Annotated in this window: 38 protein-coding genes and 2 pseudogenes (1 of these 40 cut by a window edge); 6 read left to right on the top strand and 34 right to left on the bottom strand. The window is 37.4% G+C overall.

The window, feature by feature from the left end; genetic code table 11:
* Positions 1-299: 299 nt before the first annotated feature.
* On the bottom strand, positions 300-941 hold the full coding sequence (locus tag EDD69_RS02925) for a coiled-coil domain-containing protein (protein ID WP_132947448.1): 642 nt from the start codon (positions 939-941) through the stop codon (positions 300-302).
* A gap of 283 nt (positions 942-1,224) precedes the next feature.
* Here EDD69_RS02925 and EDD69_RS02920 point away from each other — a divergent pair, with 283 nt between their 5' ends.
* Positions 1,225-3,153, top strand: coding sequence for a 5'-nucleotidase C-terminal domain-containing protein (locus EDD69_RS02920; RefSeq protein WP_132947447.1), 1,929 nt, complete (start codon positions 1,225-1,227; stop codon positions 3,151-3,153).
* Positions 3,154-3,258: 105 nt separating this feature from the next.
* On the opposite strand, the gene EDD69_RS02915 is transcribed toward EDD69_RS02920, so the two are convergent.
* Genes EDD69_RS02915 through nagA form a run of 3 tightly spaced genes read right to left on the bottom strand, consistent with a single transcriptional unit; the run spans position 3,259 to position 5,896 of the window.
* Positions 3,259-3,987 (bottom strand): GntR family transcriptional regulator, encoded by a 729-nt coding sequence (locus tag EDD69_RS02915; protein WP_132947446.1) that lies wholly within the window; start codon positions 3,985-3,987, stop codon positions 3,259-3,261.
* A complete protein-coding gene (nagB, locus tag EDD69_RS02910) occupies positions 3,984-4,712 on the bottom strand; it encodes a glucosamine-6-phosphate deaminase (protein ID WP_132947445.1) in 729 nt (242 codons plus the stop codon). The genes EDD69_RS02915 and nagB overlap by 4 nt, the downstream gene beginning before the upstream one ends.
* Complete coding sequence (gene nagA, locus EDD69_RS02905; RefSeq protein ID WP_132947444.1) at positions 4,712-5,896, bottom strand: N-acetylglucosamine-6-phosphate deacetylase; 1,185 nt, start codon at positions 5,894-5,896, stop codon at positions 4,712-4,714. The genes nagB and nagA overlap by 1 nt, the downstream gene beginning before the upstream one ends.
* A 276-nt stretch (positions 5,897-6,172) precedes the next feature.
* Here nagA and EDD69_RS02900 point away from each other — a divergent pair, with 276 nt between their 5' ends.
* Positions 6,173-6,424: a DNA alkylation repair protein gene (locus tag EDD69_RS02900; RefSeq protein WP_132947443.1), complete on the top strand. Its 252-nt coding sequence runs from the start codon at positions 6,173-6,175 to the stop codon at positions 6,422-6,424.
* A 132-nt stretch (positions 6,425-6,556) separates the two neighbouring features.
* Here the strand turns inward: EDD69_RS02900 and desB are convergent, their stop codons facing one another.
* The 4 genes from desB to EDD69_RS15780 all read right to left on the bottom strand — a co-directional run bounded on the left by desB (position 6,557) and on the right by EDD69_RS15780 (position 9,013).
* Positions 6,557-7,669 (bottom strand): Delta(10) desaturase DesB, encoded by a 1,113-nt coding sequence (gene desB, locus EDD69_RS02895; RefSeq protein WP_132947442.1) that lies wholly within the window; start codon positions 7,667-7,669, stop codon positions 6,557-6,559.
* A 191-nt stretch (positions 7,670-7,860) separates the two neighbouring features.
* Complete coding sequence (locus EDD69_RS15205; RefSeq protein ID WP_165871712.1) at positions 7,861-8,034, bottom strand: hypothetical protein; 174 nt, start codon at positions 8,032-8,034, stop codon at positions 7,861-7,863.
* Positions 8,035-8,074: 40 nt separating this feature from the next.
* Entirely contained in the window at positions 8,075-8,527 is a 453-nt protein-coding gene (locus EDD69_RS02890; RefSeq protein ID WP_132947441.1) for a M14 family zinc carboxypeptidase, read from the bottom strand.
* Positions 8,528-8,926: 399 nt separating this feature from the next.
* Entirely contained in the window at positions 8,927-9,013 is an 87-nt protein-coding gene (locus EDD69_RS15780; RefSeq protein WP_132947476.1) for a putative holin-like toxin, read from the bottom strand.
* Between the two features lie 457 nt (positions 9,014-9,470).
* On the opposite strand from EDD69_RS15780, the gene EDD69_RS02880 reads away from it, so the two are divergent.
* Positions 9,471-10,115, top strand: coding sequence for a hypothetical protein (locus tag EDD69_RS02880; RefSeq protein WP_132947440.1), 645 nt, complete (start codon positions 9,471-9,473; stop codon positions 10,113-10,115).
* Positions 10,116-10,298: 183 nt separating this feature from the next.
* Here the strand turns inward: EDD69_RS02880 and EDD69_RS02875 are convergent, their stop codons facing one another.
* A complete protein-coding gene (locus EDD69_RS02875; protein ID WP_132947439.1) occupies positions 10,299-12,473 on the bottom strand; it encodes an SEC-C domain-containing protein in 2,175 nt (724 codons plus the stop codon).
* Positions 12,474-12,808: 335 nt separating this feature from the next.
* Here EDD69_RS02875 and EDD69_RS02870 point away from each other — a divergent pair, with 335 nt between their 5' ends.
* Positions 12,809-13,525: a stalk domain-containing protein gene (locus tag EDD69_RS02870; protein ID WP_132947438.1), complete on the top strand. Its 717-nt coding sequence runs from the start codon at positions 12,809-12,811 to the stop codon at positions 13,523-13,525.
* Positions 13,526-13,719: 194 nt separating this feature from the next.
* Here the strand turns inward: EDD69_RS02870 and istB are convergent.
* From istB to EDD69_RS02850, 5 genes and pseudogenes are all read right to left on the bottom strand, one after another.
* A pseudogene (gene istB / locus EDD69_RS02865) lies at positions 13,720-14,410 on the bottom strand (IS21-like element helper ATPase IstB).
* 261 nt (positions 14,411-14,671) lie between these two features.
* Positions 14,672-15,373, bottom strand: coding sequence for a hypothetical protein (locus EDD69_RS15510; protein WP_243643025.1), 702 nt, complete (start codon positions 15,371-15,373; stop codon positions 14,672-14,674).
* Positions 15,374-15,477: 104 nt separating this feature from the next.
* Positions 15,478-15,987 carry a helix-turn-helix domain-containing protein gene (locus EDD69_RS15505; RefSeq protein WP_243643024.1) on the bottom strand — a complete coding sequence of 170 codons (510 nt, stop codon included), beginning with the start codon at positions 15,985-15,987 and terminating at the stop codon, positions 15,478-15,480.
* A gap of 226 nt (positions 15,988-16,213) precedes the next feature.
* Positions 16,214-16,408 (bottom strand): hypothetical protein, encoded by a 195-nt coding sequence (locus EDD69_RS02855; RefSeq protein WP_132947437.1) that lies wholly within the window; start codon positions 16,406-16,408, stop codon positions 16,214-16,216.
* A 58-nt stretch (positions 16,409-16,466) separates the two neighbouring features.
* Positions 16,467-17,696 (bottom strand): hypothetical protein, encoded by a 1,230-nt coding sequence (locus EDD69_RS02850; RefSeq protein ID WP_132947436.1) that lies wholly within the window; start codon positions 17,694-17,696, stop codon positions 16,467-16,469.
* 355 nt (positions 17,697-18,051) lie between these two features.
* On the opposite strand from EDD69_RS02850, the pseudogene EDD69_RS02845 reads away from it, so the two are divergent.
* Positions 18,052-18,929 (top strand): annotated as a pseudogene (locus tag EDD69_RS02845) (IS982 family transposase).
* A gap of 41 nt (positions 18,930-18,970) precedes the next feature.
* Here EDD69_RS02845 and EDD69_RS02840 read toward each other — a convergent pair.
* From EDD69_RS02840 to EDD69_RS02825, 5 genes are all read right to left on the bottom strand, one after another.
* Positions 18,971-19,336, bottom strand: coding sequence for a hypothetical protein (locus EDD69_RS02840; RefSeq protein WP_207893241.1), 366 nt, complete (start codon positions 19,334-19,336; stop codon positions 18,971-18,973).
* Positions 19,337-19,545: 209 nt separating this feature from the next.
* The gene (locus EDD69_RS15500) at positions 19,546-20,028 is read right to left on the bottom strand and encodes an IS630 family transposase (RefSeq protein ID WP_165871711.1); all 483 of its coding nucleotides are present in this window, start codon (positions 20,026-20,028) and stop codon (positions 19,546-19,548) included.
* A complete protein-coding gene (locus tag EDD69_RS15495; protein ID WP_132947434.1) occupies positions 20,028-20,579 on the bottom strand; it encodes a helix-turn-helix domain-containing protein in 552 nt (183 codons plus the stop codon). The genes EDD69_RS15500 and EDD69_RS15495 overlap by 1 nt, the downstream gene beginning before the upstream one ends.
* Before the next feature lie 451 nt (positions 20,580-21,030).
* A complete protein-coding gene (locus tag EDD69_RS15200; RefSeq protein ID WP_165871710.1) occupies positions 21,031-21,195 on the bottom strand; it encodes a YwzD family small protein in 165 nt (54 codons plus the stop codon).
* Positions 21,196-21,282: 87 nt separating this feature from the next.
* Entirely contained in the window at positions 21,283-22,431 is a 1,149-nt protein-coding gene (locus EDD69_RS02825; protein WP_132947433.1) for a DegT/DnrJ/EryC1/StrS family aminotransferase, read from the bottom strand.
* 114 nt (positions 22,432-22,545) lie between these two features.
* Here EDD69_RS02825 and EDD69_RS15195 point away from each other — a divergent pair, with 114 nt between their 5' ends.
* Positions 22,546-22,722: a hypothetical protein gene (locus tag EDD69_RS15195; RefSeq protein WP_165871709.1), complete on the top strand. Its 177-nt coding sequence runs from the start codon at positions 22,546-22,548 to the stop codon at positions 22,720-22,722.
* Between the two features lies 1 nt (position 22,723).
* On the opposite strand, the gene EDD69_RS02820 is transcribed toward EDD69_RS15195, so the two are convergent.
* From EDD69_RS02820 to EDD69_RS02750, 15 genes are all read right to left on the bottom strand, one after another.
* Positions 22,724-23,353 (bottom strand): acetyltransferase, encoded by a 630-nt coding sequence (locus EDD69_RS02820; RefSeq protein WP_132947432.1) that lies wholly within the window; start codon positions 23,351-23,353, stop codon positions 22,724-22,726.
* 6 nt (positions 23,354-23,359) lie between these two features.
* Positions 23,360-23,968, bottom strand: a complete 609-nt coding sequence (locus tag EDD69_RS02815) for a sugar transferase (RefSeq protein ID WP_132947431.1) — start codon at positions 23,966-23,968, stop codon at positions 23,360-23,362.
* A 2-nt stretch (positions 23,969-23,970) separates the two neighbouring features.
* A complete protein-coding gene (locus EDD69_RS02810; RefSeq protein ID WP_132947430.1) occupies positions 23,971-25,134 on the bottom strand; it encodes a glycosyltransferase family 4 protein in 1,164 nt (387 codons plus the stop codon).
* A gap of 1 nt (position 25,135) precedes the next feature.
* A complete protein-coding gene (locus tag EDD69_RS02805; RefSeq protein WP_132947429.1) occupies positions 25,136-26,416 on the bottom strand; it encodes a nucleotide sugar dehydrogenase in 1,281 nt (426 codons plus the stop codon).
* Positions 26,416-27,426: an NAD-dependent epimerase gene (locus EDD69_RS02800; RefSeq protein WP_132947428.1), complete on the bottom strand. Its 1,011-nt coding sequence runs from the start codon at positions 27,424-27,426 to the stop codon at positions 26,416-26,418. Before EDD69_RS02800 ends, EDD69_RS02805 begins: the two co-directional genes overlap by 1 nt.
* A gap of 5 nt (positions 27,427-27,431) precedes the next feature.
* Positions 27,432-28,571, bottom strand: coding sequence for a glycosyltransferase family 4 protein (locus EDD69_RS02795; RefSeq protein WP_132947427.1), 1,140 nt, complete (start codon positions 28,569-28,571; stop codon positions 27,432-27,434).
* Positions 28,558-29,667 (bottom strand): glycosyltransferase, encoded by a 1,110-nt coding sequence (locus EDD69_RS02790; RefSeq protein ID WP_132947426.1) that lies wholly within the window; start codon positions 29,665-29,667, stop codon positions 28,558-28,560. Before EDD69_RS02790 ends, EDD69_RS02795 begins: the two co-directional genes overlap by 14 nt.
* Positions 29,668-29,679: 12 nt before the next feature.
* The gene (gene asnB / locus EDD69_RS02785) at positions 29,680-31,602 is read right to left on the bottom strand and encodes an asparagine synthase (glutamine-hydrolyzing) (RefSeq protein WP_132947425.1); all 1,923 of its coding nucleotides are present in this window, start codon (positions 31,600-31,602) and stop codon (positions 29,680-29,682) included.
* A 23-nt stretch (positions 31,603-31,625) separates the two neighbouring features.
* Entirely contained in the window at positions 31,626-32,855 is a 1,230-nt protein-coding gene (locus EDD69_RS02780; protein WP_132947424.1) for a hypothetical protein, read from the bottom strand.
* 10 nt (positions 32,856-32,865) lie between these two features.
* Positions 32,866-34,317, bottom strand: coding sequence for a lipopolysaccharide biosynthesis protein (locus EDD69_RS02775; protein WP_132947423.1), 1,452 nt, complete (start codon positions 34,315-34,317; stop codon positions 32,866-32,868).
* A gap of 42 nt (positions 34,318-34,359) precedes the next feature.
* The gene (locus EDD69_RS02770; protein ID WP_132947422.1) at positions 34,360-36,201 is read right to left on the bottom strand and encodes a polysaccharide biosynthesis protein; all 1,842 of its coding nucleotides are present in this window, start codon (positions 36,199-36,201) and stop codon (positions 34,360-34,362) included.
* Positions 36,202-37,065: 864 nt separating this feature from the next.
* The gene (locus EDD69_RS02765) at positions 37,066-38,001 is read right to left on the bottom strand and encodes a Wzz/FepE/Etk N-terminal domain-containing protein (protein ID WP_165871708.1); all 936 of its coding nucleotides are present in this window, start codon (positions 37,999-38,001) and stop codon (positions 37,066-37,068) included.
* Between the two features lie 11 nt (positions 38,002-38,012).
* Complete coding sequence (locus EDD69_RS02760) at positions 38,013-39,602, bottom strand: O-antigen ligase family protein (protein ID WP_132947420.1); 1,590 nt, start codon at positions 39,600-39,602, stop codon at positions 38,013-38,015.
* A gap of 18 nt (positions 39,603-39,620) precedes the next feature.
* Positions 39,621-40,106, bottom strand: a complete 486-nt coding sequence (locus EDD69_RS02755; RefSeq protein WP_132947419.1) for a tetratricopeptide repeat protein — start codon at positions 40,104-40,106, stop codon at positions 39,621-39,623.
* Positions 40,107-40,378: 272 nt separating this feature from the next.
* Positions 40,379-43,237, bottom strand: partial view of an S-layer homology domain-containing protein gene (locus tag EDD69_RS02750; protein WP_132947418.1) — the 3' portion only. The gene runs 177 nt beyond the window's last position; the window shows 2,859 of its 3,036 coding nt (coding positions 178-3,036); its start codon lies beyond the right edge, outside the window — the gene reads right to left on this strand; it ends in the stop codon at positions 40,379-40,381.

Genomic DNA, 43,237 nt, shown 5'->3' with positions numbered 1-43,237 from the left:
TAACGAAAAAATTTTTGAAACAGGACACACAAAAAGACCGAAAAAATCGGTCTTTTTCTTTAGTAAAATATCAACAATAAAATTTAACAGAGCCTTATAAATAGAAAAGCTGACCTTTTGCATTGGTCAGCCTTTTCTGTTATGCCCAATATGCTTCTTGCGCTTGTTCGTTTGCTAATAACGGTAATTTCGTAAACCAGCGTTAAAACTTTTTTGATGTGCCAAGCCGCTTGAGCGTTTCCTTTACAATCGTATCAATTCCAATCATTGTTGACATTGTTATTTTCGAAAGTAGCTTCTTACATTTGTGCAAAGCGCAATTTTTCAATTTCTCGTCTTTGCGCCGCCATTTCTTTCGTTAGCGAGCTCAAATCGTGGTCAAAAAAGCGGTTTTGTCGCTCAAGATGCGAAAGTTTCTCGCGCGTTTCCTCATGAAATGAATATAGTTCTGCGTTTGTCTTTTCTTGTGCTTCGCGCAACGAAATGACAATCATCTTCAGTTCGTTTTGCCCTTCTTTTAACTCTTTTGCATCTTTTTCTAAGCTTATCATTCGATCATTTAAACTTTGCTGCCTAGATTCTAAATTCTCCATCCGTTCGCCTAAACTTTTTTGCCCCACTTCTAAACTCTCGATTCGCCCCTCCAAACGCTGCTGACCCGCTTCTAAATTCTCGATTCGCCCCTCCAAACGTTGTTGACCCGCTTCTAAATTCTCCATCCTCGCTTCCAAACGCTGTTGACCCGCTTCTAAACTCTCGATTCGTCCCTCCAAACGTTGTTGACCCGCTTCTAAATTCTCGATTCGCCCCTCCAAACGTTGTTGACCCGCTTCTAAATTTTCCATCCTCGCTTCCAAACGCTGTTGACCGACTTTTAGTTCCTTGATCTCTTCCCCTAGCCAGTCAAACTTCTCCAAAATAAGTGACAATGTGTTTTCCATTGCGGACCACCTTCTTTTTTCATTATTTTATCACAACCGAACCGTAAAAATCTTGATGAAGTGAACATGGGGAACATTTCCTAGAAGACGTATGCGGAGAATGAGAGGATTGAACATTAGAACATCTGTTCTTTAATTTTACCGTTTTTCTTTTTCGATCTCTACTCTAATCGTTCGACAAAATCCGCTAAAAAATTTAACAAATATTAACAAAATAAGTCAAAAAGATTAATAGAATTTTGTTATAATTTAGAAGAATGATAAAATAAAAGGAGGTAAAACCATGTTGAGACAAAACAAATGGTATCCTTTTTTGCTTTCTCTTATCGTCGCTTTATTGCTTGCTGCACCGGCAAAGTTTGAAGCAAGCGAAAAAGCGGTTACGCGCGGCGAGTTTGTGAAACAGCTCATCACGACGATGGATGTGGACGTAAAAGAAGAAGTAAAAAATTTAACGTTCACCGACGTTGATTCAGAGCTAGCGCCATACGTGGAAGCCGCTCTTCGTCTTGGGATTGCAACAGGAAAGACAGAAACAACGTTTGCACCAAACGAAAAGATCACGCGGGAACAAGCGTATGTTTTTCTCATTCGTTCTCTACAACTTCGCGATCACTATTCGGCAGAGAAATTAAAAAGATTTAAAGATTTTCCTGCTGTCGGACAATGGTCGCAAGAATATCTTGCTGCCGCTGTCGAACTCGACCTATTGAAAGGATATACCGATCAAACAATCAGACCGCATCAAGCCATCACATCATCACAAGTTGCGGCAATGTTAAACCGTTACAATACAAACATTGAAAAAATTACATTCATCCATACAAATGATACACACGGACGCATTTTGTATAACGACAAAAATGGAGAGATGGGCTTCTCCAAAATTTCTCAGATTGTCAACGATGTTCGCAAGAAAAATAAACAAACATTGCTCGTTGATTTGGGTGATACGTTCCACGGTACAACATATGTGAACTTAAACGAAGGACAAGCCGTTGTCGACATCATGAACGGCATGAAATACGATGCGATGGTACCGGGCAACCATGATTTCAACTACGGACAAAATCGTTTGCTTGCTTTAAAAAATATGGTTCAATTCCCGATTGTAAGCGGAAACATTTATAAAGACGGACAGCCGTTTTTACCAGCTTACACCATTAAAGAAGTTGCTGGAAAGAAGATTGCCCTCGTTGGCTTAACGGCGACGGACACAGCCGTCAAAACGAATCCGGCAGGCATTATCGGCATCACGTTTGCGGATGAAGAAGCCACATTAAAGCAAATTGTCCAACACCTAAAAGGACAAGCGGATCATATTGTCGTCCTTTCCCACTCTGGATTAAAAACAGATGAAAAGCTTGCCAACTCCGTACAAGGAGTCGATCTCATTCTCGGCGGCCATAGCCACGATACCATTGAAACACCAAAGAAATTCAAATATGCGTATGTATCACAAGCATTCGAATACGGAAAAGCCGTCGGGCAAACAAATTTACTATTCCACAAAGGAAAACTGATTGGTGTAAACGGATTCCTTTATCGTGACTCATCTAACAAACAAGAAGATGCAACGATTCAACAGATCGTTCAAAAATACAAAAACGAAGTAGATGAAACGTTGCAACAAGTGATTGCAAATATTTCCGTCGATCTTGACGGTGAACGCGAAAACGTACGCACAAAAGAAACGAATCTCGGCAATTTGATTGCTGATGCGATGCGTTCTGCATTAAATACAGACGTGGCCCTCACAAACGGCGGCGGCATTCGCGCTTCCATTCCAAAAGGAGACGTGACAAGAAATCATGTATTAACGACCCTTCCGTTTGCGAATACGCTTGTCAAACTGTCCATTACGGGTGCAGACTTAAAGAAAGCGCTTGAGCATGGCGTTCGTCTATACCCTGAACAAAACGGCGGCTTCCCGCACGTATCAGGTATTCGCTTCACATTTGATGCAACAAAACCGGCAGGGGAACGAATTACAAACGTTGAAATTAACGGTCAACCGCTTGATGAAACAAAAACATATACACTAGCAACAAACGACTTCCTAGCCAAAGGCGGTGACGGATATACGATGTTCACAAACGGCACAATTGAATTTGATAGCGGTGAATTGCTCAGCTCGATCGTCATCTCTTACTTGCAAAATAACAAACCGATTCCAAACGTCGAAGGACGAATTACCGTCATTGGCCAATAAAGCAAAAAAGAGAACCCCTCTATTTACACAGAGGGGTTCTCCCTTTTGCATCACAAACCTCTATTTCTCTTTACCTTTTCATCAACCAATTCCACTCGATGATGGTCATCGCTTCTCCATATCGATTACAAATTTATAACGATCTGCACGATAGACCGATTTGACGTATTCAAGCGGACGGCCATCTGTTAAAAACGTATGGCGTTCAATTAATAAAACAGGAGCGCCATCCGAAAGTTCCAACCAATCCTGTTCCGACTGGCGAACAATCGCGGCTTCAAGCGTCTGGCGCGCTGAAGCGATTTGCAGCCCAAGCGATTCAATATATTCATAAACGGAACGAGAAACAATTTCTTCTGATAAATTGGGCACCAGCTGCGGCGACATATACAAAACTTCCAACGCCATCGGCATGCCATCCGCAAGATGAATGCGTTTCACTTCATAAACAGGAGCACCCATCGCGATCGATAGTTTCTCCGCTACTTTTTTTCCCGCTTCCACAATCGAAAACGATAATAGCCTTGTTCCTGGAACCATGCCGCGGGCGCGCATATCTTCAGAAAAACTCGTCAACCCTTTTAGCGCTTGTTCCATTTTTTTCTCAGCGACAAACGTTCCTTTCCCCCGCTGCCGCACAAGCAATCCTTCATTCACTAAATTGTTGATTGCCTGTCGAACCGTCATTCGGCTAATGCCGTACATTTCGGACAGTTCTCTCTCAGACGGGATCACATCGCCTGCCCGCCATACTTTTTGTTCAATCAATTCGCGAATTCCTTCCTCGATTTGATAATAAATGGGGATGGGCGAGTGTTTATCAATTTTCATCATTCAACCTCACTCCACGCTTCTTCATCTGCAATGATCGTCACATCATGATGTTTTTGCAAGATCGATACAGGAACGTTCTCCGTCACTTCTCCGCAAAAGCCCGCACGCAATGCCGCTGCTTTTTCTTTTCCAAACGCCAACAATAAAATGCGCTTGCTTTCCATAATGGTGCGAATGCCGACTGTAATCGCATGCGTTGGCACCTCTTCTTCCCTCTTGAAAAAACGAGCATTTGCCTTTCTCGTCGATTCAGCTAATCGAACAACATGAGTGCGTGCAGAGAAAGATGTTCCCGGTTCATTGAAGCCAATATGCCCGTTCCGACCAACGCCAAGCAGCTGCACATCAATGCCGCCTGCTTGTTCAATCAACCAGTCATATCGCCTGCATTCCTCTTCCAAATCAACAGCCATTCCATTTGGAACAAATGTATTGGTTAAATCAATATCCACATGCCAAAATAAATGTTGATCCATGTAATAGCGATAACTGTTCGGATGAGAAGGCGGCAAACCGACATACTCATCCAAGTTAAATGTTGTCACATGACGAAAAGAAACGGATCCTTCATTATATGCTTCTACAAGATGTCGATACGTTTCGATAAACGTGCCCCCTGTCGCCATGCCAAGTACAATCTGAGGATTCATGCGAATTTGTTCTGCGATCCATTCCGCTGCTCGTTTGCTTCCTTCTTCTGCATTTTTTACAATGATGACATTCATCAATCAATCCCTCCTTCCTTCTGATAAGCAATGTGGCCGCGACAAATGGTCATCCATACATCGCATTGGTCGTTGATCACGACCAAATCTGCATCTTTTCCAACCGCAATGCTTCCTTTTCGATCATCGACACCGATTTGTTTGGCAGGATTGATTGTTGCCATCCGAATCGCTTCTTCCAGCGAACAGCCTGTAAACAAACACATGTTTCGGATCGCTTCATTCATTTTTAACACGCTGCCTGCCAGCGTTCCATCAAACAAAGTTGCCTGATTGCCTACCACCTTCACCTCTTGCCCGCCAAGATCATACATCCCATCGCCAAGTCCTTTCGCCCGCATCGCATCCGTAATCAACACGATGCCGTCTTTCCCTTTCAATCGGTACGCAAGCTTGACGATATGCGGATGAACATGAAGACCGTCGACAATCAATTCGCAGCGAACCCGTTCATCTAAAAGCACGGCACCGAGAGCGTTCGGCTCACGATGATGAAGCGAACGCATTCCGTTAAACAAGTGCGTACAATGCGTCACCCCTTGCTCAATCGCTTGCAAAGCCGCCTCAGCGTCCGCATCCGAATGGCCAAGCGATGCCGTGACGCCATGTTCGCGCAGCGTGCGTAAAAACACCATTCCTCCCTTTTGCTCTGGCGCAAATGTCACCAGACGAATAAGCCCGTTCGCCAGTTCTTGCCATCGAGCAAACCGTTCCGCATCCGGCGCTTGCACATAGTGCGGGTGCTGCGCTCCCACCCGATTGGGAGCGATGAACGGTCCCTCGAGGTGAACGCCGAGAAGTTCGGCCTCTCCTTCCATCGCTTCATCCTTTGCAACATTCATAAGCGCACGTTCAATCGCTTCCGAACTCGCCGTCATCGTCGTCGCTAAAAAACTGGTCGTCCCTTCTTTCGGGAGGGCTTGCGCCATCGTCCGGAGCGCCTCTTTCGTCCCATCCATCGCATCGGCGCCGCTCGCTCCATGAATATGAACATCGATAAATCCCGGGACAATCATGCTGTCATCTGGAACACGAATGATGATAGAATGCTCGTTCTCTTTGAAATGATCCATTTTTCCAACTTCAACAATCGTTCCATTTTCCCATACGATATATCCATCATGTAACCAACCGTCTTCTAAAAGAATACGAACAGAAACAAATGCATAGCGTTTTTCTCCCATCTTCTGTTTCCTCTCCATATTTTTCCTATCTTAATTTTATTATATATACATATAGTTGTCTATACCATTAAAGGTGACGAAAAATGAGACAACTAGGCAAGACTTGATGTTTCGAGGGCTTCATATAGAACCATATAAAAGGAAGCTTGGCAACTCAATCATCTTTTTATATTAAATGCTTTAAACACGATTTTTATTCCTATACATAAAAATCGCACCATTTACGCATAATCCAAGCGTTCGTTTTAAAAGATAAAAATAATGGAGGTGAATCGTTTGGAACCAATGTTATGTCCAAGCTGCAAAACGAACCGAACCCGCTTTAACTTGATTCAGCAACAACCAACAGCAGTAAAACTCCATCCGCAAACTGGGGAAATCGAACAAGAATATACAAATGACGCGCTTGATCCGTTCCATCTTCCTTACAGCGGTCCTAGCTACCGCGTCCAATGCGCCGCGTGTGGACTCATTGAAAACCCAGAAATGTTCATTAAACGAGCGCAACATTCTTTCTTAAACAAATAAACCACCTTTATGACAAGATTAGTGCAGAGTTGTACTTTTAAAAAGAGAGTCGATCGCCGTTTGATGGCGTGACTCTCTCCATTCATTTTTCGAAAAATCCGAGATGCGTCATTCAAAAATGTGGGCGTCCATCTACTTATGTTTCACAACCTTTTTGAATGCTGAATCCACAAAATTGTGACTCAACTCTTGTTCGACTTCCACCTTCCGATGTTGAATGCGAGTTGGATCTAGTCCGTTTCCGAGTGTGCCACATATGTTTCCTTGGCGCGGTTCGATGAGTTCACGCTGCTGATAATACACGCGCGGCGTTTTCCAAAGCGCGGCTAACGCTTTTCCCATCGGCATTTCATGATAGCGCTCCGGCCACATTTTTTTGAGATGTTCTTTCACAAGCGGATAATATTTTGAACTCATCGTTGGAAATAGGTGATGCTCGGTGTGATACGAAAAGTTGAAATGCAAAACATCAATCCATTTCGGAACAGTGACCGAAAGGCTGTTTGCGAGCGGATCGTTGACGGGCACTAACGGATTTAAACGATGATTCGTCGAAATGTAGCTCATGACGATGAAGTTTCCGATCAACAGTGGCAAGAAAAATGCAAAAAGCCACTTTTCAAATCCGATGACAAACAACAAGCCAATCCACGTCGCCCAAGGCAATAGAAACTGCCAAAACACGACTTTGCGATTTTTCGGCTCAAAATCTTTAAAAAAGTAAAACAACATCCGAATGGAATGAAGCGTAAATGTGATCGTCAATGCGCTAAAGGCAAAGAATGCGCGAATCGCAAACGGAATTCGATATACCCAGCGCAATAAACGGCTTTTCGCTAACTTTTCTAAACTCGGCCATGCATCGGGATCCAACTCTTCATCTTGCGTATGCACATGATGACTGGAGTTATGCCATTTTCTCCACAGCTTCGGACCTGTGCACAACGGCCAAAATGCGATAGCTCCAAGGAAATCGCGCAACCATGGCCGGCGAACGACCGTCCCGTGTAAAATTTCGTGTCCTAAAAATCCTAATCCTGCAAAGCTAAAACCGAGCACCACAGAAATGAGGAAATTCCACAATAGATGAAGATTCAACAAGGAAATGACAACGAGGCAACTGATCGCAATGATGAGGTAGGCAAGACCACCAAACAAACGAGAAGGGACAGGCTGAAACACTTTTTTCGGCAAGTGCGGCGAAATTTTCGACGCATACCAACCGAACGTATAAAATTCTTTCATTTAAACAGGTCTCCTTTCAAATATACCGCCCATTCGCACAAAATGGGCGAGCTGCTCCGTAATGAGAGATGCGAAATCACACATCCGAAGATATTTTTTTAAATCAAACCACTTGTTTCCATCGTAACATCTGCAAGCTTGTCCTGTCAAAAATTTTTTATCACTTGGTACTATTATTTGGTATTAATCCCCTACTCTTTCTGAGTCAGGGGACAACTTTCTCCTATATATGATAAGCTTAATTTTCCGACATAAACAAGCTTTTCTGCCACTTCTCCGAACGAAAACGCCATCAGACAAATGAATTTGTCTGTCATGCGTTTTACGTTCGGAATCGGCATGCTTCTAGCATGCCGGGGCGGCAAGAAAAATCTTGCCGCCTATGGTAGAAAAGCGGTCTTCTATTCATGATGTGATGTGTCGGAAACTCAACTTGAATCTATATACATATTTCGAAACTTCCAGCGTAAACCCCGGCTTTTTAAAGCCAGAAATAAACCAATCGGTATACCCGCCGCTCGGATTTTTTTTCGGTTTGACAAGAGAATAGCCCGTTTTTTTCGCCAGCATCGAAGCAAGGGAGTAATCCCGCTTTTTCCGCTCTCCCAATTGATGGAAGTGCCAATAAATAATTTCTTCTGAAGAGTGGGAGGAAATAGCCATTTGGAAATTGTGAGCGAGCGTAAAATTGCGCATCGCTTGCGCTTCCGGTTCGCTGAATGGGCGCGGTCCTTTATAATTTTTCGTTGCCAGCTTTCCTGGGTTATAACAAATGTTTTTCCAATCCGCATCATACTGCCGATATGAACCTCTCCCACCTACACGTTGTTTAGAGAGGAGAGACTTCTCGGTGAACATGTTAAAAATACAAAAAGGAGAGACTTTACATTGACACTCTCCTCTTCTTTTACTCTATCATTTTTCGACAAACTTCGGTGATGACAGGCACGCAACCTTTTATCCTTCCCAATCATAGAACATTAGTCCTATTCGATATGACGTTCGATTTCCAATTTTTCGACCAAATTTAGACATGACTGGCGCAAATTCTACTCTAAAATTATTGAATTTAGTGTAATTAATCACATATAATGTAGTTGGTAAGCAAAAAGTATGATTTTTAGAGAAAGAGAATATAATAAGAAATGTGGCCGAAAGTGCTGCAACACTTTCGGCCCATGCGATAGCAGGCTCAAAGGAGTCAGCTTACATGAAAAATAGACCTCATCCAAGAATTGACGGCTGTTCAAGGGAGGTCTATTTTTTCTTTTTATCAAATGACAGCATGGTTACAACAAGCATCCCAAATGCAATCATTAGCGAAATCGTCTCGTATACTGTCAAAAGCTCACCCCCCTTTTCAACGAGATAGGGGCAAGCTGATTTTCCCTTGAACCTCTGCTATTGCATATTTATTATAACATTCTTTGAACAACCAAAACATCAAATAAAACATAAAATTTCCAATTTTATAAAAATACAGAAGGAGAGCATTCGCTTTAAAGGCGATCAGCCCTCCTTTTCTTTTTGAAAAATTTTCGGATCGCGATGCACATGCACCTTTTCAAATCCTCATTTAACTCTCCCTTATATAAATAAAAAAGAAAAGCCCCACAGATTTTTTCGACATATTTTGAGAGAATTGACACGCATCTATTCCATCATCAAAATGACCAAACTCGCTCCTCATTAATAAAAACGAAGCGTGTGATTTTTCTTTTCTGATTTACATATATTAATGAGGCTATTTTTTTAGCCTCTTTTTTTATTTTTCATCATTTCAAGAAAGGAGTCACGAGGAATGTTCGGAATCAACAAGAAAAATGTATTCGATTTTGTAGAGGATACGATCACCATCAACAAAGACAATCCTTTAAAAGAAGGCGTTGATTTTGAAATTGTATCCATCGATGTCATTACGGATGATCTTGACGTATACACAGCGGGCGATTATTTCAATGTGGATTTAAATCAGTTAGTCAGAAATCATTCGAAAAAAGAGCTGTTGTCGATCTTGGAAAATTTGAAACCCAACAACACCATCGATATTGCATCTTCATTATTTTGTTATGGTGAAGGCGAATTAGTCATCATGTATAAAATGATCGATGACGTTGATATTGAATTAGCTCAAAAGATCGGACTCGGCGTTGCTAGAATGTTGAAAGGCAAACATAAAGGAGAATTATTTATATTTAACCCTTCACGAATATCCGATGATGAAGAGGAAAATACTTATTGCGGCTTGCTGATGGTGAAAATTTATGTGCAATTGAAGTACAAAGATGAATACGATGATCCAAGGCTGGAGAGATTCATCGAAAATAATCCGGATTTTCTACATATCTTATCTCCTACATATGCGGAAGAAATCAAGAAGCAGTTAGAAGAGGTATTCATGAGTAAAAAAGGCAGCAATAACGTCGTGCCATTCAAAAGGAGATAACCGTTGCCGCTTCCTATCAAAGCATTGTCCCTATAAAAATAAAAGCAAGAGAGCTGACCATCATTATAGTGCAGCTCTCTTTCTCCTTTATTCGGTCTCCATCTTTTGATACACTTTGGAGCGTGACAGTAGATCATTCAAAAAAGAAAAGACCGAGAGCCAAACGAGGTCTCTCGGTCTTTATCAATATTTCGATAAATTTTGAGCGATGACAGGTACATACGCACCCGCCTTGCTTGGAAACACGCGCTTCATCTCAATAACCGTCCACAGGTTGCTTCCTTTTTCACGAATCGTTCCGCGAATCAACATTCCCGCTTTCGCATGGGCACAAGCGAAAGGCGCCGACTGCACCGAGTATGCTTTTCCATCTCCCAAATGTTTTACTTGGATCGTGTTTGTCGAAATTGACACAATTTCAAAAAGACCGCTCACTTGACAGCGATCGCGCGCTGCGTTTTTCATCGCTTCCATCCATACATCATGCATCCAAGCATGATACTTTCGAGTCGGATGAGGCACATAGGCATCAAGCAACCGAATCGCATCGTATATTTCTTCCTCGACCGCTTGGACAATGTCGCGAACGGCAGACGCATGGTTCGTTCCGTATTGGTCATCAAGCCATTTCGCTAACGCTTTCACCGTCCCTAAAAACGCTTTGGCTTGGTTGATGCTCGCATCTGCATTCGTTTCTAAATAGTGATAGACGATGCATTCTTCCCAATGTTCCTTTTGCATGCTCGTCCAAGATGAAATCACCGAATGAATCAAGTAATGCGCAACAATGGTCAAACCGGTTCGATATTTATACACCGTCGCCTCTGATTTTCCGAGCGCTTTCTTTTTGAAAAAGTCGATCATATCGCGAGCGAAAAACGAAGAAAGCCACTCCATTGGAAAATCAAGCTGACGATACGCTTCGATCTCCTCTTCTTGATACGCTGATGAAAGGGAAAACGGATTTTCGGTTATTTGCCGTACACTCGTTTTTCGTTTTTCTTTCAGCGTGACAAACGGCGACAACGGAAGCCCAAACGTGCGCCGAAGCGTGTTAAAATCGACCGTCACCGGGCACTCAAACTGCTGACCATTTATAAAACTCACATATTCACGCTCGCGCAACCATTGTTCGACTTTTTCGTGCTGCCCTTGTTCGATCATTTTCATTATCGTTTGGCCGTTAAAGTCCAGATGGGGACGATGAAGAAATTCATGGACCTCAATGGCTTGATTCGCAAGCATCCCAAAATAACGAGGCACTTCCTCGCTCATTCGCATCGCATACGTTTGCAACTCTACATCTTTCGGTACATCCAGCTTTCTCATCTTTTTCTCAATAAAACGAACGAGCGAACCCATTTGCTTCATAACTTGTTGGAATGCCTCAATCGCCTCTTGCCAAACAGACATAAACTTCAAGCGACTGTTACTTATTTCAATAAATCCACGCACTTCCCGCACATATATGCAATCAGGAGCTGCATTATCTTCGTACATGTAATGTTTTCCTACAAAACTTAAATTCCCTTTGTGACCTTTCCACTCACCGACAAGCACAACATCCCTTTCAACAAGCGAGCGAACGAGTTGATTCGCATCTGTCACTTCGTAATAAAGCGTCACTTCATCAATCGTTGTTATTTCCTTGTGCCGAAAAAGATCTTCGTCGATCAACTCCCCAACGATTTCAAGGAAATGATCGAAAGCAACTTGTTCATATGGCCGCTTCGTTTTCTGAAGCAACTGCTGAATCTTTTCATAAGCGCGCTGAATCCCTCTAGGTCCTTCAATGACCGCTGCACCATGAATATAATAGCGCCCATCCACCGGTTCGACCAAACAAAAGCTTCCCGCCCACGGAAGCGCTTTTGGCATCGTTTCACAAAACGGCATATACAATCGCTCTTTCGTCATCTGGTCTTCCACGATGACGCCGCCTTCATCTGCATCGACGATTTGAATGAGACGAGGAACGAGCGAGAGCCACGTTTCAAGCAACCTCTTTTTCTCTGCACTCAACTGCGCTTTCCGCTCCTGATAAAACCATTCCACCGCACGCAATCCGTTTTCAAATCGATAAAAAAACATCATCCAAAGTAAAAACAACGCTTCTAAATAATCGCCATTCTTTATGTCTGCTAGACGATTTCGAAACTCTTGTTGAATACGCAGACGCTCTTGAAACGTGAGCACACGATCTAAAAACCTATTCATCTCATCGGTCAGCTCGTGCTTCATTCGAAAAAACCGTTCCTCTTTCACTTTTTCAAACTCTACTATAACTGCTTGGTTCATACAACATTTTTTGTATTTTTTCCCACTTCCACAAGGACAAAGTTCATTTCTTCCAATCAATCTACTCCACTCTTTCTTTCATCATGATATATTTTTCATTTTAGCATAGATTGGAGAAAGTTAAACATGGAGATGAGAACTTTGATCGTGGCGAGCGAGCTACCTAATCTTTCGACAAACTTTGAGCAGTGACTGCGCCCATATTACGTATCCTCATGTACAAATTTGAGTTTTTTCTCAAGTTTTGCAGCACCATCAATACGTTGATATACTGCTGAAAAATTTTATAAGTTACACATCTAATTTCCAATATTTATATTGAATATAAGATTATATCTATTTATACTATTTTTATGTAATATACCAAAAAATTATAAAGGTAAGGGAGAGGTTTTATGAAAAAATTAGTTGCAGGATTTCTAGCTGGTGCTATTACGTTTGGTGCTGTTGGAGCTTATGCAGTTGGCGGAAACTTGATTGAAGTATTTTACAATGTTAAGAACATTAAAATTAACAAAGTCTCACAAATGCCTGATCAACAACCTTTTACTTATAAAGGAACAACCTACGTTCCTTTAAGATATATTAGCGAAAAGTTAGGATATAATGTTAAGTGGGAAGGCTCTACACAAACTATCTACATCGGTGAAATGGAAGAGACAACCGCCGCATATCCGGGAAGAGATATTGAACATATGAATTATCAAGAAGGGTATTATCGGCATTATTTCGAATACGTGTATGATTCTTCGGAAAAGATAAAGGACAACGTAGGAAACGAGTATAGTAACTATATTAAGTTTTTCATAGGCGACTCCTGGAGTTCTGAAGATCAATGGTCACTTCTCGAATTTCCTTTAAATGGTCAATATAAAACATTCAAAGCCATAGCTGGATTAACTAATGATTATAAAGATTCACCAGGATCAATTGTTCTCGAAATTTACATTGATGGTGAAAAAACTTACTCTAAGACATTTATTCCAGGAGATTTTCCTGAAGAAATTAATTTAAACATTAAAAACGTAAATAAAATCACTTTTAGGGTATCATCTCCAAGAGGCGATGTTGATAATGAATTAGGTTTATTTGATGCTCGTTTCATTAAATAATGTTTTCAATCCCCATCTCAAAAAGAAGATGGGGATTATGTTTTCTGTACATTTTTCCCTTTACATCAAGCGGTGACAGCGTACTATGTCAATAAGAAATTTTAAAATTTTACTTCTCGAACCTGAATGAAATATTACCTCTTTCAATACTGCAGGGATGTAACCGTCAAGTAAAATTGAACACTTTTTGATCATTAATTTTGGGCACGATGGATGATTCTGTCTAATACAGCTGTGGTGATAGCTGGATCACCGAGTAATTCTCCCCACTCACTAGGCCCTTTATTGAATGTTAGGATAATCGACGATTGATTGTACAAGTCATTAATCAAATGAAAGAATAAATTCGCTTCTCGTTGATCCATCGCTATAAACATTAAGTCGTCGATAATCACTAAGTTCGATTCCCTCAGTCGTTGAAGGCGAATTTGTGATTTTCGAGTAATTTCATCCGTTTTTAACGCTTGAATCAACTCTCCATCGTAATAAACGTCACTTTATACCCTTGATGAATCGCTTCAATCCCGAGACCAATCGCCAAATGGGTTTTTCCGACACCTGGCGGTCCTAACAGAATCAAGTTAAAGAGTTGGTCTAACCATGAGAGTTCTCGCAATTGGTGAAATTGTCTTTTCGTCAGTGATGGCTGTTCTTGTAGTTGAAACTCATCTAACGTCTTGTAGTAGGGGAAAGACCCCATTTCAAACGCCTCTCCCGCAATTTCTCCTCCCGACGATGTTGTTCATAACGCAACACATCGTATAAAAAACGTAGATATGTCACCTCATTCGTCTCTGCTTGTTTCACTAATATAGGCAGATGAGAAGTCGTTTCTGTCAAACGTAATACTCGTAATAACTCTTGTACATTTGTTAACTGGCTCATTTCGTTCTTCCCTCCAAAATCCCGATATATTACGTTTCTTACAGCTAGTTGTGCACAAAGGATAGAATGACTCTCCTCCTGTAATGATTGGATTCGGTTTACCTGAACGGCTTTGCCGGAAGTGTTCAATCGATGTTGCCGTTTTAAGTAACCGATCATATCTGTAAACTCTGAAGCACTATACAGCTGTAATTCGATGCATTTTTGTAGTGCTTGGCTGCAGAGGGATGTCGGAGAGTGAGCCAGTTGTTTTTGAATGAGCTACAATTGATCGCGTATATATCGCGGATAGGCTTTTCGTATGTGTTCTAGATATTCCTTTGCCACATCTGGTTGTTCAAATTGGTTGGCAACCCTTTTGATATAGGCATCGATGCCTTTCGTTCGATCTCGCAAATGGTTTCGGTTTTGAATCAGCTTTCCTTTGCCATGAGCGATCGTGTGCTTTCCTAAGTATTCCCCTGTTTCAGAATCGTAGATGAAGAGCTCCTGTTTCTTTTGAATGACAATTTGTACTGTTTTTCCAAACGGCATATAGGTTCCGCACGGAACCGTATATCGATTCGATTTGTACAGAATCGTATTGTCCTTTCTGACCGTTCTTGTTATACTGTTTGTAAGGTTTGGTTTTTGGACACAGGTCACGTCCAATGATAGAGAGATCGGTCGTAAGTGTTGTTTTTCGAGTTCGAACACGTCGACTGGTCTCTTTTTTGTCGTGTTATGGACTCTCCCATTACCTGTTCGCCGTAACCATTCCCATCCTTGTTCATTCCACATGTCGAGATTCGTAAATATCCGATGTTTGGCAAAGTTGTGTTTGATAAATCCTACGACATTCTCAATTTTCCCTTTGCTTTCCGGGTCTGCCTTTCGACATACATGAAGAGTGAGGTTGCGCTGTCTTCGATAGGCTTCAAACTCGGCGGTAAGAATGAGGTCCCCGGCATTTCCACTAACCACAATCAGGTTGTCCTGATCATAAACAAGTTCGTTTGGGATTCCACCAAACCATTGGAACGCATTCTCATGAGCTTGAATGACATCTCTCGTTGTAAAAGGACGATTTAGCCACTCTTTGTATTTATAACGCGAGTGTGAAAGGACAAACGCGATAAAATATAAATCGATTTCCTTCCCTTGTTGATTTTCACTTTGACCTTTCCAAAATCCACTTGCGCTTGTTGTCCCATAGGCGGATCCGGCACGGCTTGATATTGGCGAATCGAGGTCTCCTTTGGGATTTTCCATTCCTCTCGTAAATTACGTACATAACTCCGAACCGTACTTTCTCCCACGCAAAGGTCAGGATAACGTTCCTCTAACCAGTCTTGTACCTGAGACGCTGATAAATCTGGATGCTTCTGAATCCAATGTAAAATAAGCTCTCGATAAGGGTCTAACTTTTTTCTTCGTTGCTTCGTAGAAGCTAACCATGTTGTCATGTCCTCAGGTGAACGCTTTAAATAGTTATATAATGTCGTTCTGGATATCTTTAATTTTTTAGCGACGGATGTTTTACTAAACCCTTGTTTCAAAAGTTGATAAATTTCCATATACATTTCCCACTTATCCACCTTTCAGTCCCTCCAACAGCTAGATAAAATCTCAACATCTATCATAGCTGTTAAGAGTAAAATTGGTAAATAAGTGTCCAATTTTATTTGGCGGAAACTGTCCACTTTATTTTAGCAGTTACACCTTTGAACATAGACATGTATAAATCTTGAATCTCCATGCGCAGACACACACCCTCATACAAAAAAAGTCCCTCTTGAATGCGAAGGACTTTTCTGTATGTAACTATTTAAGAAAAGAATATTTGAAAAGCATTTTTTTGAACGTTCCTTCGTCTTTGATAGGAAGTTGATGCTTGGGAGATTGATAATAGCACTTTTGATGGATAATGGTATTTATAAAATCCAGAAAAACTTTATCATCCATCTCAACCGGTTTTGAACAGACAGGACAACGCAATTGACCAACGATTTCAAACATACAATCTCCTTCTTTATTGATCGGGCGTTGACAAACAGAAATTCCCGCTCGGCAAGTGCTAAACTTCCCTTTTCATGACTATATCTTTTAAAAACTGAAATACGGCCTCTAAATCTTTCGCTTCCTCTTCTCTTCCAATATAATCTCGGTTATATTTATCTACCATCCGATACATTTCTCCATCCCATTTTTCAAACTCATCATCTGTAAGATCGCGTTGATTCAACACCTTTGCTGTTCCTCTTCCGTTATACCTTGCCTCCATCGCCAACCTTTTCGCAAGCCTATAACAAAGCTCCTTTTTTGTTGGATCTCTTTTAAAATGCCGAAAATCGATATTAAACTTCAATCCGAAATTATGAACTGTCCGATAGTGGATATCCATACTTCCATCCGCATCCACCCAGCCAATATGAATCCGAATATCCGCTCCATATTTCGTAGGTAAATCAATAATAAACGCCTTCTGATTTGAACGGTAACTCTTATCCCATCCTAACTCCAATAAAAAATCTCGTATTCTGCTGTATGTGTCAATGACATCTTTTGATAAATACAATTCCAATGTATCAGGAGTCGGTTTTACTTCCTTCTTTTTCTTTACCAGCTCATCCCATGTACCTCTGCTGAAATTGGCATCTTGCGTTTTGATCATGGGCTCCCTTGAATCGAATAACACCATCATTTCTGAAGGTTGAAACGCAATATAAGCAAAACCACCGTGAGCAAATGTACTTTCCCGCTTCTCCCATACCCGTTCATCCAGAATATCGGCAAGAACACATGCAATGACATTGCCCTTCATTATGTTTTGGATCGTGCAATCATAAAGCCATTTTGCTTTTTCCTCAGAAAATCCCCAATGTGCGCACCATTGCTTAAATCCATCGTAAAGTCCTTCAACACGATCGTTGATAAAAGGCGGAAAAACCGAATCGGCATTCGCTTTTATTAAATAGCGCCTTGCCCCCATGACAATTTCATCTTCAGATCGTTTGGATAAGGAAAGGCGATATGGATCAAGCTGCTCTCTCCAAATATTCTCATTTAATTCAGGATTCGAGCACAGTTTTGCTTCAATTAGCCAAACTTCTCCGTTCTCATCCGTTCCAATTAAATCTAAAATTCCTGATCGATTCCCGCTCTTTCCATCCGGCAGCCAGATCTCGTTCCCCCAGATAAAAAGCTTTCTCGTTTCTCCATTCGTTAGAGGAATTTGATGAGCAAAAGTATATTCCATAAAAGCATTGACCAGTTGTCTTTCATTAGGATAAATAGAGATAATCAATCAATCCTCCCCCAATGGCGCTGATATGTTCACTAAATAAAGAAATTTAATGGAATATATTTCTAAAAAACCACTACTTATCAATTATATTAATTTACTTAATTTTCATTTTTCAACTATCATTATTCAACAAAAGTCGACATATATCGTTGGATGACGTTCATCATTCGAATGACGGTAAGCTCCTAAATCCCCATTGCATGACTATTGATTGCCACCATTGTTTTTTACCTTTCCTTTTTTATTACATAAACCCGTGGTACTAGATAAAATGAGATGAGTATAAAAATAGCCCTTGCATGAAGGATCTCCTTTAAAATGAAAGTGCTACCAAACATTCAAAAGGAGAAGTCCCATGCAAGAGCACTTTTATTTTACAACAGATCGAGCCAAACTTCAAAAACAATATGTAGCGATTTTATTCTTTGTATCTGGACAATTGTCTTTAATTCAGATGTATTTACAACGTCGAAATCGTCATTTGTTGAAACAGGAAGACAAGGTCATCATCGCCGTCCATGTTCTTGGAAAGTTGTTTGGTTTTACATCCGAACGAGCTTGGCACCGATTTGTGATCGGAAACTTATTTTCGAAAGATTTATTTCCTGAACGCTCTCGATATAACCGTCGTTGTCGAAATCTTGGCTTTGCCGTCAAATGGATACGATATCAACTAGCCAAACGTGGGCAACATCACGCTTATGCGGTAGTGGATAGCTTACCCATTGAACTCTGCCACCACGCACGAATGTATCGCGTCAAACGGTTTCAAGGAATCACAGATATTGGGTATTGTGCATTAAAAAGATGGCTTACTATGGGTTGAAGCTTCATCTTCAGATCACCGACCAAGCGCTTCCGATGGGATATGTCGTAACCGAAGCATCCGTCACGACCGGACAGCTGCGGAAACAGTGATGGCCCAACTTCCTCATCCGTATACACTTGGCGACAAAGGATATGTGAGCCAAGACTTGCAAAAGAAGCTGTATGATGAATACAAGATCACTTTTTGGACGCCCGTTCGGAAAAACCAGAAGATCCACCAATCGAAAGCATGGAAACGATGGATGAAACGAAAGCGCAAAGTCATTGAAACCGTGTTTTTCAGTTCTCATTGATCAGTACCGGATCACAGAGATTCGAGCCAACTCTGTTTCTGGATTTGAATCAGCTTTGGATGGCATTTTACTAGCTTATTCACTCGTAATTCTTGGGCTAGTTGAGGGTTAAGGTTAAACTAGCACCACGGGTTAAGAATTTGATCTTTCAAATTACTCTTTTTCTAACTCAATTTCCATTTCCTTACCACCAGTCTGTACTCTCACTTTTACAACCTTATATTCTTTTATTAGAGAAAGTACTAATGAAGTTCCGAGATATGCAATCGCAAGAATTATAGCGATTTCTAATCCAGTTAAAGTAGCAATTGGTACAGCAGCTACTGTACTCAGACCTCCTGTTATCGGCGTAGCAGCCAAGGAAGCTGTTAAAATTCCTAATGTAATTTTTGATACTTTTTTTAGTTTAAAAGATTTGTTTACTTTTTCAGCCAAATCCCCTTGTATGATAATGTTTTTAATTCCAGCTTGTACAGCATCTTTTAACTCACTTTTTGTACGAACTACTACTTTATCCATTAATACCCTTCTTTCCTTTCTCTTAGCAAATAATAATTAATTTCTACCTTGTACTTTATTTACTTCCTAAAATTTTACAATATACATAATTAATATTAACATTATTTACATAATTAAACAACAATGATTTTTACATTTTTTTGCTACAGATAGGTTTGTAAAATTTCATAAAATAGGAATTAGCTAGTTGTAATATATATAAATCCAACTTAAGCTTTCGACATATGAACCTGTGCGACTCGTTGGAGTACGTTTTCTGGCATATCCGCAATGTATTCCAAAAAAGAAATGATCGATTCTCGTATTTCTTCTCGAGTCGCATGGAAATGGTTGACAATTACACTTTCTTTCATCCACTTCCATATACGTTCGCACAAATTTAAATTCGGTGAATACGGTGGCAAAAATAAAAGAGTGAGACGTTTTCGATGTTTTTCTAAGAACGGCTTTAGAATGACAATGTTTTTCTTCGGATATTGAGAAAGAACATATTCCAAAAATTGTTGAAACCATTGTGCATTACACATCGCTGCTTCCATGCACAAAAATTCGCCATTCATGACATTGAGTGCACCAAATAAAGAAACCGTCGCATGATGTCCATACGTAAGAACTTGTTTTTGTTTTCCTTTCAAGCTCCATGTGGCATGGAGAGCCTGGTAATCACGAATATGACTCTCATCTTCGTACATTAACACCATGTCTTCGGAGACGTTTTTTTTAACTCTTGAACATGTTCTTGAAATTCTTGTTGTTTCCGAGGGTTTGCACGCTTTAAGGTATACGTTGGGCATGTATAACGAAATCCCCATAGATGAAGCATTTTAGTAATGCCATACCGAGTCATGGATACATTCCATTTTTCTTCCAATACATGTTGGATGATGCGTGTATCCCAATACGCTTCTACTCCAAACCCTTCTTGGGCAGGAGTGGACATCAAAATCATGTTCTTGAGCTGAGTTTCTTCCTTTTCGGACAGGTACGGTTTTTTACCCGGAGCGTAACGGCGTTCTAGTAATGCGTCCATGCCGCCTTCATTAAATTTTTGAACATAAGAAGAGACCGAATGTCGATGAAGATTCAACAGTTGAGCCACTTGCAATCCCATATAGCCTTGCATGACCAAACGAATAGCAGCGACTCGTTTTGACATATTAGCGTTTTTTTGAGCACGTTCACATGCTTGCAGACGTTCAACCGTCCAACCATAGTCATTCGTAATTTGCAGAGTTTTTCTCATATCTATCCGCTCCTTTGTATTATCATTAGGAGCAGTATAGACAGATGACAGCTATATTTAAACATGTAGAGAAATCAAGTTTGACTTATATAAAATCAAACGGTCACCAAGAAGCTGCGAATCACAAAACCTCACATAAAATTGATGGGCGTCTTCTTGAGTCCAGTTTACGGGCGATCCTAACTCGTCCAAAAGGGAATTTAAGTGATCTTGCAATTTTATTCCGTTATTTTCCATATCGCATACAACTCCTTCTCCCCTAATCCTTTACAACAGCGCAATCATCCCGCTTTTTCGGATTCAAAGGATGCGGATGCTACTTATCATCCTTCAAAAAAATCGTATTCATTTTTATAACGTTAGGAAAAATCATTTGGATGTAACTTAACGATGGAATTTTATTAAATCTTATAATAATAACTATAAATATTCTGCCAATTTAACACAAAAGCTATTTGTTTACGTTTTCATTTTGCAGTAAGCTGTGTAATTGATGGGCAAGGTCTTGCACAAAATCACGAACAGAAACAGAACTGAAAGATTCCCCTTGTTGATAAGCATGGATAAGGATCTGTTTAAGTTGGGTGGTGCAATTGTCCAAAGTTTGTTTTCTCATCGCGAATAAGCTCCTTTTTGTTTCAGATTTGTTCTACTTAAAAAATAAACGAGCTACCCCATTAAACAGAGGATGGCCATTTCCGCTTTACCTTTGAATCGCTTTTAAAAATACATCGATCACTCGATTTTGTTCTTCCACAGTCATATTGGAACCAGACGGCAAACAGATGCCGTTTTCAAAAAGCTCTTCAGAAACACTCCAATTCTCATGATGTGGATAATACTTTATCCCCTCAAACACCGGTTGTAGATGAAGCGGTTTCCATACAGGTCTTGCTTCAATATTTTCTTCCGCAAGAGCGTTAATAATGTCCATCGGCGTGACATCTAGTTTTTGCTGATCGATGGTTAGTGTTGTTAGCCATCGATTGGACATGGTTCCTTCAAGTTCAGGCATAAAGTGAATGCCATCAATATCCCCTAATGCCTGCACATAACGGTCAAAAATCGCTCGTCTCGCTTTGACACGCTCGTCCAACACTTCCAACTGCGCTCGACCGATACCGGCAAGAATATTACTCATGCGATAGTTATACCCTATTTGACTATGTTGATAATGTGGAGCTGGATCACGGGCTTGTGTTGCTAGAAAGCGGGCTTTCTGTAGTGCTTCGAGATCATCGGAAACAAGCATGCCCCCACCCGATGTGGTAATAATTTTGTTTCCGTTGAACGAGTAAATTCCAAACTTTCCAAATGTGCCGCTCTTTTTTCCCTTATATGTAGAACCAAGTGATTCAGCCGCATCTTCAACAACTGGAACATTGTACTGATTACAAATTGCTAAAATCTCATCCATCTTGGCACTTTGACCATATAAATTAACAACAATCACTGCTTTTGGAAGCTTTCCTTCACACTTCGCTTCTTCCAATGCTCTCTCTAAAGCCAATGGAGACATGTTCCATGTATCTGGCTCTGAATCAATGAAAACAGGCTCCGCCTCTTGATATAAAATCGGATTCGCACTTGCGATAAATGTTAACGAAGAACAAAAAACACGATCACCTTTTTTCACATCTAACAAACGTAATGCCAAATGAATCGCTGCTGTTCCTGAACTGACAGCCGCAGCTCCTTTTGATCCTACATATTCAGCTAACTCTTTTTCAAATGCGTCGACATTCGGACCGAGCGGAGCGATCCAGTTTGTTTCAAATGCTTCGTTAATGTATTTTTGCTCATTCCCGCTCATATGGGGAGGAGAAAGATAAATTCTAGATTTATTTACCATAATCGATCATCCTTAAACATTGAAATTTAAAAATATATAGATTCAAGTTGAGTTTCCGACATATCTCATCATGAATAGAAGACCGCTTTTCTGCCATAGGCGGCAAGAAAAATCTTGCCGCCCCGGCATGCTAGAAGCATGCCCATTCCGAACGTAAAACACATGACAGACAAATTCATTTGTCTGATGGCGTTTTCGTTCGGAGAAGTGACAGAAAAGCTTGTTTATGTCGGAAAATTAAGCTTATCATATATAGACTCGTCCTACAGACAAGTCTACTTACTTTTATAATCTAATACTTTATAAGTCTAGTTGGCGAACCAACCGCTTTACTAAAAGGTGGTATATCTCTAATAACTGTCGAACCTGCACCAACGATACTCCATTCACCTATTTTTATCCCTGGAATTACTGTAGCCGAAGCACCAATATGAGTACCTTCACCAACAGAAACGTTACCTGTTAAAGTTGCATTTGGTGAAATGTGAGCATAATCGCTAATATGATTATCATGTTCAATGATGGACCCAGTATTAATAATTACATGTCTACCAATTTCAGCATTCGCATTGACAACACAATTAGGCATCACTACGGTCCCTTCGCCAATACGAGCAGAAGGACTGATGATCGCAGAAGGGTGAATTAAAGTTGCAAATCTCTCTTTCTGTAACCTCAATCTTTTAACGATTTCTAAACGAACTTGGTTACTGCCGATAGCAACTATAAACTTAACACTCTCATCCTCGTTGGCAAGATTAGAAACCGCTGAAATGGGTCCATATAAAACTCCATCTCTTTCTTGTATATCCTTATATTTGTCGTCTAAAATCGCAATAATTTTATAAGTCCCCATCGCAGTAATAATATCTTGAATAACTTTGCTATGGCCACCTTCACCAATCACAACAATTTGATTCATTAATAATCATCCACTCTTTTGTGCATTTTTCGTACCAGTGAATTTTTCCATTGTCACATGTCCAGCTTGGTTAATTCCTTCCGACTTAAACACTTTAATAACAGTCAGAAATAAAATTTTTAAATCTAGCCAAAAAGAACGATTATCCACATACCATACGTCTAATTTAAACTTTTCTTCCCAGGAAATTGCATTACGCCCATTGACTTGCGCCCAACCTGTAATACCAGGTTTTACTTCATGACGACGGGCTTGTTCTGGTGTATACAGTTCTAAATATTCCATCAGTAACGGTCTAGGTCCTACGAGACTAAGATCCCCTTTTAACACATTAAATAACTGAGGTAGCTCATCAAGGCTGAATTTACGAAGAAATTGCCCAAAAGGTGTTAATCTCATATGATCGGGTAACAATTCTCCATTCTCATCACGTTCGTCTGTCATGGTGCGAAATTTATATAAATAAAAAGGCTTACCGTGCAGGCCAGGGCGTTGTTGTTTAAAGATCACTGGAGAGCCTAGCTTAATTCTTACTAAAACTGCCGTTACAAGAATTATGGGAGATAAAATAATAATTCCTAATAAAGCACATATAAAATCAAACAGACGTTTCATGATTAATCACCTTTTGACACAAGGCTATTAAATAATTCAATTTGTTTATTAATAACCTTTTCTTCATCAAATAATTGTTCAGCAATTAAACGGCTTCTTTCACCAAAAGCTAATCTCTTATCCTTATCTTTCACCAAATTTTCCATTGCCTCATAAAGCGATTTAATTGACGCCTTTTTTACTAAATAACCATTTTCTTCGTGAAAAACTTCTTCTCTACAACCTCGAATATTTGTGGCAATAATAGGTTTTTCCATTGCCATAGCTTCAATAATTGACCTAGGTAGACCTTCTCGATAAGAAGGTAAGACAAACACATCGCTAATAGAGAGTAATTCAGGGATATCCTTTCTAAACCCGACATATATAATTCCAGGGTAGGATAATAACTCTTTGATTTTATAGTAACTCTCTTGATCCCGCTCGCTTCCAAGTAGATCACCAATTAAAAGAAGCTTTACATTATTATATTTTTTAGACAACTCTATAAATGCTTCTAATAACTCAAAAATACCTTTTTCTCTTACTAAGCGGCCTATAAATGTAAAAACTATATCATCGTTGCTAATCTGAAGTTCTCGCTTCATACTAATTCTTACATCTTCAGATATTAAACAAGGATTAAATTTATTATAGATATCTACACCATTACTTAAATGAATAATCTTATCCTCTTCCAAGAATTTGTCTTTTAATGAAAGTTCATAGTCTTCTCTGCTCTGCAATAAAAGCCAATCTGTCAAAAATCGAGCAGCATATTTTTCAATATTGTAGAAAAGTTTATATTGAAAAGAAGGCATATCTTCATGAAAATAAAATCCATGTGCTGTGTAAATGATATGTTTAATTCCTGCTAATTTGGCTGCAATTCTTCCTAATAAAGCAGCGATAGGAGTATGAACATGGACAATATCGTATTTTTCACTCTTCATTAACTTATATAAATCAATAATTGACTTTAAATTTGATATAGGACTGATCTTTCTATCAATTTTAATATTAATCATTGTTAAGCCTTCTTTTCGTAACTGCTCGAATTTTCCTGTATCTGTACAAGCATTATGAACAATATAACCTTCTTCCATTGATTTAAGTATCAATGGCTTTAAGAGCGCATCAACACTTAAATCAATGGCACATACCTGCAAGATTTTCTTTCCTTTCATTTTACAATCTCCATAACGTAATATTTTCCGGACAAGTTTCTTTCTCTAATTTACTCTTAATATCTACAACAATACCTCTTCCATGTTTTAGTAGTTTGTTGAACTGTTCCCATCCCTTTTCAACATACTCATTATGAGGAACAGCCAATACAACTGCATCAGCTGGTACTAACTTATCATAATCGACTAATTCAATACCATATTCATGAACAGCTTCATCCTTATCAGCCAGAGCATCTGTTACTTGTACTTCAACACCAAATTCTTGTAACTCACGAATCACATCGATTACTTTAGAATTTCGAAGATCTGGTACGTTTTCTTTAAAGGTTAAACCTAATACAGTAACTCTCGCACCTTGAATTGGCATATTTTTGTGAATCATTTGTTTAACTAATGATGTCGCAATAAATTTGCCCATATTGTCGTTAATACGACGACCAGCCAAAATAACCTCTGGATGGTAACCGACACTTTCTGCTTTATATGTTAAATAATAAGGATCAACACCAATGCAATGTCCTCCAACTAAACCAGGTGTGAACGGAATAAAATTCCATTTAGTTCCCGCTGCCTGTAATACTTCCGCTGTATCAATTCCAAGTTTATCGAAAATAATAGCTAATTCGTTCATTAATGCGATGTTTAAATCACGTTGTGTATTTTCAATAACCTTTGCCGCTTCAGCTACTTTTATGGAGCTTGCTCGATAAACACCTGCCTCTACTACGGAACCATAAACACTAGCAATAATCTCCAGTACTTCATCATTTTGGCCAGATACTACTTTTGTAATTTTGGTAAATGTATGTTCTTTGTCACCTGGATTAATACGTTCTGGAGAATATCCAACAAAGAAATCAACACCCGCTTTTAACCCTGATGCTTTCTCGAGCACAGGAACGCACACTTCTTCCGTTGCACCAGGATATACTGTTGATTCATAAACAACGATTGTACCTTTTTGTAGATTCGAACCAACCGTTTCACAGGCTTTAATCAACGGCGTTAAATCCGGTTGTTTCGTTTCGGTAATTGGCGTTGGAACAGCCACAATAATAAAATCCGCCTCACGAAGTTTAGACGGATCATTTGTAAAATCAATATTTGCTTCTAATAAATCTTCAGATTCTACCTCATTGGTATAATCAATACCTTGTTTTAATGTATTAATTCGATTTTGATTAATATCAAAACCAATCACACGCCTTTTCTTTCCAAAAGCTACCGCAACAGGTAAACCAACATATCCTAATCCAACAACTGCAATTTTTCTTTCCATTATAATTTCACCCCATAATAGTCAAGATACCAATCAATAAATTTGCTTACCCCTTCTTTAATAGACGTTTGGGGTTTAAAATTTATTTCCTTATATAAATCTTCAACATCCGCATATGTAGCCGGAACATCTCCAGCTTGCAAAGGTAAAAATTCTTTCTTAGCTTTAATTCCTAGTTTCTCTTCAATAGCAGTTATAAAATCTAGCAAATTTACCGGGTTACTATTCCCGATATTGTATACTCTATAAGGAGCATAGCTTGTACCAGGGTCAGGGTTCTTACCATCCCAGTTTAAGTTTGGTTCCGGTTTCCTTTGAATTAATCGATACATACTCTCAACAATATCATCAATATACGTAAAATCACGCATCATATTACCATTATTAAATACCTTTATAGGATTTCCATTAATTATTGCTTCCGTAAATAAAAATAAAGCCATATCCGGTCTACCCCATGGTCCATATACAGTGAAGAAACGAAGACCTGTTGTTGGTAAACCGTATAAATGGCTATAAGTGTGCGCCATTAATTCATTGGCTTTTTTCGTTGCTGCATAAAGACTCACTGGATGATCAACATTGTCATGAACAGAGAAAGGCATCTTAGTATTCGCACCATAAACAGAACTAGAAGAAGCATATATTAAATGTTCAACATTATAACGGCGGCATGCCTCTAAGATATTCATAAATCCGACAATGTTTGAGTCGATATATGCATGCGGATTTACTAGGCTATAACGTACCCCTGCTTGTGCAGCTAGGTTGACTACGATTGTAGGTTTATATTCAGTAAATATATAGTTAATTCTTTCTCTATCTTCTAAAGATACTTTTTCAAATCTAAAATTAGGGTGTTTTATCCATTCTAGTCTATCTAATTTTAACTTTGGATCATAATAATCATTAACATTATCGATACCTATTACTTCGTATCCTTCATTCAATAAACGTTTAGATAAGTGTGAACCTATAAAACCCGCGGCACCCGTGACAAGAATTTTCATAGCTATCATCCTTTTTTAATTAGATTTTTATATAAATCCTCATATTTTTTTACTATTTTAATCAAATCAAACTCTTCAATTACTCGTATTCTTGCTTTTTTCCCCATTCTTCGTTTTTCCTCTTCTGGTAATTTAATAAATTTTTTAATTGCCTTAACCAACTCTTCTACATTAATTGGTATTGAAAAGCCTGTGTCAGCTACTATATAGGCTGAATCACCAACATTTGTAACAATACATGGAACCTCACAAGCCATGGCTTCTCCTAAAACGTTAGGAAAACCTTCACTTTTAGAAGGAAGGATAAATAAATCAAAACAATTCATAACTTTAAAAATATCGTTTCTTTGCCCTAGTAAATGAATATTTTTTACTCCCTTTTGTTGTATCCAATGCATTAATTGTCTATTATTTCTATCTACATCTTTCCCACATAATATAAAATGGACATTTTTATATTCCTCTTCAATTTTTTTACATGCGGTGATTATATACTCATGGTTTTTTAGGGGATGAAAGCGACCTACATGTCCTATAATAAATGATGACGTAGGTAGACCAAGTTCATTTAATATCTTAATTCTCTCATCTCTAGAAGGCCTGTATTTCTCTAAATCAAATCCATTAGGAATAACAATCATTTTTTTCTTACAATAACCATATTCAGTATGGGAATTATAAGCAGCTTGGGAGCAACATATAATATTGTCTACATGACTAAAATAAGATAGTTTAGCACAAATTTTTGCAATCATTATAGTACTTTTTTTATCTATACCTTTATGGAAATAACTATGCCTAATGTTCCAAACAAGTTTTGTCTTTGGAAACATTATTTTAATTAAAGCACCAACAAAATCAGCATGATACATCCAAGTTTGTAAAATATGTGGTTTCTCCTGTCTTAATATTTTAATTAGCTTTAACAAGGATCGGAAACTAAACATACCTCTTTTCATGTTTAAAGTGTATACTGGAATTCCGGCTTCTTTTAACTTTACTCCTATTGTTCCTTCATCCATCATAGAAATAACAACTGGATTAAATAAATTTCTATCAATATTAGAAACTAATTTATACAACGCTGTCTCCGCTCCACCAGTATTCAATCCTGATATTAAATTTACAACCTTAATTTTCCCCATTTTTTCTAACCTCAAAAAGTTCTAATATTAGACTCTCATATTTATTAACAATTTTTAAGATATTAAAATTTTCTTCTAATATTTCATATGTTTTTTTAGTAGGTTTTTCAAACCACCAATCATCCCAAGTAAACTCATCGATAATGCGATGAGTTTGTTGAGTAATTTTCATTATCTCCTTTGTGCCGCCAGGATGATTCGTTACAATTACTGGTACTTGGCAAGCTATTGCTTCTAACAAAGCATTAGGTAATCCTTCATACTTTGAAGGTAAAATGAAAAGGTCTGCATACTTCATCCATACAAAGGGATTTTTCTGAAATCCTACAAAATAAACACAATCTTCTAGATTCAATTCTCTAACTAATGAAAAAAGTTCATTCTTTAATGGACCTTCACCTAAAATAAATAAATTTGCATTTGATCTTTTCATTTTTAATAATGGTATGCTTTTAATTAGCTCCCTATGTCCCTTCTCACTACTTAATCTTCCAACAGTTAAAATGTTTATACATTGCAGATTTTTATTATAGTTTAGATAAGGATTTTTCTTCTCTTTAATAAGCATATTAATATTTTCAAAATTAACAGGATTATAAATACACTTAATTTTCGATCTATCAACCTTAAAATTATCTACTAAATCTTTTTTCATAAAACTAGATTGACATATAATCACATCTGCCTGATTATAATATTTTCTGTACAAATATCTCCATAAAATTCTATTAGATTGAATATTTTCCGAAGGTATACTTCCCTCTCTTATAATAATTTTTGTCTTCTTAGGTATTAATGGTTTAATCATTAAAAGTAGGATATTTAACTGTGAAGCCGTCGATAAAATTACATCCGGTTTAATAATATCTATACATTTGATTAACGATCTCCAAGCTTTCAGAGTTCTTCGACAGTTTAAATCAAACACTTGTACATCGTTGGGAATCTCTTTCTCATATGGTCCTTCTTTTTTTACTAATACAAAATATAAATCAAAAACTCTACGATCAAAATTTTTTATCAAATTTAACATAACTCTTTCCGATCCCCCGCCCCTAAGTGAGGGAGCTAATAACATCAACTTTATTTTTTTCATATAAAACACCTATTACTGATTTTCTTTTAACCATGATTGAAACATTAATATACTCCATAGCTGAGGCTGCAAATTCCTTATCCCTAAAAGATGCTCTTCCCATTTTTCTCTTACTATTTTAGTATTTAAAAATCCCTGTTCTTTTAATGTTTTCTCATTTAATAAGTCTTCAGCCCATTCTCTTAGTGGTCCTTTAATCCATTGTCCAACGGGCACACCAAAACCTTTTTTTGGCCTGTCCATTAATTCTTTTGGCAAATACTTGTACATTATTTGTTTTAAAATCCATTTACTTGTATTGCCTCGAACTTTTTGGTTAAAAGGAAGTTTCCATGCAAATTCTACAATATTGTGATCTAGCAAAGGAACCCGAGTCTCTAAACTTACAGCCATACTCGCTCTATCTACCTTTACCAAAATATCATCAGGAAGATACATGTTTAAATCGACGAACATCATCCATTCATAAAAAGACAATTGTCTAGCTAGTGAACCTACTTCAGCTGAAGTAATAAAGGCATCTATAGGTTTTGACCCTAACACAATTTCATTAGATTGATTCCAACTTGATACAAAATGATTGTATAGCTCTTCTGGATATTTAATGGTTAACAAATCAGCTCCACGAAAAATTTGATACATTTTCTTTTGAATAGAAGAATCAAGAAATTTTTGAATTTGAAGACTTTCAACTAGATTTATTGTTTTAGCCATTACTTTTCTTAACGATAAAGGAATATAATTGATTTTTTTCCAGAAGTCATTTATAAGCAAATATCTTGTATATCCCCCAAATAATTCATCTCCACCGTCTCCGGATAGGACTACAGTGACGTCCTTTTTTGCTAACTGACTAACTAAAAAAGTTGGAACTTGGGAGGAATCTGCAAATGGTTCATCATAGTAGGTAGCTATTTTTTGAATAATATCATACGTTTTATGAGGTTCTACGTATAGTTCCGTATGATTAGTTCCTAAATACTTAGCTACATCCCTAGCAAAATTCGCCTCATTATAGTCTTTTTCAAAAAAACCAATTGAAAAAGTATTGATCGGTTTATCACTTAAAGATTGCATCAAAGCGACAATTGTAGATGAATCTACTCCACCTGACAAAAATGCTCCAATAGGAACATCAGAAGAAAGCATTTGTCTCCTTACAGATTGTAAAATTAACTTTTCTAACTGTTCTATTAATTCTTCATCACTATAAGAAGTATCAAATTTATTTGTAGTATCAATATCCCAATATTTAAAAATTTTATACTCATATGTCGTTAAATCCATTTTCAAAACTGATGCTGGTGGTAATTTGTAGATATCCTTATAAATAGAAAAAGGAGATGGGATATAATTATACTTAAAATATAAGGATAGAACATCTCTATCAATTTTACCTTTAAAGTCTATATGTTCTCTAAAAGCCTTTAATTCTGAAGCAAAAATAAATGAATCTCCTTGCCAACCATAATATAAAGGTTTTTCTCCTAATCGATCTCTTATAAGATATAGACAGTTTTCTTTGTCGTCAAAAAGCGCAATAGCAAACATACCTATAAATTTTTTTAACGATTGTAATATTCCCCATGTCTCGCAAGCAGCCAGAATAACTTCTGTATCTGTGTTACTCTCAAACCTATAATTATTTACTTTTAAAATTTCTTTTCTAATCTCATCAAAATTATATATCTCACCATTAAATGTTATGGTGAACCTACCAGTTTTACTGGTCATTGGTTGCTTACCGTTAGAACTCAAGTCTATTATTGACAAACGTCTATGCCCTAAAAATAAATTTCCTTGAGTGTTAGACCAGATCCCAAAACCATCTGGTCCTCTATGGTATATGCTATCTAGCATTTTCTTAATAATTATTTCAGATTCATATTTTTTAAATTTTTTCGATTTGTTAAGAAAACCTAATATTCCGCACATATTCTAACCCCGACATTCCGTTCTTAAAGTTTATTTTTATAATGCTTCCTTTTGGAAAATATCATAGAAACTAATACACCAATAATTACAATAAATAATATTCGTTTAGACAAATTTACCATATAAAGTAATTCATTTCGATGAATATAAAAAGTAAAATAAGTTAAAACAATAGATAAAGTTCCTTTAACCACGGGATTATCAATTGATAAAAAACAATAATTTCCTATATATATAAAGGAGCAATATATCAAAAGGAAAAATAGTAATAATGGGAATCCGCCACTACTAATCATTTCAGCCCAGATATTATTTCCCATTCCCCAGGTTACGGAAGGAAATAACTCGCTTTGAAAAATTGAATTAAAAGATTTAATTTCAGCACCAAGCTGCGGAGCAAATAATATAAATTGATAAATTATTGATTGAAAATGGCTGAGCCCAATATGATATTCAATTCTGTTAACTTCATTTAATATTGTCTGAATATAAAATGGTTCAGATTTACTTAATGAATATAAATAAAAATTTAGATCTGTTAACAGATGTTTAATCGTTCCCCAATCACCTATTTTCACAAACCTATATATAGGTTTGTAAATAAAGAACAGAATAGATACAAGTACCCCACTTAATATCCATTTCCATTTTTTTATTAACACTGTTCTATAATTGCCTTTAGAAAATTTTATAACTAATAATGCTATCAAGGTTATTGCTAAATTAACTCTAAAGCCTATATACATATCTATTAATAGCAAAATTAGGCATATTACAAATAATAACTTTTTTTTCTGTAAATAAGAAACAATGCATCCAACTATAGAAGATGTCACCCATAATAATTGCCAACGATTTATATTTTCTAAAATAATACCTTTATCTGGTGACAATAACTGTGGACCAATAGTGATCAAAGATAAAATAAATCCTACTAACGCTAAAAAAACAATCACGTATACACTTTTATTAATACCCGAAATCTCTAATTTTATTTTTTTTTTCACATACATAAAATCGAATAGAATAGCTGTAATAATGATAAATATAATAACTAAGATCATAGTAAAATATGTTTTAGTGATTATTGGTTTATAAAAATTACTTCCAGGCTCTAATACATAACCAAAAAATCCTGGCATAAAATAAATTAAGGTTGAAAAAAACGCAATTGAAAAAAAATCAAAATGCCTTTTTTTAATTACAAAATAAAACATACCTAATAAACAAAGTAAAATAAATACAATTTTCATTTTATTTCACCTAGTTGTTTTTGATAAAGTTAAAGATATCTCTATTAAAAATTCCTCTAATATTTCCTATATTCAAATAAATTACAACCACAGAATAAGCTAGAATCCCTATTAGTATATTAATAACAAAATTCAACAAATTCACCGAATCAAAAGGGGTTATATATAAAGAGAAAATTAAAATAACAGAAGCAAAAATTATTTTGGTAATTTCCTTAATATCTATTTTTAAAGAAAAAACTTTTTGACCTATAACTATACTAATAATCAACCCTAAAATATATGAAAAAACCGTAGCATAAACCGCTCCCATAACTTTATATTTTGGTATTAGTAAAAAGTTTAATATTATATTAGACAAGGCGGCTACTAGGCTAGACCATATTTGTAAATATGTTTTTTTTCCTAATTGATATGAAAAATCTACAAAATAAGATTTAATCCCCATTATTAATGTAGAAAAAGCAATCCATTTTAATATACTTACTTTAACTTCATTATTGGATGTATCTCCAAGAATTAATTCTGCTATAAATGGAGATAACATTATAAATCCAGTCACACTTGGGAACATAACACCAAATGAAATAAGTCCATATTGATTAATTCTTTCCTTTACTTCAGATAACGGCTTACTTTCTATTTCCTTTATAATAATAGGATATGCTGCTAAGTTAATAATCATAAAAATCATTGTTAATACTTGAGTTACCAAATCATAAGCAATAGAATAAATGCCTACAGCCTCCACTCCTAAGATATACTGTATAATAAAGCGATCAGAGGTAGAAATTATAAAACTCAACAAAAAAGTAATAGTTAATGGCGCTCCATAGTACAATAAATTTCTATTTATCCCCATATCAATACAAGATAAATTTAATTTATATTTTTGACCAACCAAGACACTAATTAATAAAGGAAATAAATTTCCCAAAATTATCCCCAATAATATTCCCTGCTCATTAAAACGTAAAATATAAATAAAAAACAGAGAAAAGGGGAAAATTAATAATGATCGAAAAATAGATAAATAAGAATATCTTTTAGAGTTTAGCTCCGCACGATAGGTAGACAATGTCTGTTCATAATACGACTGTATAATTGCTAGAGGCAACCCGATAAAAAGAGATTCCTTTAGCTCCAGACTTAAAGGTAACATGGATACAATTGTTAACCATAAAACACTCACTATAATAGAAACTAATATAAAATTTATTCTAACATTAGTTAGAAAAATCTCTAGTTGACCTTTTGTTTTATAATGTTGTAGATACCTTTCTAATCCCATTCGTATCCATGCAAAGAAAATAGTTTGTACCATTGATGTCGAAGCTATTACAATCGAGTATCTCCCATATTCAGCATCTGTTAATATTCTCGCATAAATAGCTAATGCTAAAAAATTTACCATTCCGGGCACAATTTTTGCAGGTATATAATTAATAATATGTCTTAGCATTTTATTTACACCTTACAATCTTAAAAAATTTTATCATTATTATTAAATTATGAAGGATATTTTATCTCTCTGCTTTGTGTTAGTTAATATTTTAAAATTAGAAAAATAAAGCAATTTTTCTTTTAGCTTATTTTGGTCTTTTGTTCTTTCAATATCAAATAAAAGCTCCGTGAACATCTTTTCATCAATATCTACTGATTTTCCTACATAAATTTTCGGGAAAATCTGCTCTGGGTGCACTTCATTCTCATTCAGAAGCTCTTCAAACATCTTCTCCCCTGGGCGAATTCCTGTAAATTCAATGCCAATCTCTTCAACAGTGTATCCTGATAACTTAATAAGATTTTTCGCTAGATCCACAATCTTCACCGGCTCACCCATGTCAAGGACGAAGATTTCCCCGCCTTTCGCGAGTGCCCCAGCTTGAATAACAAGTTGTGACGCTTCTGGAATGGTCATAAAGTAGCGTGTCATGTCTGGATGGGTGACGGTGACAGGACCACCGGCTTGAATTTGCTTTTTAAATAATGGAATGACGCTGCCACGGCTTCCGAGTACGTTTCCGAAACGAACGGCGACAAACTTCGTTTTGCTTTTTTTGTCGAGTTGCTGAATAATCATTTCAGCAATTCGTTTTGTCGCGCCCATTACGTTAGTCGGGTTAACAGCTTTGTCTGTTGAGATTAACACAAAGGTCTCAACACCAAATGTATCGGCGGCTTCGGCGACGTTCTTTGTACCGAAAATATTGTTTTTTACCGCTTCTTTTGGGTTATATTCCATCAATGGAACGTGCTTATGTGCTGCTGCATGGTAGACGACATGCGGTCGATGTTCTTCCATGACTTCAAACATGCGATCACGGTCTTGAATGTCGCCGATGACAGGAACGATTTCAACCTGGTCTTTATATGTATTGCGGAGTTCCATATCAATTTGATAAATGCTATTTTCGCCATGACCTAGGAGGACAATTTTTTTCGGGTTAAACCGACATACTTGTCGGCAAATTTCGGAACCGATCGAACCGCCTGCACCAGTAACAAGAATGACTTTATCTTTGATATAGCTAGAAATGCTTTCGATGTCTAATTCGACAGGTTCACGTCCTAACAAGTCTTCTACTTGGACATCTCGAAATTGACTGACAGATACTTTCCCTGTTACAATATCTTCAAGTTTAGGAACAATTTGTGTTTTTGCTTTTGTTTTTGTACATTCGTTAAATATGCGGTTCAGTTGTTTCTGTGTTAATGATGGAATGGCAATGACAATATGATCGATATGTAATAACTCGACAATTTTTTCAATATCCTCTGTACTTCCGACGACTGGAACACCGTAAAAATGGAGTTTTTGTTTATTTGGATCATCATCGATAAAGGCAACCGGTTGTAACTCTGCTTCATGATTGTTCAATAATTGTCGAGTGACCATCGTTCCTGCCGCCCCTGCTCCGATAATGAGCGTACGCTTCTTTGCCGTTGCCGGTTTTATATGGTGATCACGGTACACCCGCCAAACGAGGCGCGATCCTCCGATAAGAAGAATATGAATCATCCACGTAATTGCCAAGGCGCGAACGTAAATATCTTGATATATGAACCATTGTACAACGGACGTTGTCATAATAGAAAAGGTAACGGCCTTTACGATTGCTGTTAATTCTCCGATACTTGCATACTCCCACGCTTTATGATAGAGACCATAAATAAAAGCAAACATATGATGACTGCCGAGAAGAACCACTGCCGATAAAAGCACGGGCTTATATTTCAATATGTTTACATTCGGATGAAGTGTAAAAAGACTGAAATAGATAGCTGTTAAAACAATGAGTGAATCGAGTAAAACTAAAAATGTTAATCTTGTTCGATACGCCAATGTCTGCGTCTCCCTTCATTTGAAATCGAAGCTAAATATTTAATGACAAAACATATATATGCATATGCTTTGTCATTAAATATTTATGAGAACCGGGCATCTAACCCGCCCTCACGCCACACCCTCGACGACTAGCGTCTAAGGTGAACGGACCGTCATCGTCCTCACCCACAGCATGGCCGAGTGCCTCCATTGATAACGGTAAGGAGACATCACCGAAAAACTGAGTCGCCCAATTTCGCCATCCTAACTCCTTCGAAACCAAAATGTTCTTCGACAGCGGAAGTGCTTACACTTCAAGAGTGAAGATTATTTGGCAGAAGAGAGTTAGACGACGAAGCTAGACATCATCGTTCAAAAAGTAAAGCAAGCTCGTGTAGCTTGCGTTGCTAGACACCACAAAAACATAGAAAAAAACAAATATGTTTGAAACATATTTGTTTAAAACAAACCTGATGCAATCGTATTCAAATAAAGTGAAAAGACAATCATACAATTTATTTCATATTTCGACCGAATTCTCCAATAACCTACAAACACATCTATATAATAGCATATAAAGAATATGTAAACAATAATGGTTTATATTATCTAAAATTCCGGCATATTCTTTCCAATTCATTGAATGAAAAAGATACTTCAAAAACAAAACGATCGATTCGCACAACTCTTCGCAATTTCGATGAAACCAAATTGGCAATCATCCTCTCTTTCATCCAATCCTAAATTCGTTCCACTATATTTAAGTGTGCATAAAAAAACCCCCTTTCCTGTCATCACTAGGATAGACAGGAAAGGAGGGTGTTGAATCTCACTATTAGATCGGTCTTCACCAAAATTTGTTTTTCGTTAATGAAAAAATCTTTACTTTGACTCCTGCCAATAATGTCGAAAGAACACTACCCCAATACTAGTCATTAAACTGACCACAAACGCAATGGCGATGTTTAACAACGGTTTAGGCGAGTCTGGCGTTTCAGGCTTGACTGGAGCCGAAATAGTCAATACTTTATTATCAACAGAGAAATTTTTCGCAAATGCTTGTAATTGCTGTTCTTTCGCTAAATATTCGCGATAAATATCAGAAGAAGATTTAATTTCGTTGCTTAATTCATTTAAAGAAATTAAGTCTTTTTCTGTAATAGATGAAACTCCTTGTAAACGCGCTTGATCTAAGTTAATGATATATTGGTTATTGTAAGAAATGACTGCATCGAGTAAAAGTGATGGCGGCAGTTGCAATACTTGTGCTTTTTGGCGATACTCTTTTAGCAATCGCTCCAGTTTTTCTTTTTCTATTTTTGCCTGTGCAGCAAAATGGTCGCTGTCTTCTTTAATTCTTTTTTGAATTTCTGTAAATAATGATTCTTTCACAGCCAGCAAAATGGAATCAAGCATTTTTTTGACATCAGAAGGGTTTGTGCCTTTTAACGTAATATGCACGAGATTTGTGTTTTGGACACTTTCAATCGTTAAATTAGACTCAACTTGTTTTACATTGTATTTTTCAAGACCGCTTTTTTTAATCGCTGCTTCAATGACTTGCGGCGATTTTACGCGTTCGATATAAGCGGCCGGTGTAATGATTTCATTAAAATAGCTATCCGTTTCTCCCTGCTGCTTTCCAGGCACTAATCCATTATTTATGGAAACCGTTGCTTTCGCTGAATAAACAGGATCTATTAATACAAAACTCGCTAATGCCGCAATAAGCACGGCAACTGCTGTGATAATCGCAATCAGCCATTTTCCTTTTAAAATGATTTCTACTAATTCTCGTAAGCTAATTGTCTCTTCCATAACCATACTCCTTATTTACTATTGATCTCTTTTTCACTTTGTTCATGTTGATACATGAGAGCAAGCATGATACCAGCAAGTGCCCATAATGGCGCTGCTGTCCCCGGTAATGTATCGTTAAATAATGACTGAATTAAATAAGCTACCCAGGCAAAACCAAACACAATTGTTGCATTTTGCATTTTTTCAAACGTCCAAAACTCTTGACCAATTTTCCATAATGTCATCAACACAAGGCCGATAAAACCGATGAAACCAATGATACCTGTTCCATACAGAATGCCGATATAGATGTTATGCGGTTTATCGACAACAACATTTTGCGTACCTAAACCAGCTCTTTTTTCAATATCGTCTTGCGGAAAATGGTATGGAAGCGTATCAAGACCATATCCGACAATGAAACGATCCATCGTGATCTCTAACGTTTTTTTCCATATATAAAGACGTCCTGAACCAGCGGCTACCCCCGGTTCTGGAAGCTCCGGTAAAGAGAACCCTTCATTTTCAGCAGCATATACTTTGGAAGTAAGCACAAAACCTTTTATTGGCTGCACAGGAACCATCGCTGAAGGCGCACTTTGTTCATAAGGATTATGTTTAATCAAAAAGCCGACGGACTCACTCCACACTTTGGGATTTTTTGATGCCAACACATGTAAGATCGGTATGCTGGCCACTAAAAATACGATCATAAAAGTTAAGGCGATTTTTTTGTTGCTTGATTTAAATGCTAAGAAAAATAAGAATGGCAATAATAGAATAATCGTTAAAAATCCGCTCGTGGATACGGACATCAGTACAATCGCAAATGAAATAAGCGCAACGAACAGATTAAAAAGCCGTCTTAAAAGATGTTTGTCAATGATAGCCCATGCGAGATACATAACCGTCATCACGCCAAACATACCGCTCATAAAGTTCCATTGGTCTAATGTACCCAACAACTGTGATCTTTCCGCTAATTTGGCACCTTCCGGCAAGAAAGCGGTTATGGCGTTTTTCACTACTTTATATGTAAGCGCATCGTGTCCTAAAAAATTCATGATTGATAATGTAAAGTTGATTAAAACGAAAGGGTAAAGAGAATACAATACATAGGAAACAGCCTTTTTTGGATACTGAATGTGCATCGCCACAAACATAAGCAGCAAATAACAAATATAAGACAGAGCTCCATCTGACCGACCTGGTTGTCCATACAAAGCAAGTGTTTTATATGGCGCAAAAACGGTAGATACAACGATTCCTAAAGCAAAAATGAAAAAGAACCATAAAATTGACCGTTTAGGTAGGATGTAGTTTAAAAATAACAATTTATATAAGAACAAACTGACAACCAAAGAAGTTGCAATTAATAAAAACACAAATTTATAGTAGTTAAAAATATCTCCTTTTCTTCCCGTAGTGAGCAAACTTTTTTCAGTAATTAACGGGCTGACAAACTCCGTTACATGACCTCCAACAAGGAGCGGTACTATCGCAATAGTAGCTAGCATCGCAATGAAAATCCAGCGATCTACCCGCTCACGTGCTAATTGATCCTCATGTTCATCCCGAGGTACATTCATCTTGTAGTAAATATCGTAAATATCACCCATTTTTTACTTCCCTTTCTTTTACAAAGTTTCCTGTATCAACGCATCAACCTTTTGCTGATAATCAGGTATATTCGCAGGGGGCGATAATGTTTTGCAACGTTCGAGCACAAGCTGAGCTTCTTTTTTTTCGCCTGCAAACGTCAATATTTCTGCAAATTGTAGCATGAAAATCGGATTTTCTGCTAAATATGGATTCAAATCTAAAGCTGCTTTCATCTTTGTAATTGCTGGTTTCAGCTCCCCTGTATTAGCGAGAGCCAACCCAAGATAATGTTTCACAAGAGCAGAGTTAGGATGCTTTCTCTCGATCTCTTTTAATAATGGTTTTGCCTCTAAAAACTGATTATTTGCTATCAACTGAACAGCCTGGTTGAATTGATTATATGACTTTAAGTATTGCTCGTCTTGCTTTTTACCAGCTATATGAGCATACCCGAAGCCCAGCATAATCACGATGATCATTCCTATAACTATATAACGCACATAACTTTCCTTAATTTCCATATAGCAGGTCTACCTTCCTACAAAAATTTCATTATTTATCAACATATTCTATTATAACAAGAAATTCGACAAAATTCATGGATATTTTTAGTCAGACGAAATAACATTCATTACTTATCCATAATCCCTTAGGCATCGTAATTTTCAAATCGGTTATTATTATTCAATAATCTTAAAATTCACGCCTCAACATTTAGCATAATATCCCATAAAAAAGAGAGTTACCACCAAGATAGCGGTAACCCTCTTTAAATATTAATTTTGTAACCAAATTACTTAACTGTAATTTCTGTACCAACTTTAATTGGGTTAGCAAGAGTGCTTCTATCTTTTACAGTAGTATTGCCAACTACCTTAACTTTTAATGAAGAGAGAAGATTTAAGTCAAGAGTAGTTGTTCCAACTGCCTTAGTGGTACCAGTTTGTAGCAAGATGTCTCCAGTATTGTATGTGCCATCCCCATCAACATCTAAGAATAAACGGTTATCTGCAGTAGTTGCAACGTTATTATCAGCACCTGCATCTACTTTCGCAGTGAATGTTACCACATATTTACCATCATCTGTTCCTGTACCATTTGCAAATGTTAAGAAGCGAGAATTGTTTGCAACATTAACTTCCGTACCGTTAATTACGAATTGGAAGTCAGCTGATGTACCTGTTGTTACAGTATTAACATCTTCTGTAAATCCTAGCACGAGTAAACCGTTGCTAGAAATAGTAGCTGTCTTAAGCTCAGGAGAAACATCATCTAATAATAATGATACAGTAGCAACTTTAGGATCTGCTGTATTACCAGCTTTATCTTTAATATTGGTGATGTTAAGTGTATAGCTACCATCTTTAGTGATAGACTGCGCAGGAATATTGATTGTTACATCAATATTTGTTGCTGCTGTATCTGAGCTTAAACCGTTGTGACGAATAGTAATATAACTTCCTGATGGTAACGGCTTACCATTTAATAGGTAGTTATTCACATTTTGTACTGTAGCAAGGTCTAATCCTACGTTGTCAGTCATGTTAATTACGATAGTTGAACCACTAGTTTGGTTAGTTGCAGCTGTTACAGATACAGGAGTAGCACTTACTACAGGTTTTGTTTTATCTGAAGATGAGTCGACTTTTACTGTAGTTGTAGCTGCAATGTTTTTGTTAGCTTGAGTAGATAAATCTTTTACTACATCATTACCAATACGTAATGTATAGTCTCCAGCAGTTAAACCACCTGTTAATGGAATAATAACTTCTGCACGATCGTTAGAGTTAACTAATCTACCAGCAATATTAAGACTTGAAGAAGTATCCACTCCAGTAGATGTAATTAACTTAATATCAGTTGACGTTGCAAAACCAACTTCCTCACTGAATTTAACAACAATTGCACCATTATTATAAGTTGAACCTGAATATTGTCCACCTGGTGCTACATACGTAGTTCCTGTAATAACTGGACGCACAGTATCTTTAGTAATAGTTACACTATGACTAGTAGCTACTTTAGCATTACCGTTCACATCTTTGATGCCGTCCCCTAATACTAGCGTACCAACAAATGTGTTGTTGTCATTAAATGGAACAGTGCCTTGTAGATCTAAGCGGATAGTTTTTCCACCAGTACCAGACTTCGCTGTAGCTACAACGTTAGTAATTCTTGCAATACCATTTAAGTCAAGTACACGAGTATTACCAGCAAACGTAGTTACATCCATTGCTTTATCAAAAGTAACTTCAATTAGATTATCACGAACTACTTTAACCTCTTGAACTACAGGAGCTACTGTATCAGCTACAACTGTAAACTTAGTAGTAGTTGGATTTTCCTTCAAGAAGTTATCTGCAAAATCTTTAAAGTTTAATAATGTTAATTCATATGTTTTGTTAGCACTTAGTGTTTGAGCAGTAGTAAGAACAATTTCATTTGGCTTTGAACCTGCTTGAACAGTTGCAGCTTCTCCATCAACATATGCAATAGCACCAGTTGTTTGCACAGGCTCACTAAATTCTAAAGTAACTTTAGTTGTAGTTGACTTAGCTGTAGCTGTTACATTTACAAGTGTTGGAGCTACTTTATCATCAGAAACTAGAGTTGTAGTATACTTCTCAATTTCTTTTCCTTTAGCACTTTTTAGGTTTTCAACTGTAAACTTAAACGGTGTACCTGCACTAATACCCAATTTAGTGTTAATTGCAGTTGAAGTAGTAATAGTTACAGTCTTACCGTCCGCAGATAATTCAACACTAGCTGTTGCATCCTTTGTTGTTAAAGCTACAGCTGATGCATCAATATTTGTTTGGATTTTATAGTTATCTTTATTTAGTGCAGTTGTTTTTTCAACAGGTACGTTAAATTTAACTTCAATTTGTTTAGCGTTAATCGCACTTACACTTTCAACAGCTGGTGTGATTACAGGCACTTCTACTTTTGCTTTTTCAGAAGTTTGGCCTTTGTAAGAAATTGTGTAAGATTTGCCTTCTTCTAATTTTGTTTTAGTTTTGATCACAACAACTGTTGTTTTTGCTTCTGCAGCTGCTGCAGCTTTGATTGATACAGACTCGATTTCAACGCCTTCAATCGCAAAGTCTTCTGCTTTTACTTCTTTTAATTCACCGTTGAATGTTACTTCTAATGTATTTTCATCGACGAATTTCACTTCTTGGATGTCAGCTGCTGTTACTCCTACGTTCAATGCGCGAACAACGAATGATGCGAATTGAGCGCGAGTCACGTTCTTCTTAGGCATGAACTCAGTGTTTAACGTTACATCTGTTGCGTCTAAAACTTGGATATATTCACGTGCCCAAGGAGCTGCTTGGTCTAAGTCTGTTACGTTAGATACGAAATCTGCTGGTTTTGTTAATCCGAACGCTTCAACAAGCACTTTTGCCATTTGTTCGCGTGTGATTTTTGCGTTTGGATTGAAGTTGCCTTTTTCGTCACCAGTCATAACGCCTGCTGCTTTTACGATCGCTAACGCTTCAACTAACTCTGTGTTTGGATGGTCAGCTGGAACGTCAGGGAACGCATTTTTGTCAGCAGGAACTTCCACGCCTTTATCTTTTAAAATGCGTGCGAAGATGATCGCTGCTTCACCGCGAGTTAAAGAGTTGTTTGGTTTGAATGTTCCGTC

It is taken from the genome of Thermolongibacillus altinsuensis (assembly GCF_004341205.1).
Taxonomy (GTDB): Bacteria; Bacillota; Bacilli; order Bacillales; family Anoxybacillaceae; genus Thermolongibacillus; species Thermolongibacillus altinsuensis.
This window is presented reverse-complemented; position numbering and strand designations above follow the sequence as displayed.

Coding starts and splice junctions, on each gene's coding strand:
- nagB (WP_132947445.1), bottom strand. CDS start 4,712: ATGAATGTCATCATTGTAAAAAATGCAGAAGAAGGAAGCAAACGAGCA.
- EDD69_RS02820 (WP_132947432.1), bottom strand. CDS start 23,353: ATGAATCAAATTGTTGTGATTGGTGAAGGTGGCCATAGCAAAGTTATT.
- EDD69_RS02790 (WP_132947426.1), bottom strand. CDS start 29,667: ATGAAAAAAATAAAGTTGATGTTATTAGCTCCCTCACTTAGGGGCGGG.
- EDD69_RS15500 (WP_165871711.1), bottom strand. CDS start 20,028: ATGTACGAAGATGAGAGTCATATTCGTGATTACCAGGCTCTCCATGCC.
- EDD69_RS02840 (WP_207893241.1), bottom strand. CDS start 19,336: ATGGATAAAGTAGTAGTTCGTACAAAAAGTGAGTTAAAAGATGCTGTA.
- EDD69_RS02920 (WP_132947447.1), top strand. CDS start 1,225: ATGTTGAGACAAAACAAATGGTATCCTTTTTTGCTTTCTCTTATCGTC.
- EDD69_RS02890 (WP_132947441.1), bottom strand. CDS start 8,527: ATGTTCACCGAGAAGTCTCTCCTCTCTAAACAACGTGTAGGTGGGAGA.
- EDD69_RS02815 (WP_132947431.1), bottom strand. CDS start 23,968: ATGAAACGTCTGTTTGATTTTATATGTGCTTTATTAGGAATTATTATT.
- nagA (WP_132947444.1), bottom strand. CDS start 5,896: ATGGGAGAAAAACGCTATGCATTTGTTTCTGTTCGTATTCTTTTAGAA.
- EDD69_RS02805 (WP_132947429.1), bottom strand. CDS start 26,416: ATGGAAAGAAAAATTGCAGTTGTTGGATTAGGATATGTTGGTTTACCT.
- EDD69_RS15200 (WP_165871710.1), bottom strand. CDS start 21,195: ATGAGAAAACAAACTTTGGACAATTGCACCACCCAACTTAAACAGATC.
- EDD69_RS02880 (WP_132947440.1), top strand. CDS start 9,471: ATGTTCGGAATCAACAAGAAAAATGTATTCGATTTTGTAGAGGATACG.
- EDD69_RS02825 (WP_132947433.1), bottom strand. CDS start 22,431: ATGGTAAATAAATCTAGAATTTATCTTTCTCCTCCCCATATGAGCGGG.
- asnB (WP_132947425.1), bottom strand. CDS start 31,602: ATGTGCGGAATATTAGGTTTTCTTAACAAATCGAAAAAATTTAAAAAA.
- EDD69_RS02925 (WP_132947448.1), bottom strand. CDS start 941: ATGGAAAACACATTGTCACTTATTTTGGAGAAGTTTGACTGGCTAGGG.
- EDD69_RS02915 (WP_132947446.1), bottom strand. CDS start 3,987: ATGATGAAAATTGATAAACACTCGCCCATCCCCATTTATTATCAAATC.
- EDD69_RS02810 (WP_132947430.1), bottom strand. CDS start 25,134: ATGAAAGGAAAGAAAATCTTGCAGGTATGTGCCATTGATTTAAGTGTT.
- EDD69_RS02855 (WP_132947437.1), bottom strand. CDS start 16,408: ATGTTTGAAATCGTTGGTCAATTGCGTTGTCCTGTCTGTTCAAAACCG.
- EDD69_RS02870 (WP_132947438.1), top strand. CDS start 12,809: ATGAAAAAATTAGTTGCAGGATTTCTAGCTGGTGCTATTACGTTTGGT.
- EDD69_RS02775 (WP_132947423.1), bottom strand. CDS start 34,317: ATGCTAAGACATATTATTAATTATATACCTGCAAAAATTGTGCCCGGA.
- EDD69_RS02755 (WP_132947419.1), bottom strand. CDS start 40,106: ATGGAAATTAAGGAAAGTTATGTGCGTTATATAGTTATAGGAATGATC.
- EDD69_RS02765 (WP_165871708.1), bottom strand. CDS start 38,001: ATGGAAGAGACAATTAGCTTACGAGAATTAGTAGAAATCATTTTAAAA.
- EDD69_RS02760 (WP_132947420.1), bottom strand. CDS start 39,602: ATGGGTGATATTTACGATATTTACTACAAGATGAATGTACCTCGGGAT.
- EDD69_RS15495 (WP_132947434.1), bottom strand. CDS start 20,579: ATGAGAAAAACTCTGCAAATTACGAATGACTATGGTTGGACGGTTGAA.
- EDD69_RS02780 (WP_132947424.1), bottom strand. CDS start 32,855: ATGAAAATTGTATTTATTTTACTTTGTTTATTAGGTATGTTTTATTTT.
- EDD69_RS02800 (WP_132947428.1), bottom strand. CDS start 27,426: ATGAAAATTCTTGTCACGGGTGCCGCGGGTTTTATAGGTTCACACTTA.
- EDD69_RS02795 (WP_132947427.1), bottom strand. CDS start 28,571: ATGGGGAAAATTAAGGTTGTAAATTTAATATCAGGATTGAATACTGGT.
- desB (WP_132947442.1), bottom strand. CDS start 7,669: ATGAAAGAATTTTATACGTTCGGTTGGTATGCGTCGAAAATTTCGCCG.